Consider the following 57,671-nt stretch of genomic DNA (forward strand, 5'->3'; position numbering starts at 1 on the left):
GAACCACCGAGAGGACATGCTTCGATGAAGCGCATGACCAAGTTCGCGGCGCTGACCGCCGCGGCGATCCTTCCGCTCTTCGCTCTGACCGCCTGCTCGGGCGGCGGTGACGACGGCGATGCCGGTTCGGGCGACGACAACACGCTGACCGTCTGGGCGTGGGACCCGTCGTTCAACATCTATGCGATGCAGGAGGCCGAGAAGGTCTACCAGAAGGACCACCCCGACTTCACTCTGAAGATCGTCGAGACGCCGTGGGAGGACCTGCAGGCCAAGCTGACCACCATCGCCCAGTCGCAGCAGACCGGTGAGCTGCCCGACATCTTCCTGATGCAGAACAACGCATTCCAGAAGAACGCCATCAACTACCCCGATCTGTTCAGCGACTTCGCCGACTCGGACATCGACTTCTCACAGTTCCCGAAGGGCGTCACCGCGTACTCCGAGATCGACGGCGTGAACTACGGTGTGCCCTTCGACTCCGGCACTGCGGTCACGGCGCTGCGCACCGACGTGCTCGAGGAGGCCGGCTACACGATCGATGACTTCACCGGCATCACCTGGGATGAGTACCTCACCAAGGGCAAGGACGTGCTGGCCAAGACGGGCAAGCCCTTGCTGTCGGGTCAGGCCGGCTCCGCCGACATCCCGATGATGATGCTGCAGTCGGCCGGCGCGAGCCTGTTCGACAGCGACGGAAAGCCCACCATCGCCGGCAACGACGTGCTCGTCGACGCGATCGAGGTGTACGCCGAACTGGTCAAGTCGGGTGTGCTCGTCGAGGTCAACTCCTGGGATGAGTACATCGGCACCTTCGTGAACGGCTCAGTTGGCGGCACGATCAACGGCATCTGGATCGTCGGCTCGATCCAGACCGCGACCGATCAGGCCGGCAACTGGGGCATCACCGATCTCCCCAAGCTCGACGGCATCGCCGGCGCGACCAACTACTCCGCCAACGGCGGATCCTCGTGGGCGATCAGCTCGACCGGCAACACCGAGCTGGCATCCGACTTCCTGAGTGCCACCTTCGCCGGCTCGACCGACCTGTACGACACGATCCTGCCGAAGTCCGGTGCGGTCGCCAACTGGATCCCGGCCGGCGACAGTGACGTCTACGCGCAGCCGAGCGAGTTCTTCGGCGACCAGCCGATCTTCCAGCAGGTCGTCGAGTACGGCGCGAAGGTGCCGAGCAACAACACCGGCGTCTACTACTACGAGGGTCGGGATGCCGTCAGCGCGGCGATGACGAAGATCATCGGCGGCGCGGACATCAATAGTGCGCTCGATGAGGCGCAGAGCAACGTCGAATTCGCGATGGGCTAGACAGCGACCCGTCCTGCACGCCGGGTGGGCCCACGGGCCCGCCCGGCACCATCCCATCCTCCGACCTGTGAAAGCGAGCGCGCACCGTGGCGACTCAAGCGATCGTGACCTCCGGCGGCACCGGCCGCCGTCGGCGCAGCAGCCCTCCGCCGGACTTCTCCCCGCGCAGAGGCGCCTGGCTCGACACCGCGCGACGCCGGAACCTGACCGGCTGGGGATTCCTCATCCCCGCAGCGCTGCTGATCACGCTGCTGAGCTTCGTGCCGATGATCCAGGCATTCATCCTCTCGTTGCAGACCGGGCGCGGTTCGCGCCTGAACTGGGCCGATCCGCTCTGGATGAACTTCGAGCGCCTGCTGCACGACGAGATCTTCAAGCTCACCATGTTCAACACGGTCTTCTACCTGGTGATCCAGGTGCCGATCATGCTGATCCTGGCAATGGTGCTCGCCAACCTGCTGAATGACCCGAAGCTGAGGTACAAGGCCGTCTGGCGCACGATGATCTTCCTGCCGTGCGCGGTGTCGCTGGTGTCGTACTCGCTGGTGTTCCGCACCATGTTCGCCACCGACGGCCTGGTCAACGACGCTCTGATGGGCCTCGGGCTGATGCACGACCCGCTGAACTGGCTCGGCGAGCCGTGGACGGCCCGCTTCGTCATCGTGATCGGTCTGATCTGGAGGTGGACCGGCTACAACATGATCTTCTTCCTCGCCGCGCTCCAGAACGTCGACCACTCGACATTGGAGGCCGCGCGCATCGACGGCGCAGGATCCTTCAAGACGTTCTGGTACGTGACGGTTCCGCAGCTGCGGCCGATGATCGTGCTGACCGCGATCATGTCGATCAACGGCACCCTGCAGCTCTTCGACGAATCCTGGTCGCTGACCAAGGGCGGCCCCTCGTACAACTCGATGTCGATGTCGCACTACCTGTACGAGCTGGCTTTCCTGAAGAACCCGAACGTGGGCTACGGCTCGGCGATCTCGTACGTGATCCTGATCATGGTCGCCGTGCTCGCCCTCATCCAGCTGAAGGTGGGTGACAAGCGTGACTAAGTACGCCTGGCGACGGGTCCCCGGGTACGTGTTCCTGTCGGTGTTCGCTCTGTTCTCGATCTTCCCGCTCTACTTCATGCTCGTCTCCGCGACGAACTCGACGCAGGACGTCCTCGCATCCCGGCTCACCCCCGGGGGCCACCTGTTCGACAACATGACGGCGCTCATGAAGCAGCAGGACATCGGCGCGGCCATGACCAGCTCGGCCCTGATCGCGATCGGCACGACAGTGCTGGCGCTGATCGTCTGCGCCGTCGCCGGGTACGGGTTCGAGATCTATCACTCCCGCGGCAAGGACATCGTGATGGCGATCCTGATGCTCGCCATGATGATCCCGTTCGCAGCGATCATGATCCCGCTGTTCCGCATGTTCGCGCAGCTCGGCATGGTCAACTCGCTGTTCGCGGTGATCATCCCGGCGATCTCCACGCCGCTGCTGATCCTGCTGTTCCGCCAGGCCTCGCGCTCGTTCCCGTACGAGATCATCGAGGCGGCCCGCATCGACGGGCTCAAGGAGCTCTCCATCTTCGCCCGCATCTATGTGCCGACGATGAAGTCCACCTTCGCCGCCGCAGCGGTGATCACCTTCATGACCTCGTGGAACAACTTCCTCTGGCCGCGAGTGATCCTGCTCGACAACGCGGTGCAGACCATGCCCATGCTCATCGCCAACCTCACGGCCGGCTACGTCACCGACTACGGAGTGCTCATGCTCGCCGTGCTGCTGACCTCGCTGCCGACGATCCTCGTCTTCCTCATCCTGCAGCGGGCCTTCGCGCAGGGCATCACCGGAGCCATCAAGTGACACACACCCCTGCATTCGACCTCGACCGCATCGCCGACCCGTCCTTCGTCTCCGAGAACCGCCTTCCCGCGCACTCCGATCATCGGTGGTTCGCCGACGCCGACGAGGCGCGGTCGGGCGTCAGCTCCTTCGAGCAGTCGCTCAACGGGCTCTGGAAGTTCCACTGCGCGAAGAACCAGAGTCAGGTGATCGCCGGCTTCGAGCATCCGGATGTCGACGTATCCGGCTGGGACGACATCCCGGTCCCGTCGCACCTGCAACTGCAGGGCTACGACCGTCCGCAGTACGTCAACGTGGGCTACGCCTGGGACGGGCTGGAGGACATCGAGCCGGGGCAGGTGCCGACCCGCGACAATCCGATCGGATGCTATGTGCGCACGTTCGCGCTGCAGACCCCGCTCGCGCCGGGCGAGCGGCTGAGCGTGAGCTTCGACGGCGCGGAGAGCGCGATCGCGCTGTGGGTGAACGGCCGGTACATCGGCTACGGCACGGACAGCTTCACGCCGAACGAGTTCGATCTGACGGATGCGCTGGTCGAGGGCGAGAACAGGATCGCCGCGCAGGTGTTCACCTACAGCTCCGGCTCCTGGCTCGAGGACCAGGACTTCTTCCGGTTCTCGGGCATCTTCCGCGACGTGACCCTGTATCGCCGGGCGGCGGTGCACGCCGAGGACATCAGGGTGACGACGACCGTCGCCGACGACCTGGCATCCGCCGAGGTCGTGCTGTGCGTCGCGCTGGCCGGGGCGGAGGGCGACGTCACCGCGCGGCTGGAGGGCGTGGGGGATCTCGCCGCCCGCGGCGACGGGTCGTTCGCGCTGCAGGTCGAGAATGCGCGGCTGTGGAGTCCGGAGGATCCGCACCTCTACGACCTCGTGATCGAGGTGACGGATGCCGAGGAGCGCTGCTCGAGGTCATCCCGCAGCGTATCGGTATCCGTCGCTTCGGCATCGAGAACGGGGTGCTCTCGCTCAACGGCGCCCGCGTGGTGTTCAACGGCATCAACCGGCACGAGTTCGGACTGAATGGACGCGTCCCGTCCCGGGCGCTGACCGAATCCGACATCCGGATGCTGAAGGCGCACAACGTGAACGCCGTGCGCACGAGCCACTACCCGAACGACTCGGCGTTCTACGCGCTCGCCGACGAGTACGGTCTGCTGGTCATCGACGAGATGAACCTGGAGACGCACGCGCGCTGGACCAGGATCCTGCAGCAGGGCGCTCCACTGGACACCGCCCTCCCGGGCGACCACGCCGAATGGCTACCGGCGGTGCTCGACCGCGCCCGCAGCATGCTCGAGCGGGACAAGAACCACCCGAGTGTGGTCATCTGGTCGTGCGGCAACGAATCCTTCGGCGGCAGCGTGCTGCGCGACGTGGCCGACTGGTTCCGCTCCGTCGACGACCGGCCGGTGCACTACGAGGGTGTGCACTGGGACCCCCGCTTTCCCGAGACCACCGACATCGCCAGCCAGATGTACACCCCGGCCGCCGGCGTGGAGGCATACCTGCGCGAACACCGCGACAAGCCTTTCATCCTCTGCGAGTACGCGCACGCGATGGGAAACTCCTTCGGCGGTGTGGGGGAGTACGTCGATCTCGCCTACCGCGATGAACTGTTCCAGGGCGGTTTCATCTGGGACTTCGCCGATCAGGCGATCCGGATGACTGACCGCTACGGGCGGGAGTTCTTCGGCTACGGCGGCGACAACGGCGAGGCGCCGCACGATCACGACTTCAGTGGCAACGGCATCTTCTTCGCCGACCACTCGCCGACGCCGAAGGCGCAGGAGATGAAGCGGCTCTATCAGGGCTTCGTCGTGGATGTCTCGGCATCCGGTTTCACACTGACCAACCGGATGCTGTTCACCTCATCCGCCGCGTACGAGACGCGCGTCTCGATCGCCCGGGACGGGCGGCCGATCCGCAGCGACATCATCGACACCGATGTCGCCCCCGGCGAGACGGCCTCGTATCCGCTCCCTGCGCCGGTCCCGTCCGCATCCGGCGAGTACGCGATCGTCGTCTCGCTGCACCTGCGGGCGGCGACGGGCTGGGCGCCCGCCGGCCACGAGATCGCCTGGGGTGAGCACGTGCTCGTCGTCGGGGCCCCTCCCGCGCGCGTCTCGGCGCCGACGCCCACGGTCGTGGAGGGTGTACGGGGCATCGGCGTGCACGGCTCCGGCTTCCAGGTGCTCTTCTCGCGCATCTTCAACGGCCTGGGCTCCTACCGGTTCGGCGAGACGAGCACCGGCGGACGTGAGCTGCTCAAGGGCGTCGTCACCCCGAACTTCTGGCACGCGCCCACCGCGAACGAGCGCGGCTGGGGAGGTCCGTTCGACGAGGGGCAGTGGTTGCTCGCGAGCCGTTACGGCCGTGCAAGCCGGTTCCACGAACCGGCCGACATCTCCGTCGACGTCGAAGCCGGCGGCGTGCGCATCGGCTACCGGTACGAGTTGCCCACCACCCCCGTCACGCACTGCGATCTCAGCTACCTGATCGACGGCACCGGCCGGGTCGAGGTGACTCAGCGGATGCATGTGCCCGAGGGCATGGCCGAGATGCCGGAGTTCTCGACCATGATCGCGATGCCCGCCGAGTACGACCGGCTGCGCTGGTACGGCGAGGGACCGGAGGAATGCTACGTCGACCGGCGGGAAGGGGCGCGGCTGGGCATCTACGATCGACGGGTCGCCGACATGCTCACCCCCTACATCCGTCCGCAGGAGGCGGGGAACCGCACGGGGGTGCGCTGGGCGGAGGTGACGGATGCCGATGGCTTCGGCCTGCGCTTCGAGGGCGAGCCGACCATGGAGTTCTCGGCGTTGAGCTGGACGCCCGCCGAGATCGAGAGCGCACTGCATCCGAACGAGCTGCCGCCTATCCACCGCACGATCGTGCGGCCGGCGCTGATGCGCCGCGGCGTGGCCGGCGACGACTCCTGGGGTGCACGTCCGCTGGAGAAGCACCTGCTGCCCACCGGCGAGCTCGTCTTCCGGTTCGCGTTCTGCGGCATCCGGACTGCGGCTGACTGAAGCATCCGTCAGCGGGGAGGGCGGGCGCGGCGGCTGGGCGCGGCGCGCGGGCTCGCCGTCAACGGGGCGGCTGTGTGGCCGGAGGCGGGGCGGTGCTGGCGCGTGTGACGAGAGCAGTCCCCACGAGCCCGGGCGGCGTGCGGCGGCGGTGCTCGATCTGGTCGATGAGCATGCCGACGGCGGCCGTTCCGACGCGGTCGAAGAATTGGTGGACGGTGGTCAGCGGGGGCTGGAAGTCGGCCGCCATCCCCATGTTGTCGAAGCCGACCACGCTCACCGACTCGGGAACGCCCCGACCGGCTTCGCGCAGCGCGCGCATAGCGCCGAGAGCCATCTCGTCGTTCGCTGCGAACACGGCGGTGACGGTCGGATCGGCGGCCAGCTGCCGCCCCGCCGCATAGCCGGATGCCGTGCTCCAGTCGCCCGGGATGACGGGCGGGACCTCGCGGCCGTGCGCGCGCAGCGTGGCGGCCCATGACGCGGCACGATCGTCGGCGGAGTACGAGTCCTCAGGGCCTCTGATATGCCATACCGTGTCGTGGCCGAGCTCGAGGAGATGCTCGGTGGCAAGCCGTGCACCCTGCGTCTGATCGATGTCGATCGAGGGGTAGGGATGCGAGTCGCCCGCGGTCACGACGACGGTGGGCATGCCGGCGACGCGCTCAAGATCGGATTCATGCAGCTCGTGAGCCTCGAGCACCACGAGCACGCCGTCCACGGCCTGGTCGGCGAGCCGGGCGAATGCGCCGGAGAACCCGGCCTTCGCGATGGTCCACAGCGGAGTCAGAGTCAGTGAGTAGCCCTCTTTGGCCGCCTCGTTCGCGATGGCTTCGAGCGTGCGCATGTTGCCGTAGCTGGACAGCCCCGACATGATCACGCCCAGCGTGCGGAACCGGCCGGACTTCAGCGCGCGTGCTGCGGAGTTCGGGCGGTAGCCCAGCCGATCCATCGCGGCGAGGACCTTGTCCCTGGTGGTGGGCCGCACGATGTCCATGCCGTTCGCGACCCGGGACACGGTCTGCGCCGAGACACCGGCCTCACGCGCGACATCGATGATCGACGGTGCACGCCACACGCGCGGGTCGTCTGCTCGCTCTTCCACCGGTCTCCTTGCCGCCCCCACCACGATAACAATCGGGGAACCCGATGCTGTCAGGCCTCCTCCGCGGCGTGAGACTTCCTTTGGGGTGCGAGACTTCCTTCCCGTGGTTCGAGACTTCCTTTACGGCATGAGACTGCACGGCGTACGTGCCGTCTCGTGCGGGAAGGGAAGTCTCGTGCGGGAAGGGAAGTCTCGAGGGTGGGGAGGGATGCTGATCAGCGGGGACGCGTCGCGAGACGGTGGAAAGCATCCGCGACTGGAGTCCTTGTGCGGCGAAGAGTGCCATCCGATTCCTCCTCGAGCGCCCACAGGCCCATCGTCAGCAGGTAGTTCATCGGTGACTTGTCGCCGGTCCGGTACGACCACTCGATCATGTCCGTGATGCACCACCAGGTGTAGCCCACGACATCGATGCCCTCCGCTCGCAGTTCTTCCACGGCGGCGACCGATTCCTGCATCCATGTGATCCGCTCGGCGACCGTGCCGGTATAGCTGGTCTCAGTGAGGAAGACGGGCTTGCCGTAGCGTTCGGCGAAGGATGTCAGGACGTCCTTCATCCCCTCTGTGCCCGCGTTGAGACGCGGACGGAGGTCGCGAGGACCTCCGGTGCGCGTGACATCGCGCTCGAAGACCTCCGTCGAATGCTGCGGGTAGTAGTTGACCCCGACCACATCGGGCTGGGCGGTGTGCGTACGCGCCCAGTCGAGATCCGCATCCGTGAAACCCTGCGACTGGAGATGGGGCAACAGGGCGTGATCCTGATCGACGCGACCCATCACGAGGTCCTGAACGATGAACCTGCGATGGCGCAGGTGCTCGTGAGTCTTCTCGTGAGCGGCGACATCACCGGCGAATCGGAACGAGGCTTCGACGTGGACGAAGTCGGCATCCCTGTCGATGGTGGCGATCGCGTTCTGCGTCGTCACGATTCCCTGCGTGATGCCGCGAAGTACATCGACGAAACCACGATCGCCCGTGAGGTACGGGGGCCACTGCCCGAACTCGCCGCAGTACATGATGTTGAGCAGCGGCTCATTCAATGGCGTGTAATGGCGGATGCGGCCTCGGTAGCGGTCAGCCACCGCTGCGGCATAGTCGGCGACGCGTTTCGGATAGTCGGGGTTCACGAACTGGCCATCGAGCCAGAGCGGAGTGCCGTAGTGCATCAGATCCGTCACGAGATCGAGCCCCAGCTCTTCGAAGGCATCGACGACGCGATCCAGCCAGTCCCAGTCCCATGCGCCGGGCTGGGGTTCGATCCGGTACCAGGGGATGCCCCAACGAACCATCTCGCTTCCCGCTTGCGCGCAATACTCGAGATCCTGGCGCCAGAAGCGGTAGTGCTGCATGAGCTCGTACTCGTCCAATGCGCGCTCGCCAGCTCTCGTCTGGGGGATGAAGGTGTCTTCGACTCCTACGGCGAATCGGAGGCGTCCGTCTTCGAACCAGCGCATGTGTCGTCCTTTGGGTCGTGTCTCGGAAAGGGAGGTAGCACAGGGCCGGACCACACGCCGTATCGTACGGTGCGCAGGTCCGGCCCACGATGCTCGGGGGTCAGTCTGCGAGCGCGGACTCCATCTCCTTCTGAGCGGCGCCCAGCAGGGAGGCGATGTCTCCACCGGCCAGGGCCTTCTGCGTCGCTGTGTCCATGGCAGTGAGAACATCGGTTGAGGGGATCACGCCGGGCAGGAGCGCCACGCCGTTCGGCGCCTGCTCGGTCAGAGCTGAGACGACCTCGTTCTCGGCAACATCATCGGGCGTGACTTCGCTCGTCAGCGGAGGCCAACCGGATGCGAGCGACCACGTGATCATGTTCTTCTTCTGGTAGAACCACGTGAGGAAGGTCTGAACCGCCGCCTTCTCCTGTTCCGTGGCCTGCGATGTGATGCTCAGATCCACCGCGAGTGCGGAGGCCTTGACTCCAGCAGGACCCGCCGGCAGCGGAGCGATGCCGAAATCAATATTCGAGGACTCCGAGACGGTTGCCATCCACGGGCCTGCGAGAGTCATGGCGACCTTTCCGGCGCTGAACAGTCCATCGGCATCGGCGCCGGCGAGCCCCGTCGGAGAGAAGTTCCCCTCCGCCAGTGCATCTCGCCAGTAGCTCAGGGTGGCGATATTCTCCGGTGAGTCGATGACGACCTCACCGTCAGTCGTCACGACATCGCCGCCACCGCTCTTGAACAGAGACGGCCAGACGCCGTTGCCCACTGTTCCGTGATCTTGCAGGGCGAGGCCGTACTGCTCCGGTGTGCCATCGCCGTTCTCATCGATCGTCAATGCGTTGGCTGCGGCCACCCACTCGTCCCAGGTCGTCGGGACCTCGACGCCTGCCTCGGTGAACATTGCGGTGTTGTAGAACATCGTGAGCGGGGTGAAGCTGAGTGGTGCCGCGTAGTTCTTGCCGTCGACGATGCCGGTTGCGACAGCGCTCTCGTTCAGGACATCGGCGCCACTGTCGGCGGCGCCATACCAATCGTCCAGGTCGTGCAGGGCGCCCTTCGAGGCCCAAACCGGCACATTCTCAGCTGGCAATGCCACGAGTTGCGGGCCGGTCTTCGAGCTCAGCGCCGGCAACGCGGTATCGAGCAATGTCGCCCAGGGCTTGGTGGAGGTGGTGATCTCGACTTCGTCCTGCGACGCATTGAACTCGTCAACGAGGCTGTTGAGAACCTTGCCATCTGCTTCGGTGTAGCCGTGCCAGAAGTCGATCTTGATCGGTCCTTCCTGGACGGGTGTGCTGGCGGAGCAACCGGATGCTGCGAGCGCGACGACGCCCATGACGGCTGCTGCGGTGATTGCCTTCTTCATCGGTACTGGACCTCCATGAGTCGACTCCACTGTCGGGAACGGCGACACTCTCTCGCCTTCGGGTTTTACAACGTTGTAAGTGCGTTGTGATCACATAGTGCGGGATCGGTCACGACCTTGTCAAGTGCCAGCTTGAACGGGTGCGCATGCCGACTTGACGCCGAACGCGGTTCGGCTCTACTGTCATTTACAACGTTGGAGACGCGGTGGTCATCACCGCTTGTACGAGGAAGCGGCAATGACGCTCACCAGCAATCGACGGTTCCGTCCGCCGCCTCAGATCGGAGGTCGGGGCCCGTTGCGCGGACGCGTAAAACGGCGGGTCACGATCGTCGCCTTCCTGCTGCCCGCCATGACGATCCTCGTCGCTTTCGTGTTCTGGCCGATGTTTGCCGCGTTGCGGCTGTCGTTCACCGACGCCAGCGGTTTCGGGCAGGAAGAATGGGTCGGTTTCGAGAACTATCTCAAGGTGTTCACCGAGCCCAATATCGTCCGGGCGATGGGCAACACGGTCCTGTACACGATCCTGTTCACGCCGATCGTCGTCGTCCTGGCACTCATGCTGGCACTCGCGCTGAACAGCCCCAGGCTTCCGCTTCGCGGGGTGTTCCGTACCGGCCTCTTCCTGCCGTTCATCGTCTCGCTCGCTGTGGCCGCCTTCGCGTGGCAGTACCTTCTCGACCCACAGGTCGGACTCCTCAACTACTGGCTGCAATCCTTCGGGATCCGCATCGGCGACGTTCTGCAGGATCCGATTCTCGCGATGCCCACAGTCGTGCTGATCGCAGTCTGGAAGACTTTTCCGTTCTACATGATCGTGTTCCTTGCCGGCGTGCAGGAGATACCACAGGGTCTGTACGAAGCGGCCAAGATGGACGGCGCCGGCCCCATCACGCGGTTCATCAACATCACTGTGCCGTTACTGAGTAACACGACGGGTTTCGTGCTCGTGATCGCGACCATCGCCGCGCTGCAGGCATTCGACCAGATCTACATCCTGACCGGGGAGGCCCGTACCAGAGCACTCAGACAGTGGTGATGCAGATCTACAAGTCCGGCTTCAAGGACCTGGAACTCGGCTTCGCCTCGGCACTGTCGTACGTGCTGCTGATCGCCACGCTGCTGCTGAGCCTGGTGCAGTTCGCCATCACTGCTCGGGGTGAGAAGGACGCCAGCTGACCATGAACATGCTTACCCGCCGCCTGGCCGGTCATCTCACCCGCTGGCTGTTCTTCGCCGGCATGTTCGCAATCGCCGCGTTCATCCTGTTGCCGATCATCATCATCGCGCTCACGGCATTCAAGCCGGTTGCCGAGGTCAACGCGTTTCCACCCACACTCGCTCCGAACGCATGGACGCTCGACAACTTCGCCCGCATCTTCACCGATCTGCCCTTCGCGCGCCTCATCCTGAACAGCTTCGTGTTCGCGGGAGGGGTCACCGTTTTCGCCCTCGTGTTCGACTCGCTCGCGGCGTACGTGCTGGCGCGCCTCGACTTTCGGGGTAGCAGGCTGCTGCTCATCGCGATCGTCGCCAGCCTCATGGTGCCGTTTCAAGCGACCCTGATCCCGGTCTACCAGCTGGTTGCGGATCTCGGATGGATCAACTCGTACACGGGACTCATCGCCCCTCGTGCCGCGGACGCCTTCGGCATCTTCTTCCTGCGGCAGTTCTTCCTCTCCCTGCCGCGCGATCTCGACAATGCCGCTCGCATCGACGGAGCATCCGAATTGCGGATCTTCCGAAGCGTTGTGCTGCCGAATGCCGTGCCCGCGCTTGTCACACTCGGCATCTACACCTTCGTCAACAACTGGAACGACCTTCTGTGGCCTCTCGTGTTGACGACGGATCAGCAGATGGGCACGATCACGTCGGGACTGACCGTCCTGACGGGGCCTGACGGGATCATCCCCTACGGCGTCATGATGGCGGGATCGCTCATCGGGCTGGCACCACTCGCCATCCTGTTCCTTGTGCTCCAGAGGCGGTTCATCCAGAGCGTCGCCAGCACGGGGCTCAAGTGAGCAAGTCGTCGTCTGTGTGGCATGCCGCAGACTGCGTATCGAATGCAACGTTGTAGGCTTTCGAGGGTCAGGGAGGAGTCGTATGGCCGTGACGCTGCACGATGTCGCGAGGCTCTCAGGGGTCTCGATCAAGACCGTGTCGAACGTCATCAACGACTATCCGCATATCCGGCCAACCACTCGCGAGAAGGTCGAGCGCGCGATCGCCGAGCTCGGCTACACCCCGAACCTCACCGCAAGGAACCTGCGGTCGGGGCGTACGGGCGCGATCGCACTCGCCCTGCCGGACCTGGGCTTAGCCTACTTCGGTGAACTCGCGGCACAGGTGATCCGCGAGGCCGAGGCTGCCGGCGTCGTCGTGCTGGTCGAGCAGACCGGCGGTGATCGCGATCGGGAGCTCGAACTGCTGCGCAGCCCCCGGCTCAAGCTCACTGACGGTCTGATCTTCAGTCCGCTGGGGATGGGCCAGGAGGACGTCGCCGCGCTGAACGTCTCATATCCGATGGTGCTCCTTGGCGAGCGCATCTTCGACGGGCCCACGGATCATGTCACCATGCGCAATGTGGAGGCCGCACGCGCCGCGACGGAATACCTCATCTCGCTCGGTCGGCGTCGCATCGCCGTCATCGGCGCGCACGACGGCGAAGTGATCGGCTCGGCCGCCCTGCGACTGCAGGGTTACCGTGAGGCGCTGGACGCCGCCGGTATTGGCTATGACGACGATGTCGTCGGCTATGCAACGCTGTGGCACCGCGCCAACGGTGCGGATTCGATGCGCGAGATGCTCGCACGCGGCGCTGATTTCGATGCCGTGTTCGGGCTGAATGACACACTCGCACTCGGTGCGATGCGCGTGCTGCAGGAAGCCGGTCGCCGCGTGCCCGAAGACGTCGCCGTAGTCGGATTCGATGGGCTTGACGAAACCGCCTACTCCATCCCCTCGCTGACGACGGTCGATTCCGGGAGGGACTGGATCGCGGGAACCGCCGTCTCGACGCTGCTCGCACGCATAGCAGGAGAGACGGATGCCGCACCGCGTACCCTGCTGAGCGACTTCCGCATCCTCGAGCGGGAGTCCGCTCCGGCACGCTGACCACATCCGGAACCCGAGTGGAGTTCGCGGTTGACAGCCCGGCGGGGTTCGTTCACAATAATTCTACAACGTTGTAGAATGGGGCGAAGGCGCTCATGCAACGTGATGGAAATCCCTGAGCCCCCTCGCCGCGCTCGCCGAGCCGGCCCGTACCCAGAAAAGGAACACCGTGACCCAGGCACGCATCTCCATCGACCGCGAGGCGGTCGTCGCTCCGATCGATCGGCGCATCTTCGGCTCGTTCGTCGAGCATCTCGGTCGGTGCGTCTACGACGGCATCTACGAGCCCGGCCACCGCACCGCCAACGAGGACGGCTTCCGCATGGATGTCGTCGAGCTGGTGCGCGAGCTCGGAACGACCACGATCCGCTACCCCGGCGGCAACTTCGTCTCAGGGTTCCGCTGGGAGGACTCGGTGGGCCCGCGAGAGCAGCGTCCGGTGCGCCGCGATCTGGCGTGGCATTCGCTGGAGACCAATCAGGTGGGCGTCGACGAGTTCTCCCGCTGGCTCAAGCTCACGGGCTCCGAGCTGATGATGGCGGTGAACCTCGGCACCCGCGGGATCGAGGCCGCGCTCGACCTGCTGGAGTACTGCAACCACCCCTCGGGAACGGCGCTCAGCGATCAGCGCATCGCCAACGGCACCGTCGAGCCGCACGACATCCGCATGTGGTGCCTCGGCAATGAGATGGACGGGCCGTGGCAGACCGGCTACATGACCGCTGACGACTACGGCAAGCTCGCCGCCCGCACCGCACAGGCCATGAAGGCGGCGGACCGCACGCTCGAGCTGGTCGTGTGCGGCTCGTCGGGCTCGTCGATGCCGACGTTCGGCGACTGGGAGCGCACGGTGCTCGAGCACTCCTACGAGCACGTCGACTTCATCTCCTGCCACGCCTACTACCAGGAGCGCGACGGCGACCTCGCCTCGTATCTGGCCTCGTCGCTGGAGATGCAGTACTTCATCGAGACCGTGGTCTCCACCGCCGACCACGTCGGAAACAAGCTGCGCTCGAAGAAGAAGATCAAGCTCTCCTTCGATGAGTGGAACATCTGGTACCTCGACGAGCACAGGGAGTCCGATGAGGTCAACGATGAGTGGCGCTACGCCCCGCGGCAGCTCGAGGACGTCTACTCGGTGGCGGATGCCGTGGTGCTCGGCAACCTGCTGATCACCCTGCTGAAGAACCACGATCGGGTGGCGTCGGCATCGCTCGCGCAGCTGGTCAACGTGATCGCACCGATCATGACCGAGCCCGGCGGCGACGCGTGGCGGCAGACCACCTTCTTCCCGTTCTCGGTGACGTCGCGTCTGGCGAAGGGCGCGATCATCAAGCCGCGCATCGAGGTCGGCACGTACGAGACGAAGGTGCACGGCGATGCGCCGCTGGTCGACTCGGTGGTCGCGACGGATGCCGAGGGCTCGGCGGTGTTCTTGGTGAACCGCAGCCAGAGCGAGTCGATCTCCGTGACGATCGAGGTCGCCGAGCTCGGCGTCTCGTCGATCGACGAGGCCGTCACGCTGTGGGACGACGACGTGTACGCGAAGAACACTCTGGCTGACCAGAACCGGGTCGGGCTCAAGGCCCTCGAGGGAGCATCCCTCGCAGACGGCCTGCTGACGGTCACACTGCCTCCGGTCTCGTGGTCGGCGCTCGCCCTGTCGTGACGGCAGCCATGACGCGTCCTCTGCTGCGTCTCGCCGGCGCCGCCGTCGCGCTTTCCGTCGACTCCGCGCCCACGCGAGCGACGGAAAGTGCGACGGGAGTAGCCCAGGCACTCACGGCCCGGCGGGTCCGGGCGTTCGAGCGGCGGGGAGGTTTCCCGGTAACATAGCGCCACGCGCGACCGACGGAGGTGACATGGCGAACGTCGGCTCCGACAAACCCAACATCCGTCAGGTCGCGTCGATCGCGGGCGTCTCGCACATGACCGTGTCGCGGGTGCTCAACGACCATCCGAACATCAAGCCCGAGACCCGGCGGCGGGTGCTCGAGGCGATCGAGGAGCTCGACTACCGGCCCAACCTGGTCGCCAGGGCGCTCGCGACCCAGCGCACCCAGCGCATCGGCGTGATCGTCGAGAGCGCGGTCGCCTTCGGCCCGACCAGCATCCTGCGTGCCGTCGAGCTGGCGGCCCGCGCGACCGGCTACTCGGTGACGCCCATCGCTCTGCACGAGGGCGATCCGCTCACACCGCAGGACGCCGTCGACGGTCTGATCACGCAGGGCGTCGATGCCATCTGCATGGTCGCGCCGAGATCATCGTCGATCGCCGCGCTGCGCCGGGTCTCGATGAGCGTTCCCATGCTCGTCGTCAAGGCGGATGCCGATCCCACCTTTCTCACGGTGTCTCTGGACCAGCATCAGGGCACCACGCTCGTCGTCGACCATCTAGTCGCACTCGGGCACCGCGACATCCTGCACATCTCCGGCCCGTTGGACTGGCTCGATGCGCGGGCCCGCGAGCGCGCCTTCCACGCCAGGGCGAAATCCTGGGGCATCCGCGAGCGCCCGATCGTGGTCGGCGACTGGTCGGCCGACTTCGCCTACGACTTCGCGATGGGGCTGAAGCGGCTGCCCGACTACACGGCGATCTTCGCAGCCAACGACGACACGGCGATCGGTCTGATCCACGGCCTGCACGAGCGGGGCTTCGACGTGCCGGGCGAGATCAGTGTCGCGGGCTTCGACGACGTTCCCCTCGCCCGCCATTTCGTGCCGCCGCTGACCACGGTGCGCCAGGACTTCCACGCACTCGGCGGCGCGGTTGTGGAGATGCTGCGCGCGGCCATCGAGCAGCGCGAGATCCCGCAGTTCACTCGCATCCCCACCGAGATCGTCGTACGCGCATCGACCGCGGCGGCCCGGGAGGTGCGCTGATGCGCGTCATCGACCCGGTGGTGCAGCTCGACGGCATCGTCGTCGAGTACCCCGGGGTGCGTGCGCTCGACGGCGTCGACTTCCGGCTGTTCGCCGGAGAGGTTCACGCTCTGATGGGCGAGAACGGTGCCGGCAAGTCGACGCTGATCGGGGTGCTCACCGGCACCCGCCGCCCGTCTGCCGGCCGGGTGATCGTCGACGGCGAGGAACGGCGCTTCTCCGGCGTCGCCGAGAGTCGGGCAGCGGGCATCGCCACGGTGTTCCAGGAGGCTCAGCTGAGCCCCAATCTCAGCGTCGCCGAGAACGTCATGCTCGGTCGCGAGCGCCGAGGACGGTTCGGCATCGACTGGCGGCAGACCCGGGTGGATGCCGTGGAGGCGCTTGTCCGGCTCGGTCTGGACGATCTCGACCCGCGCAGCCCCGTGTCACGGCTCTCGTCCGCCCAGAAGCAGCTGGTCGCGCTGGCGCGCTCAGTGGTCGACGACCCCCGCGTCCTGGTGCTGGACGAGCCCACGTCCAGTCTCGACCAGGCCGAGGTCGCCACGCTGATGCGGGTGATCCGCGGGCTGCGCGACCAGGGCGTGGCGATCCTGTTCATCTCGCACTTCCTCGAGCAGGCCTTCACCATCAGCGATCGGATGACGGTACTGCGAGGCGGGCGCAAGATCGGCGAGCACGCCACTCGCGATCTGGAGCGCGCCGACCTGATCTCGCAGATGCTCGGCAAGGACATCAACAGCCTCCGCGCGCTCGGTTCGGAGCGCAAGGCGCATCACTACACGTCGGATGGCGAGCCGGTGCTCCGCGCCGAGGGTCTCGGCCGCCGCGGCGAGCTGATGCCGACTGACGTCGAGGTGCACCGCGGCGAGATCGTCGGCCTGGCAGGGTTGCGCGGCTCGGGGCGGACGGAGCTCGCCTCGCTTCTGGGCTCCGTCGTCCGTCCGGACGGCGGAGAGCTCTGGGTCGGCGGCGAACGCGTCTCGCTGCGCACGCCGTCGGCGGCGCTGCGCCGACGCATCGCCGTCACCACCGAGAGCCGCCGCATCGATGGGATCATTCCGCAGCTCACCGCCCGCGAGAACATCGTGCTTTCGCTGCAGGCGCTGCGCGGTTGGACGCGACCGGTCTCCCAGGCCGAGCAGTCCGCCCTCATCGATGCCTATGTCGACGCACTGCATCTGGATCCGGCGGATCTCGCCCGTCCGGTGGAGCAGCTCTCCGGCGGCACGCAGCAGAAGGTGCTGCTGGCACGTGCGCTCGCCGTGCGGCCGCACGTGCTGATCCTCGATGAGCCGACCAAGGGGATCGACATCGCCGCCAAGCTCGACATCCAGCGGCGGATCAGCCAGCTCGCCGGTGACGGCGTGGCGGTCGTCTTCATCTCCTCGGAGCTCGAGGAGGTCGTGCGGCTCAGCGACCGCATCGTCGTGCTGAAGGATCGCGAGAAGATCGGCGAACTCAGCAACGGCCCCGGTGTCACGGTCGACACCGTCGTGGAGATGATCGCCGCGGAGCTGGAGCCGGACGCCGGAGTCGATGTGCGCGGTAACAACGTTTAGGTAACGGAACAAGGTGACTTGTTCGAACCTCCTTGTGTTCCGAAAAATGTTCCCGGTAACATCCCTGACAGAACCCCATCCGAGGGTCCTCAGCACCAGGGCCGCATCAGGTCCACCCGGGCAGCGCCCCGGTCTCTCGAGGAGGAGAACAATGTCTGCAAAGAAGCACATCCGCGCGGTACTCGGCTTCGCAGCCGTCGGTGCGCTCGCGCTCGGCCTCACGGCGTGCGCAAGCGGAGACGGCGACGACGGCGCGAGCGGCGATTCCGGCGATTCCGGTGACCTGATCTCGGTCGGCTTCGTGGCGGTCGGCCCTGAGGGCGGCTGGCGACAGGCGAACGAGCAGAACATCAAGGACACGTTCACCGAGGAGGCGGGCTACAAGCTCAGCTACGCACCCGCGGCGAACCTCGATCAGAAGTCGCAGATCGACAGCTTCACCGCGTTCGTCGACCAGGAGGTCGATGTCATCCTGCTGTCGGCCACCGAGGCCACCGGCTGGGAGGACTCGCTCAAGCTCGCGCAGGAGGCCGAGATCCCGGTCGTCCTGCTCGACCGCGGCATCGAGCCCGACGACACCAGCCTGTACGTCACCCGCATCGCCCCCGACAACGTCGAGGTGGCGAAGGAGGTCGGCGAGTGGGCGGCAGCGACGTTCCCCGACGGCGGCAACTACGTCGTGCTCGAGGGTCCGGCCGGCGTGGGCGTCGTCAATGAGCGCAACAAGGGCTTCGAAGAAGGCCTGGGCGACTCTCCGCTGACGAAGGTCGACGCGCAGACCGCCAACTGGTCCACAGAAGAGGGCAAGAGCGTCCTCGAGACCATGCTCAAGGCCAACAACAACGACATCCAGTTCGTGTTCGCGCAGAACGACGAGATGGGCCTCGGCGCCGCACAGGCCGCTGAGGAGGCCGGGCTGACGGTCGGCACCGACATCAAGATCGCCACGATCGACGGCACCAAGAACGCCATCCAGGCGCTCGCCGACGGCAAGCTCAGCTACGTGCACGAGTACAACCCGCTGTTCGGCGAGACCGCGGTCGACGTCGTCAAGAAGGCGCTCGCCGGCGAGAAGGTCGACTCATACATCATCGTTCCGAGCCAGGCGTTCGACTCGGCCGACGCGGCCAAGGCCGTGCTCGCGGACCGCAAGTACTGATCGGATGCCGGGTGACGCGGCGCACGCGTCACCCGGCACCTGTCCACGAAGACGAGAGAGACGGCGATGACCGAAGAACCGCCCATCGTGCAGATGCAGGGGATCTCCATCGAGTTCCCCGGCGTGAAAGCCCTCGACGGCGTGGACTTCCGCCTCTTCCCGGGCGAGGTCCATGCGCTGATGGGTGAGAACGGCGCCGGCAAGTCCACGCTCATCAAGGCGCTCACCGGTGTCTACCGGATCGATTCCGGATCCATCGTGGTGGCGGGCCAGCAGCGCAGCTTCAGCGGCACCGGCGATGCCCAGGATGCCGGCATCTCGACCGTCTACCAGGAGGTCAACCTCGCGCCGAACCTGTCGATCGGCGAGAACGTGATGCTCGGCCACGAGATCCGCGGCCCCTTCGGCGTCAACTGGCGTGCCACTCACCGCGCCGCCACAGCTGCACTCGCCCGACTCGGGCTCGAGCACCTCGACACCCACAAGCCCCTCTCCACGCTCTCCATCGCCGTGCAGCAGCTCGTGGCCATCAGCCGCGCCATGGCGATCAAGGCGAAGGTGCTCATCCTCGATGAGCCGACCTCCAGCCTCGACGCCGCCGAGGTCGAGGGCCTGTTCGCCGTCATGCGCACCCTGCGAGATCAGGGCGTCGCCATCCTCTTCGTCTCGCACTTCCTTGATCAGATCTACGCGATCAGCGACCGGCTCACGGTGCTGCGCAACGGAAAATACGTGGGTGAGTACCTCACCCGCGAGCTCGACAGGCACGCCCTCATCTCGAAGATGATCGGCAAGGATCTCAACGCGCTGAAGTCGCTCGGCGGGAACCGCCGCACCGCGCCGCGGGCCGCCGACGAAGAGCCCCTGCTGTCGGCATCCGGCGTCGCCCGTCGCGGAGCCGTCGAGCCCACCGATCTCGACATCCGTCCCGGCGAAGTGGTCGGCTTCGCCGGTCTGCTCGGCGCTGGGCGCACCGAACTCGCCCGGCTGCTGTACGGCGCCGACCGCCCCGATGAGGGGACGATCACGCTGAAGGGGCGCCGCGTCGAGATGAGATCGCCCGCCGACGGGCTCGCCAAGCGCATCGCGTTCTCGACCGAGAATCGCCGGGACGAGGGCATCATCGGCGATCTGACGGTGCGTGAGAACATCATCCTCGCCGTGCAGGCCGAGCGCGGCTGGGCGCGGCCCATCCCGCGCAAGGAGCAGGATGCCATCGTCGAGAAGTACATCACCGAACTGAACGTTCGCCCCGCCGATCCCACCCGGATGATCAAGAACCTCTCCGGCGGCAACCAGCAGAAGGTGCTGCTCGGTCGCTGGCTGGCGACCGAACCCGAGCTGCTGATCCTCGACGAGCCCACGCGCGGCATCGACGTCGGCGCGAAGGCCGAGATCCAGGAAGCCGTGGCCGAACTCGCCGAGAACGGCGTCGCCGTCGTGTTCGTCTCCTCGGAGCTCGAGGAGGTGGTGCGCCTCTCGGAGCGGATCGTCGTGCTGAAGGACCACCGCAAGATCGGCGAGATCCAGAACGGGCCCGAGGTCACCGCGCAGGAGATCGTCGACGTCATCGCCGCGCACGGGTCCGAGGCGGCTGCCGAGAGCCTCGATGACGCGGAGGGCGCACTGCCCGATACCATCGCCGAGACGACAGACGAGCCCGACGCGATCGCCGAGGCCGACAAGACCGCAGAGCAGGAGGCGCGATGAACGCCGCGACCACCACATCCTTCTGGCGCGACCTGATCCGCAAGCCGTTCTTCTGGGGCATCGTCGCCATCATCGCGCTGCTCGCGCTGAACGTGCTGAAGGATCCGGGCTACCTCGCCATCACCATCAACCCCAACAACGGCAACCTCGTCGGCAACCTGATCGACATCATGCGGCAGGCGGCTCCGATCATGATGATCGCGATCGGGATGTCCCTGGTGATCGCCACGGCGGGCATCGACCTGTCGGTCGGCTCGCTGATGGCCGTCTCCGGCGCAGTGTCGATGGAGTTCCTGAACAGCGTCGGCGACTCGTCATCGCTCGGCGCCGCGCTCGCCGCGGTCGGACTGTCCCTGCTGATCACCGGCATCCTGGGTGCTGTCAACGGCGTGCTCATCGCGTACGTCGGGCTGCAGCCCTTCATCGCAACCCTCGTGCTCATGCTGGCTGGACGCGGTGTCGCCAAGGTCATCACCGGCGGGCAGAACACTGCCGCATCCAACGACCCGTATCGCTGGATCGCGAACGGCTATGTGATCGGCATCCCGGTCGTGTTCATCCTGGCACTGGGCGTGGTCATCGCGGTCGGCTGGGTGGTTCGCCGCAGCGCGCTGGGTCTGATGATCGAGGCGATCGGCATCAACCCCAGGGCCAGTCGCATGGCGGGCATCAAGCCCAAGGGTCTGCTGCTGACCGCCTACGTGCTCAGCGGCGTGCTCGCCGGTGTCGCCGGCATCATGTCGGTGGGCAGCGTGATGACCGTCGACATCTCCCGCACCGGCTATCAGCTCGAGCTCGATGCGATCCTCGCCGTCGTGATCGGTGGCGCCTCGCTGATGGGCGGCAAGTTCTCGCTCTCGGGGGCGTTCGTCGGCGCGCTGCTGATCGCCACGCTCGACAAGACCGTGCTGTTCCTCGGTGTCTCCTCGTCGGCCACCCCTGCGTTCAAGGCCATCGTGATCATCGTGATCTGCCTGCTGCAGTCCGAACGGGTGCGCGCCTGGTTCCAGCGGCGTAAGAGGGCGGTCGCCGCTCCGAGAGCCGAGGCACCGAAAGAGGAGGTGGCGGCATGAGCACCGCGACTGCGACACCCGCGCTCAGCGCGACCCAGGGGCTCCTCGCGCGCGCCCGCCGTTTGATCACCGCGAATCCGTCGGTGCTGCCGACCATCGCCTCGGTGGTCATCTTCGTCGGCATGATCGTCTACGGCGAGACGGCGTACGGCAAGATCGTGCAGGCCAGCACGCTGTCGAACCTGCTGATCAACAACGCGCACCTCATCGTGCTGGCCGTGGCGCTGACGTTCGTCATCATCACCGGCGGCATCGACCTGTCGGTCGGCTCGATCATCGCGTTCTCGTCGGTGGCCGGCGTCATGCTGGCCAACGCCGGCTGGCACCCGCTGATCGTGGTCGCGGCGATGATCGGCTTCGGTGCCCTGTTCGGACTCGTCTCAGGCATCCTGATCCGCTACTTCAACGTGCAGCCGTTCATCGCGACCCTCGCGATGATGTTCCTGGGCCGAGGCCTGGCATCGCTGCTGAGCACCAAGCCCGAGCGGCTGCCCGAAGAGTCGCCGATCCGCTGGATCAGCGACAAGATCAAGCTCATCGACGGCCCCAAGGTCAACGATCTGACCATCACCCCCGCGGTGATCATCGCGATCCTGGTCGTGCTGGCAGCCTTCTTCGTGCTGCATCGCACCCGCACCGGTCGCACCGTGTACGCGATCGGCGGGTCCGAGAGCTCGGCGCTGCTGATGGGCCTCCCCGTGCAGCGCACCAAAGTGCTCGTCTACGTGATCAGCGGCGCGCTGTCGGGCGTCGCGGCGGTGCTGTACACCTCGCGGCTCGGCACGGCTCAGAACATCACCGGCATCGGCTGGGAGCTCGACGCGATTGCCGCGGCCGTGATCGGCGGCACGGTGCTCACCGGCGCGTACGGCTACGTGCTCGGTTCGGTGATCGGTGCTCTGGTACTGGGCCTGATGAACGTGCTGATCACCCGCGACGGCGGCATCCCGCCTGAGATGACGACGATCATCACCGGCGGCATCCTGCTGATCTTCGTGCTGCTGCAGCGCGCGGTGACCCGTCGGAAGGAATAGTGCGGTCCGGGCAGATGCTGCGGGCGCGGGGGTGCCGTTGACGGCCGCTCGTGCTCGCAGAAGGCCCGGGCCGGGCCTAGACTCGTGCGCGTGACCGGTCTCAGGGCCCGCAGCGTGGGCGTGCGCGATGTCGCTGCGCGCGCTGGGGTGTCGCGGCAGACCGTCTCGCGTGTGCTGAACGAGCATCCCGACGTCGCGCCGGAGACGCGAGAGCGCGTGCTGACGGCCGTCAGCGAGCTCGGCTACCGGATGAACAACGTGGCACGCGCCCTCGGCACGCGCCGCTCACGCACGATCGGCGTGCTGGCTCAGGCCGCATTGCACTACGGGCCGTCGCGCAGCATCGAGGCCATCGAGTCCGCGGCGCGCTCCGCCGGCTACTGGGTCTCGGCCGTCTTCGCCGATTCCACGGGCGAAGACACGGTGCGTGAGGCCATCGAGCACCTGCTCGGTCAGGGAGTGGACGGGCTGGTCGTCGTCGCGCCGCACGCACGTACGCTGCAGACGCTGGATGCCATGGACATCGGCATACCGACCGTCACCCTGCACTCCGCCGGGCGCGACGGGCGCGGGCTGGCCGTCGATCAGGTCGCAGGGGCGCGGCTGGCCACCGGATGCCTCGCGGATGCTGGGCACCGCCGCATCGCGCACCTCGCGGGGCCGGCGGACTGGCTCGAGGCGGAGGCGCGGCAGGCCGGCTTCGCACAGGAGCTCGCCGCGCGCGGCCTGGCGCCGGGGCCCGTGGTGTCGGGGGACTGGACGGCGCGATCCGGTCACGACGCGTCCGCGATCATCGCGGAATCCGGGGCGACGGCGGTGTTCTCCGCGAACGATCAGATGGCGCTCGGGCTGCTGGGCGGGCTGCGCGAGCTCGGCATCCGCGTTCCCGAGGATGTCAGCGTGGTCGGCTTCGACGACGTTCCGGATGCCGCCTTCTACGCGCCGGCTCTGACCACCGTGCGGCAGGATTTCGCCGAGCTCGCCCGGCTCGCCGTCTCCCGGCTGGTCGATGCGGGAACGGATGCCGCCGAGCCGGTCGCCCCCGTGCTCGTGCACCGAGCATCGGTCGCACCGCCCCAGCGCTGACCGGCCCGCCCGCAGTCCGCCCGCCCGTCCAGGTCGCAATGGATGCCGCCCGCCAGCCCCTCAGGCGACATCCATTGCGACCTGAAGGCCGGGCGACTCGGGACGCGGGGCGGACGAGCACGGGGATTGACCTCGCCCCGGCGCGATGAGACAATGACTGTGACCGGTCACAGTCCGTCGATGGACGACCCGAGAGGATCCGATGATGACGTTCAGTCCTGAGATCGACGCGGCCATCGCCGCGGTTCGAGCCGATGTGGCTCGCCTGCACGGTGAGCTGGTGCGCTACGGCCTGGTCGTATGGACCGGCGGGAACGTGTCCGGCCGGGTTCGCATTGGAGAGGATCCGAGCGCCGACCTGTTCGTCATCAAGCCCTCCGGCGTGAGCTACGACGATCTGGCGCCCGAGAACATGATCCTCTGCGACCTGGACGGCAACGTCATCCCGGGCACTCCCGGCAGCGACCGCTCGCCGTCCAGCGACACCGCTGCGCACGCCTACGTGTACCGGCACATGCCCGAGGTCGGCGGCGTCGTGCACACTCACTCCACCTACGCGGTGGCATGGGCGGCACGCGGCGAGGAGATCCCCTGCGTCATCACCGCGATGGCCGACGAGTTCGGCGGGCCCATCCCGGTCGGCCCGTTCGCGATCATCGGCGACGACTCGATCGGCCGCGGCATCGTCGACACACTCAGCGGGCACCGCTCCCGCGCCGTGCTCATGCAGAACCACGGTCCGTTCACGATCGGGGCGGATGCCAAGGACGCCGTCAAGGCCGCAGTCATGGTCGAGGACGTCGCGCGCACCGTGCATCACGCCCGCGAGGCCGGGCCGCTGATCCCCATCCCGCAGCAGGCGATCGACAGCCTGTACGACCGCTACCAGAACGTCTACGGGCAGAACTCGGACACTCGGCGATGACCACTCGGCCGGGATCCGCGCGCGAGGACATCCTCGCCGGTCGCACGAGCCTGGGCATCGAACTCGGCTCCACTCGAATCAAGGCCTGTCTGATCGGCTCCGACCCGAGCGAGGTGCTCGCCACCGGATCGTTCTCGTGGGAGAACCGGCTCGAGGACGGCCTGTGGACGTACCGCCTGGACGAGGTGTGGGCGGGATTGCAGGCGGCCTTCGCCGACCTCGTCGCCGACGCGCATGACCGCTACGGCGTGCGTCCCGAGACCTTCGGCGCCATCGGCGTCTCGGCGATGATGCACGGCTACCTCGCGTTCGACGCGTCGGGAGACCTGCTCGTGCCGTTCCGCACCTGGCGCAACACGAACACCACCGTCGCGGCGGCGGAGCTCACCGAACTGCTGGGCGTGAACATCCCACTGCGCTGGTCGATCGCGCATCTGCATCAGGCCGTCGTCGATGCCGAGCCGCACGTGCCGCAGCTCGACTTCGTCACCACCCTGGCCGGGTACGTGCACTGGAGGCTGACCGGGCGGCGGGTGCTCGGCGTCGGCGACGCATCCGGCATGTTCCCGATCGACTCGACCGCCTGCGATTACGACGAGCGGATGCTGCAGGCCTGCGACACCCTCGTGGCGGGGCGGCTTCCGGCATCCGTGCGCGAGCTGCTGCCCGCCGTGCTCCCCGCGGGAGCGGATGCGGGCGCGCTCACGGCCGAGGGCGCGGCGCTGCTGGATCCGAGCGGCGTGCTGCAGCCCGGCATCCCGCTCTGTCCGCCCGAGGGCGATGCCGGCACCGGCATGGTCGCCACGAACTCCGTCGCCCCGCGCACCGGCAACGTGTCGGCGGGCACCAGCATCTTCGCGATGGTCGTGCTCGAGCGACCGCTGGCGAAGGTGCATCACGAACTCGATCTGGTCACCACCCCCGTCGGGGATGCAGTCGCCATGGTGCACTGCAACAACGGCGCCAGCGAACTGGCCGCCTGGGCCGGCATGTTCACGCGGTTCGCCGCAGCGGCCGGGCAGCCGGTGAGCGACGATTCCGCCTTCGAGGCGCTGTTCCGCGAGGCGCTGGCAGGAGAGCCGGATGCCGGTGGCCTGATCGCCTACAATCACCTGGCCGGAGAGCCGATCGCCGGTCTCTCCGAGGGGCGTCCGCTGTTCGTGCGCACGCCCGACAGCGCCCTGAACCTGGCGAACTTCATGCGTGCGCAGCTGTACGGCGTGTTCGGCACCCTCGCGCTGGGCATGCAGGTTCTCGCGGAGGAGGGCGTGGGGCTCGACCGCATGTTCGCCCACGGCGGCATGTTCCGCACCGCGGGCGTTGCCCAGCGCTTCCTGGCCGGCGCACTCGGTGCACCGGTCGCTGTCGGCGAGCTGGCATCCGAGGGCGGGGCCTGGGGCATCGCCGTGCTCGCCTCGTATCTGCAGCATGCGCCGCAGAAGAGCCTGGACGCCTACCTCGGCGAGGAGGTCTTCGCGACAGCATCCGTCTCCGTCGTCGACCCCGACCCGGGCGACGTCGCCGGCTTCACCACCTATCTCGACCGCTACCGGGCGGGCCTGGCCATCGAGGCCGCCGCCGTCGACTCCCTCTGACCTCGCCCCATCCCACCCTCCGTCCCGACCCCTCTCGGGAACGTGACACCGAAGGAATCCTCATGACCCGCACTCCGCTCACCACCTCCCTCGACGGCTACGAGGTCTGGTTCCTCACCGGCAGCCAGCACCTGTACGGCCCCGAGACCCTGGCGCAGGTCGCGGAGCAGTCCCGCGGCATCTCCGACGTGCTGGATGCGGCATCCGAGGTGCCGGTGCGCATCGTCTGGAAGCCGGTGCTGACCGACTCCGCCGCCATCAAGCGGATCATGCTCGAGGCCAACGCCGACGACCGCGTGATCGGCGTGGTCGCCTGGATGCACACCTTCAGCCCGGCGAAGATGTGGATCGCCGGCCTCGATGCGCTGCAGAAGCCGCTCGCACACCTGCACACCCAGGCCAACGTCGAGCTGCCCTGGGCCGACATCGACTTCGACTTCATGAACCTGAACCAAGCCGCGCACGGCGACCGCGAGTTCGGGTACATCCAGACCCGCCTGAACGTGCCGCGCAAGACCATCGTCGGTCATGCCAGCGATCCACGGGTGCGTCAGGAGCTGGGCATCTGGCAGCGCGCCGCGGCGGGCCTGGCGGCATCCCGTTCGCTCAAGCTCGCGCGCTTCGGCGACAACATGCGCTTCGTCGCCGTCACCGAGGGCGACAAGACCGAGGCGGAGCTGCGGCTGGGCGTGCAGGTGAACACCTGGGGCGTGAACGAGTTGGCGGATGCTGTGGCGCAGGCGTCTGATGCCGACATCGACGCGCTCGTCGCCGAATACGAGGAGCTCTACGAGGTCGCGCCTGAGCTGCGCCGCGGCGGCGATCGTCACCAGTCCCTGCGCGACGGCGCCGCGATCGAGCTCGGGCTGCGCTCATTCCTGGAGGAGGGCGGCTTCGGCGCCTTCACCACCTCGTTCGAAGACCTCGGCGAGCTGAAGCAGCTGCCCGGCCTGGCTGTGCAGCGGCTGATGGCCGAGGGCTACGGCTTCGGGGCGGAGGGCGACTGGAAGACCGCCGTGCTCGTGCGCATCGCGAACGTCATGGGCGCCGGCCTGCCGGGTGGGGCGAGCCTGATGGAGGATTACACCTACGACATGACCCCCGGCGACGAGCTGATCCTCGGCGCGCACATGCTCGAGGTGTCGCCTTCGCTCACTTCGGCCAAGCCCACCCTGGAGATCCACCCGCTCGGCATCGGCGGCAAGGACGATCCGGTGCGCCTGGTCTTCACCGCCGACCCCGGTCCTGCCGTGGTCGTGGCCCTCAGCGATATGCGCGACCGGTTCCGCCTGACCGCGAACGTGGTCGAGAACGTCGAGCCGCGCGCGGCGCTGCCCAAGCTGCCGGTGGGTCGTGCGGTCTGGAAGCCGGCCCCCGACTTCAACACCAGCGCCGCTGCCTGGCTCACCGCGGGTGCCGCGCATCACACCGTGATGTCGACCGCCGTGGGGATCGAGGCGTTCCGCGACTTCGCCGAGATGTCGGGGATCGAGCTGCTCGTCATCGACGAGGCGACGACACTGCCCGAGTTTCAGAAGCAGGTCCGCTGGAACCAGGCCTACTTCCGTCTCGCGCAGGGGCTCTGAGCGGGCGGGGGCTCTGAGCGGGCGGGAGACTTCCCTTCCAGCACGAGACTTCCCTTCCAGCACGAGACAGCACGTGTGCGCACGTGTCTCGTGCTGCGAAGGAAGTCTCGCGCCCAGAGGGAAGTCTCAGGCCCGGAGGGAAGTCTCGTGCCCGGAGGGAAGTCTCGTGCCCGGAGGGAAGTCTCCTCAGCGGGAGGTGAGGACGGATGCCGCCTGGCGGGCGGCTCCGAGGGCGACATACTCGGCCGGGGCGGGAACCTCGACGGGGATGCCGAGCACGGCCGGCGCGATCTCGCGCACCGCCTGGGACTGCGCACCGCCTCCGATCAGCAGGGCGCGTTCGAGTGGCACTTCTTGCTCGCGCAGTGCGTCCAGGCCCGCGCCGAGCCCCGACAGCATGCCCTCGATGGCTGCACGGGCGAGGTTCTCACGGGTCGTGGACGCCAGGGTCATGCCGCTGAGCGTGGCGGTGGCATCCGGCAGGTTGGGTGTGCGCTCGCCCTCGAAGTACGGCTGCAGCGTCAGGCCGTCGGCGCCCGATGAGGCGGTCAGTGCCAGGCGGGACAGCTCGTCGTGATCCACTCCGAGCAGGCGCGCGACGACGTCGAGCACCCGCGCGGCGTTGAGCGTCGCGACCAGCGGCAGGAACCGGCCGGCGGCATCCGCGAAGCCCGCGATCGTTCCCGTGCTGTCATGCACCGGCCGCTCACTGACTGCGAAGACCGTGCCGCTGGTGCCGATGGACACCACCACGTCTCCGAGGCCTGCTCCGACACCGAGCGCAGCCCCGGCGTTGTCCCCGGCTCCCGGGGCGACCCGCCGGTCTTCGGCATCCGTGACCGAATCCGACGGCCCGAGCACTCGCGGCGCCACCGCATCGTGCCCCAGCGCGGCGATCAGCAGCTCGCGATCGTACTCACCGGTCTCGGGGTTCCAGTAGCCGGTGCCGCTGGCATCCGACCGGTCGGTGACCAGTTCGTCGAGCCGGGGTTCTCCGGCCCGAAGCCGCGCAGTCGCCAGGTGAGCCAGTCATGGGGGAGCGCGACGGCGGCGACCCGCTCGGCATTGCCTGGCTCCGCGTCGCGCAGCCAGCGCAGCTTGGTGATCGTGAAGGAGGCCACCGGCACCAGGCCCGTGCGCCGGGCGAGCTCAGCGGCGCCGAATTCGGCGATGAGGTCGTCCGCGGCACCGGCCGAGCGGGTGTCGTTCCACAGCAGTGCGTCGCGGATGACGCGACCGGATGCATCCAGCGCGACCATGCCGTGCTGCTGCCCGCCGATGGACCAGGCCTCCACGTCTGCCAGCCCACCGGCATCCGTGATCGCCGACTGCAGAGCATCCCACCAGGCGTCGGGGTCGACGGAGGTGCCCTCCGGATGCGACGCACGCCCGGTGCGCACGACCTCACCCGTCGCGGTGTCCACGATCACGACCTTGCAGGACTGCGTCGACGAGTCGACGCCCATCACGAATGCCATGCCCGGCATCCTCTCATCTCATGTTCTTGACGCCGAGACCCCTCAGCACCGTCGAGACCCCTCAGCAGATGCGCTGCTGCGCGGGGGTTTCGACGACGAGGAGGGGTCTCGGCGAAGGGACCGGTTGGGTCAGCGGGCGCCCATCAGGTGCTCGGACGCCAGCTGCTGCAGCCGCACGAAACCGAAGCCCTTGCCGCCCAGGTAGGCGTCCGGCTGGAAGTCCTCGAAGGCGCTGCGGTCGGCCAGCAGATCGTCGTAGCTCTCGCCCTCGTTCAGCGTCGGCTGTGACAGCTCGGCGACCTTCGCCGCAGCGAGAGCCTCCTGCACCTCGGGGTCGGCGCGGAACGCCTCTGCCCGCTCCTTGAGCAGCAGGTACATCCGCATGTTCGCGGCGGCCGAGTCCCAGACGCCGTTCTCATCCTCGGTGCGGCTGGGCTTGTAGTCGAAGTGGCGCGGGCCGTCGTAGGTGGGCGTGTTGCCGGGGCCGCCGTTCTCGAGCAGGTCGACCAGCGCGAAGGCGTTGTGCAGGTCGCCGTGGCCGAAGACCAGATCCTGGTCGTACTTGATGCCGCGCTGGCCGTTCAGGTCGATGTGGAACAGCTTGCCGTGGTACAGCGCCTGCGCGATGCCGGCCGCGAAGTTCAGGCCCGCCATCTGCTCGTGGCCGACCTCGGGGTTCAGGCCCACCAGCTCCGGACGCTCCAGCGACTCGATGAACGCCAGCGCGTGACCGAGGGTCGGCAGCAGGATGTCGCCGCGGGGCTCGTTGGGCTTGGGCTCGATGGCGAACCGGATGTCGTAGCCCTTGTCGGTGACGTAGTCGCCGAGCAGGTTGACGGCCTCGCGGTAGCGCTCCAGCGCTGCGCGGACGTCCTTGGCGGAGTCGTACTCGGCGCCCTCGCGTCCGCCCCACATCACGAAGGTCTTCGCACCCAGCTCGGCGCCGAGGTCGAGCTGACGCAGCACCTTGCGCAGCGCGTAGCGGCGCACCTGCCGGTCGTTGGAGGTGAAGCCGCCGTCCTTGAAGACCGGTGCGCTGAACAGGTTGGTGGTGACCATCGGAACGATCAGGCCGGTGTCGGCCAGGGCGCCCTTGAGCCGATCGATCTGCTTCTGCCGCTCGGCATCGGTCGATCCGAACGCGAACAGGTCGTCGTCGTGGAAAGTCAGGCCGTACGCGCCGAGCTCAGCGAGCTTCTCCACGGCGTGCACGACGTCGAGTGCATTGCGGGTGGGTCCGCCGAACGGGTCGGTTCCGTTGTAGCCGACGGTCCAGAGGCCGAACGAGAACCGGTCCGCCTTGGTGGGAGTGAGTGACATGGTGATCCGCCTTCAGCGACATCGATGAATTGTTGTTAAGGAAAACATATCAAGAGCGAAGCACGGATGCAATGCCCGTTCCTGCGAAGAATCGGCGGAATCAGGCCCGCGGTGGGGCGGTGGACTCGCGCACGACCAGCTCAGCCGGCATCCGCACGTGCTCGTACTCTCCGCCGTCGAGCATCGTCAGCAGCACGCGCACGGCCGCCGCGCCCATCTCGGGCAGCGGCTGGCGCACAGTCGTGAGCTGCGGCGTGTGCGCCGCGGCGTTGGGGATGTCGTCGAAGCCGATCACCGAGAGATCGTCGGGTACCCGCAGTCCGTGTTCGGCGGCGACGCGGATCATCTCGATCGCCGAGAGGTCGTTGGCGGCGAACACCGCGGTGGGCGGCTCCGGCAGCTCCAGCAGGGCGTGCGCGCCGGCGGTGGAGTCGGCGGTGCGGTATCCGCCATCGGCCACCAGGGTGGGGTCGAAGCGGATGCCGGCATCCTCGAGCGCGCTGCGATATCCCTTCTCGCGCTGCTGGGCGGATTCCAGGTCGGTGCGTCCGCGCAGATGCGCGATGCGCCGGTGCCCCAGCGAGACCAGGTGCTCGGTGGCGGCTCGTGCCCCGTCCAGGTTGATCACGCTCACCGTGGCGGGCCCGTCAGGGCCGGCGTGCGGGTCGATCGCCACGATGGGCACCGACGTCTCGGGGGGCGTGGAGGTCGGGGTGACGATGATGGCCCCGTCGATCAGGGTGCCGCCCAGGCGCGAAAGCGACCGGCGCTCCCAGCCGCGGTGCTCACCGGCTGAGATGCTGCCGGCGTAGGCGAGCACGTCGTACCGGGTGCCCTGCAGCGCCGTCGAGACTCCGCTCAGCAGCTGCAGTGCGAAGGGCTCGAACTCCGCGACGAGCACGCCGATGACGTTGGTGCGGTGCCGGCGCATCGACGTGGCCACCAGTGAGCTCTCGTAGCCGAGTTCGTCCACCACGCTGAGCACATGCGCCAGCGTCGCGGCGGCCACGCCATCCCTGCCGTTGATGGCTTTGGAGACCGTCGCCACGGAGACGCCGGCGGCGCGAGCGACGTCGTGAATGGTGGTTCGGCGCATCATCTTCCAAGCATACTGAGCGATAACGGTTTCGAAAACGTTATCGACAACGATTGACACGATAGCCTCGAGATGTCAGAGTAGGGCCCGAAAGCACATTGGGTGCAGCCGGCAACAAATGGGGCCGTACGCGCTGAACCACTCGAAGAGGAGACACAGCATGAAGATCCGCAAGGCATGGGTCGCTGCGGCGGCGGCCGTCGCGACCGTCGGGATGCTGGGACTGACCGGCTGCTCAGGCGGCACGGACGGCCCGAGCGCCGATGGAAAGACCACGCTCACCATGTGGCACAACTCGACCACCGGTGACGGCAAGGCGTACTGGGACGACGCGGCCGCCGCGTTCTCCAAGGAGAACCCGGACGTGACCATCAAGATCACCTCGATCCAGAACGAGGACATGGACGGCAAGCTGCAGACCGCCGTCAACTCGGGTGACATGCCCGACATCTTCATGGCGCGCGGCGGCGGCAAGCTCGCCGACATCGTCGACGCCGGAAAGGTCAAGGACCTCACCGGTCTCATCGACGACGACGTCAAGACCGCGTTCGGCGATGCGCCGTTCAGCGCCTTCACCGTCGACGGCAAGATCTACGGAATGCCCAGCGCCGTGCTCCCCGGCGGCTTCTTCTACAGCAAGGACCTGTTCGAGCAGGCCGGCATCACCTCCGAGCCGACCTCGATGGACGAGCTCGAGGCCGCTGTCGGCAAGCTGAAGGACGCCGGCATCCAGCCGATCGCCCTCGGCGCGAAGGCCGCCTGGCCGGCCGCGCACTGGTACTACTTCTTCTCGCTGCGCGCGTGCGGGCAGGACCTGATCGAGAACCTGGCGACCAAGGCCGACTTCACCGACCCGTGCTGGCTGACCGCTGCACAGAACCTGCAGGACTTCGCCGGCATCGAGCCGTTCAACAAGGGCTTCCTGACCACCTCCCCGCAGGAGGGCGCGAACTCCTCGGCCGGTCTGCTGGCCAACCACAAGGCCGCCATGGAGCTCATGGGCGCCTGGGACGTGGGCGTGATCGCCAGCCTCACCCCCGACGAGAAGCCGCTGCCCGACCTGGGCTGGTTCCCCTTCCCCGAGGTCAACGGCGGCGACGGAGCACCCGGCGCGATGATGGGCGGCGTCGACGGCTACTCCTGCTCGGCGGACTCGCCGGCAGCCTGCGAGCAGTTCCTCAACTTCGTCTCGTCGAAGGAATGGCAGGAGAAGTACGCGGTCGCGTTCCAGACCATCCCCGCCAACCAGGACGCCACCGGCGCCGTCGAGGACCCCTCGCTGAAGCCGCTGATGGAGGCCTACCAGAAGGCTCCGTACGTGGCGCTGTGGCTGGACACCGCCCTCGGCCAGAACGTCGGGAACGCGCTGAACACCGGCGTTGTCGAGATGCTCGCCGGCCAGGGCAGCCCCGAGAAGCTCATCGACACGGTCGTCAAGGCCCAGGCGAGGGGCTGACCGGAGCATGCACGACACCCAGGCACCGCAGAGCATGACGGTGTCTGAGAGGAAGTCCTCTCCGGGGCGGGCTCCACGCCCGCCCCGGAGCGGCGCTCGCCGCGGGCCGACTGGCGCAAGCGCGGCGAGATCGCGCTCCTCTCAGGACCCGCACTGATCATGTTCGTCGGCTTCGTCATCCTCCCGGTGGCGATGGCCGCGTTCTACGGCTTCTTCAAGTGGAACGGCTTCGGCTGGCCCACCGAGTTCATCGGACTCGACAACTACAAGATGATGTGGGAGGACGAGACCTTCCGCGCTGCGGTGCTGCACAACGGCATCATCGTCGTGCTCTCGCTCCTGCTGCAGGGGCCGGTCGCGATCCTGTTTGCCCTGCTGCTGAATCAGAAGATCCGCGGGCGCTCCGTCATCCGCGTGCTGATCTTCGTGCCGTACGTCATCTCCGAGGTCATCGTCGGCATCGGCTGGAGCTTGATGCTGCAGGATGCCGGCGCGCTGAACTCCCTGCTCGAGAAGTGGGGTCTCGGCTTCTTGCAGCAGTCCTGGATCTCCGATCCCGCGATCGCGATGGGCTCGCTGATGATCATCATCACCTGGAAGTACCTCGGCTTCGCGGTGATCCTCATGCTCGCGGGCATGCAGTCCATCCCCGAGGAGCTGTACGAAGCTGCCGCCATCGACGGCGCGAGCTTCTGGAAGATCCAGTGGAGCATCACCGTGCCGCTGCTGGGTCCGACCATCCGCATCTGGGCGTTCCTGTCGATCATCGGCTCGCTGCAGCTGTTCGACCTGGTCAACATCATCTGGGGCCAGTACATCGCCGCCACGGCGGGCACCTCGACGATGGCGACCTACATGTACCAGAACGGCCACCTGGCCGGCAGCTACGGATACGGCAACGCCGTCGCCGTGATGCTGTTCATCATCACCCTCATCGTCGCCCTGATCTATCAGCGCTTCGTGCTGCGCCGCGACACCGACGGCGCGGTCACCGGGGACAGCGGAAGGAGGCGCCGATGAGCGCCGAGAGCCTGAACACGCGGGTCGCCGTCCGGGCGATCACGCCGAACCGCCGCCGTCGCACCAGCGACTCCGGCGTCAAATGGGGCAGCCCCGCGGTGTACCTGGTCGCGCTGGTGCTGATCACGATCTGCATCACCCCGGTGCTGTACGTCATCATCGGCGGCTTCCGCACCAACTCGCAGATCACCCTCGACCCCTCAGGCTTCCCCGCACCGTGGAAGCTCGGCAACTACGGCGACGTGCTGGCCAGCTCGGAGTTCTGGGTCGCGATGCTCAACTCCACCATCTCGGCGGTCGGCACCACCGCGGGTGCGGTCGTGCTCGGCGTGATGGCCAGCTACGTGATCGCGCGGTATGACTTCGGCGGGCGCGGCATCATGTACGCGGTGTTCGCGGCAGGGCTGATGTTCCCGGTGACGGTGGCGATCACCCCGCTGTACATCCTGATCCGCAACCTCGGGCTGGTGAACAGCCTGGCCGGCATCATCCTGCCGCAGATCGCCTTCGCACTGCCGACGACGATCATCATCCTGGTGCCGTTCCTGCGGGCGATCCCCAAGGAGCTCGAAGAGGCGGCATCGATCGACGGCGCCTCGCGGCTGGGCTTCTTCTGGCGCATGGTCGTTCCGCTCAGCCTGCCCGGTGTGATCACCGTCGGCATCCTGGCGTTCGTCGGGTCGTGGAACGGCTACATCCTGCCGCTGTTCATCCTCAGCGACCAGGCGCTGTTCACCCTGCCGCTGGGCGTGCAGAACTTCGCCTCGCAGTACTCGGTCGACACCGCCCGCGTGCTGGCGTACACCTCGCTGTCGATGCTGCCCGCGCTGGCCTTCTTCAGCCTGTTCGAGCGCCGCATCGTCGGCGGACTGACCGGTGCGGTGAAGGGCTGACGGATGCTGTACGACACGACCACGGAGAGATCTTCCATGACCTCGCAGATCCCGGCCTTCCCTGTTGCCTCCGAGCGCGTGCACGCGCTGCTGGCCGAGATGACGCTCGAGGAGAAGGCCGCGCAGCTGGTGGGCTACTGGCTCGACCAGGGCGGCGACGTGGTCGCGCCCATGCAGAACGAGATGTCGAAGTCGGCGGGCGCGCTCGCAGAGATCACCCGCGACGGCATCGGCCACTACACCCGCGTGTACGGCACCCGTCCGGTCGATCCCGCCGAGCGGGCGGCGTGGCTCTGGCAGGAGCAGCGGCGCCTGAAGAGCGAGACCAGGCTGGGCATCCCCGCGCTCGTGCACGAGGAGTGCCTGACCGGGCTGGCGGCGTGGAAGGCGGCGACCTTCCCCACTCCGCTGGCCTGGGGCGCAGCCTTCGACCCTGAGCTGGTGGCGGAGATGGGGGTGCTGATCGGCGAGTCCATGCGGGCGCTCGGCATCCATCAGGGGCTCGCGCCCGTGCTGGACGTGGTGCGCGACCCGCGCTGGGGCCGCGTGGACGAGTGCATCGGCGAGGACCCGTACCTGGTCGGCACCGTCGGCACGGCGTACGTCGAGGGGATGCAGTCCACCGGCGTGCACGCCACGCTGAAGCATTTCCTGGGCTATTCCGGCTCGAAGGCCGGCCGCAACCATGCGCCGGTCTCGGCGGGCCCGCGCGAGGTCGCCGACGTGTTCCTCCCGCCCTTCGAGATGGCGATCCGCGACGGCGGTGTGCACAGCGTGATGAACAGCTATGCCGAGATCGACGGGGTGCCGGTGGCATCCGATCCCGCCCTGCTCACCGGCCTGCTGCGCGACGGACTCGGGTTCGACGGCGTGGTCGTGGCCGACTACTTCGCGGTCGCGTTCCTGCAGGTGATGCACGCGGTGGCCGCCGATCGTGGCGAGGCCGCAGAGCTGGCACTCACCGCCGGCATCGATGTGGAGCTGCCCTCGGGCGACGCCTACCTCGCCCCGCTCGTCGAGCGGGTGCGTGCGGGGCTGTTCGACGAGGCCTACCTGGACCGTGCGGTCATCCGCGTTCTGCGGCAGAAGGAGCAGCTCGGTCTGCTCGACGACGACGCCTTCGCCGACGAGCCGCCCGCGCAGATCGACCTGGACACTCCACGGCACCGCGAGGTGGCGCGCCGGCTGGCGTCCGAATCGCTCGTGCTGCTGGCGAACGACGGCGCCCTGCCGCTGGCGGGCACCGCGCGCCGCATCGCGCTGGTCGGCCCGAACGCCGATCGCGCCGCCGCGCTGCAGGGATGCTATTCCTTCGCCAACCACGTGCTGGCGCACCACCCCGGGTACGTGCTGGGATTCGAGATCCCGACGGTTCGCGAGGCGCTGATCGCTGCGCTGCCGGACACCGAGATCGTGCACGTGGCCGGCTGCGAGGTCGAGGGCGATGACCGCTCGGGGTTCGAGGCCGCGGTCGGTGCGGCGACGGATGCCGATGTCGCCGTCGTCGTGGTCGGCGACCAGGCGGGGCTGTTCGGACGCGGCACGGTCGGCGAGGGGAACGACGTCGAGTCGCTCGACCTGCCCGGAGTGCAGCGCGAGCTGATCGAGGCGCTGGTCGCCACCGGCACGCCCGTGGTGATGGTGCTCGTCACCGGGCGCCCCTACGCCATCGACTGGGCGCTGGACGGCGACCAGCCGCGGCCCGCCGCGGTGCTGCAGGCGTTCTTCCCGGGCGAGGCCGGCGGCGAGGCCATCGCCGACGTGCTGACCGGCGCGGTCGCGCCGTCGGGTCGGATGCCGGTGAGCCTGCCGCGCTCATCCGGATCGCAGCCGTACAGCTACCTGCATCCGCCGCTGGGCGGCCCGTCCGAGGTGACCTCCACCGACCCGACTCCGCTGCGCCCGTTCGGGTTCGGGCTGTCGTACACGACCTTCGCGTACGACGACCTGCACGTGCAGGCCGAGGCGGCGACGGATGGCCGCTTCACGGCATCCGTGACGGTGCGCAACACCGGCGAGGTCGCCGCTGCCGAGATCGTGCAGCTCTACGGTCGCGACCTGGTCGCGAGCGTGACCCGTCCGGTCACGCAGCTGATCGGCTATGCCCGCGTGCAGCTGGCGCCGGGGGAGCAGCGCCGGGTGCACTTCGACGTGCCCGCCGCCCGCTTCGCGTTCAGCGACCGGCGCATGGTGCGCGTGGTCGAGCCGGGTGAGCTGCGGGTCTGGGCGGCGGCGCACGCCGAGGCGCAGGCCCCGGCATCCGGTGCGGCCGACGCCACCGGCGGGGCGATCTCGAACCAGCGGACACGAGAGCAGCGCACGCTTCCCGGCACCGCGACTGCACCCGCGACCGTGCGGCTGACCGGCGCGGTGCACGAGGTGACCGGTGACGACGCACGGCTGGTGACGGTGTCGTTCGAGTGAGCGATGTCGTTCGAGTGACGGTGTCGTTCGAGTGAGCGGGCGGGCCGAGGGGCTTGGCGGTGGCGTGCGCGTGACCCGCTTTTCATATGAACCGGCGACGCCCGCCGGAATGGATAGCCTGGGACGATGAACGATCGTGCGACGACCGTCGAGGGGGTGCGGCGCACCAATCTCGGCGAGGTGCTGCGTCTCGTGCATCATGGCGGGCCACGATCGCGTGCGGTCATCACCGCTGAGACGGGACTGAACCGATCGACCGTGTCGGATCTGGTGTCGCGTCTGGCCGAAGCGGGGCTGGTCCGCGAGCACGGCCCCGACCCGACCCGGCGGGTGGGGCGTCCTTCTCCCATCGTCGCGCCGAGTCCCGATGTGGTCGCACTCGGCGTGAACCCCGAGATCGATGCGGTCGAGATCGGGGCGGTCTCGCTGGGCGGCGCGATCCGCCTGCGCGAGCGCATCGCCGTGGACCGACCCGGGGTGGACGAGGTCGTCGAGCTCGTCGCACGCACGGTCGAGGTGTGGCGCACCGGTGACCTGCAGGGCTGCCGGATCGTCGGCGCAGGGGTCGCCGTGCCGGGTCTGGTGCGCACCGAGGACGGCGTGGTGCGTCTGGCACCGCACCTGCAGTGGCGGGATGTGGACATCGCCGGCCCGCTGGAGCGGTCCCTGGGGATGCCCGTGGTGGTCGGCAACGACGCCTCGTTCGGCGCACGGGCGGAGCGGCTGTTCGGCGCGGCCCGCGAGCACGGCGATGTGGTCTACCTCAACGGCGGCGCCAGCGGCATCGGCGGCGGGCTGATCCTGCACGGCCGGCTCATCGGCGGCGAGGGCGGCTACGCGGGGAGTGGGGCCAGACCACGGCGAGCCTTACCGACGCCTCGGATCGCCGTGTGGACGGCGGTGTGCTGGAGGACGAGGTGAACCGGGCGCGGCTCGTGCACGCCGCCGGTCTGGTCGCCCCCGACGATGCGCAGCTGGCCGGCGCTCTCTCGGCATCCGACGACGCGATCGCAGAAGCGGGCCGCCAACGCCGCATCCTCGCCGCCACTCTCGGCAATGCCGTCAATGTGCTGAACCCGTCGATGATCGTGCTGGGCGGATTCCTCGGAAGCCTGCGCGATGTCGATCGGGATGCCTTCGACGACGAGGTGCGCGCCAGGGCCCTCGCCGCGTCGGCGGAGAATCTCGAACTGGCATCCGCGGCGCTGGGCGCCGACCGCCTGCTGATCGGCGCGGCGGATGCGGCCATGCAGCGGCTGCTGGCCGACCCGCTGGGCTGATCCGGATCATGAGGAGGCGCCCGATGGGCGAAGAACGAAACTGGGCGGGCAACGTCCGCTACCGCGGTGCCGTCGCGCACCCGGCGACCCTCGACGAGGCACGTGCGCTGATCACGACCGGATCGCCGGTGCGGATGCTGGGCACCAGGCACTGCTTCAACGACATCGCCGACACCACCGGCACCCTGATCGCGCTCGACCAGCTGCCGAGCGTGTTCGAGGTCACGCCCGAGCGCGATGCGGTGCGGGTCTCGGGCGCGCTGCGCTACGGCGACATCGCGCCGCGGCTCGAGGCCGAGGGCCTGGCGCTGGCGAACCTCGCCTCACTGCCGCACATCTCCGTGGCGGGCGCCGTCTCCACCGGGACTCACGGTTCGGGCGATGCGATCGGATCGCTGGCCTCAGCGGTGCGCGAGCTGACACTGCTCACGGCATCCGGCGAGCTTCTGACCCTGCGCCGCGGCGAGCCGCGATTCGCTGGGGCCGTCGTGGGCCTCGGTGCACTCGGAGCCGTGCTGGAACTCGTGCTCGACGTCGAGCCGACGTATCAGGTCGCCCAGCGCGTGTTCGACCGCCCCCGCTGGGACGAGATCCTCGGGGATCTGGATGCGGTCACCTCGGCCGGCACGAGCGTCAGCATCTTCACCACCTGGCAGCGCACCGACTCGGCCGACCAGCTCTGGATCAAGCAGCGCGGCGCCGCGGATCTCGCCGGCGATCTTCCCGCGCGACTCGGGTCCGTCGCGGCGGATGCCAAGCGGCATCCGATCCTCGGCGTCGATGCGGTGGCCTGCACCGACCAGGGCGGCGTCCCGGGGTGTGGTATCAGCGGCTGCCGCACTTCCGGCTGGAGTTCACCCCGTCGGCCGGTGTCGAGCTGCAGAGCGAGTACCTCGTGCCGCGCAGCGACGCCGTGGCGGCACTGCAGGCGATCCGCGGGCTGGCCGACCGCATCGCACCGCTGCTGCTGGTGAACGAGATCCGCACGGTCGCCGCCGAAGATCTCTGGCTGAGCATGGCGTACCGGACGGATGCCGTCGGTCTGCACTTCACGTGGCGCCCCGACGAGCCGGCCGTGCGCGCGCTGCTGCCCGTGATCGAGGCGGCGCTGCCGGAGACGGCGCGGCCGCACTGGGGCAAGGTGTCCACCCTCGACGGCGCCCAAGTGCGCGCCCGATACCCCCGCTGGGACGACTTCGCGGCGCTGCGCGCCGAGCTCGATCCAGAACGCCGGTTCGTGAACCACTACCTGGAGAGGCTGGGACTGTGACCGATCCCCGATCCGGACGCCGGCTGCCCATCGCCGCCGGACGCTATCAGGCCGAGATCGCCAGCGTCGGGGCGACGCTGCGCGCCCTGACCTTCGACGGGCGCGACCTGATCGTGCCGTTCGAGGCCGATCAGGTGCGTCCCGCCTACCGCGGCGTCACCCTCGCCCCATGGCCGAACCGCATCGTCGACGGACGCTACGCCTTCGCGGACGCCGAGCACCAGCTTCCGCTCACCGAACCGGAGCGCGGGCAGGCGCTGCACGGGCTGGTCTGCTGGGCCGACTTCGCCACGCAGGAGGCGACGGAGGACCGGGTCGTGCTCACCACCGTGATCGCCCCGCAAGTGGGGTATCCGTTCCGCGTCGAGGTGCAGGTGGAGTACCGGGTCACGGATGCCGGGCTCACCCAGACCGTCACCGGACGCAACCTGGGAGCGGATGCCGCCCCCTGGGGCACCGGGCCGCATCCCTATCTGGTCGCCGGTGCCGGCGGCGTGGATGCGTGGACACTCATGCTCCCGGCATCCGAAGTGCTCACCGTCACTCCGGACCGGCTGAGCCCGGTCGCCGTGCATCCGGTCGTGCAGCACCCGGAGTGGGACTTCCGCAGCGCTCGCCGGATCGGCGACACCTTCATCGACCATGCCTTCACCGAGCTGACGCGCACAGACGGCATCGCCGAGGCCCGGCTCGTCACCGACTCCGGCGAGGGCGTCGCGATGACCTGGGACGAGCGCTGTCCGTGGGTGCAGGTGCACACGGCCGACACGCCCGATCCCGCCACGAGCCGCCGTGGTCTGGCGGTGGAACCGATGACCTGCCCGCCGGACGCCTTCAACTCCGGTGTCGACCTGGTCGTGCTGGAGCCCGGTGTCGCGCACTCCGCGAGCTGGAGCATCCGGGCGCTCTGACCTCGCCCCCGTCGCAGAAATCGTCGTCGCGTCACGGGGAAAGCGACAGAAAGTGCGACGGGAAGTGCTCTCGGAACCGCGACGCGAGCGGACGCGCGTGCCGGGGCGATGAGTCGTCATGCCTCTTGACAAGCAAATAAGGACATTCTATTGTCCTGACAAAGACGTTCGCAGTTCGAGGCACAAGGCCGTGCCTCGAAGCGGGCGCGCGAATCCGCCCCGGCGGGGAAGAGGAGTCTCATGTCCCATCGATCGCGCAGGCTTGGTCGATCAGCATCAGTGGCCGTCGTCGTGGCTGCCGTCGCTCTCGCAGGATGTTCCGCCCAACCCCAGGCGCCGAGTGCCGAACCCCCAGCCCGGCACCGGAACCCACCCTCCGCACCACAGGAAACCTCTACGGCACCAAGGCGGTGTACGAGCCGTTCCAGGACCCGTCGACCTACCAGCAGGCGCCCGAAGGCTACCAGCCCGTGCTCATCGAGCACGTCGGCAGACACGGCTCGCGGCTGCTGTCGAGCAAGAAGTACGACGACCTGCTCTGGCAGCTCTGGCAGATCGCGCACGAGGACGGCGGGCTCACCGAGCTGGGTGAGCAGTTCGGGCCCGATCTCCAGAAGACCATCGCGCTCCACGACGAGATCGGCTATGGCTCGCTGAGCGCGCGCGGAGCCGAGGAGCACCAGGGCATCGCCCGTCGCGCCGTCGAGCGGATGGGCCCGCTCTTCGACAAGGCCGTGGCCGACGGCACGCCCATCAGCATCGTCTCGTCGGGCGTGGACCGCGCCGTCGACAGCGCCGACAACTTCGTGATCGGCCTGGAGAAGGCCGATCCGGACCTCGCATCCGTCATCCAGCCCCAGGCGAACGACCGCGACCTTCTCTATTTCCACGACACCGATCCCGACTACCTCGCCTACGAGGACTCCGATCAGCTCGGCGATGCCGAGGACGCGCTCGAGGAGGTGCCCGAGATCGCGGCGGCCGCCCGCGACGTCGTGAGCAGGCTGTTCACCCCCGAGTTCGTCAAGCGCATCGACGACGGCGAGTTCGACCTGGTCGATCACGGCAAGGGCAAGAAGCACCTGGAGAGCGTGGTCGACGCCGGCTCGTACGTCTACGAGCTGTATGTCATCGCACCCGGCATGGAGCAGGATGCCGCCGTCGACATGACGCCCTACATGTCCGAGGAGGACGCGGCGACCTTCGCCCTGCTCTCGGACGGCGGCGACTTCTACAAGAAGGGCCCGGCGTTCGCGGGCTCGGACGTCACATATCGGATGGCGCACGTGCTGGTGGACGCGTTCCTCACCTCCGTCGAGGCGGTCGCGGCGGGCAAGGAAGCGCCGGCCGCCGAGTTCCGCTTCGCCCATGCCGAGGAGATCGTGCCGCTGGCCGCGCTGCTCGAGCTGCCAGGCAGCACGAAGCAGCAGCCGGAGGGGAGCTGTTCACCTACGAGAACAACCCGTGGCGCGGGGCGCAGGTGGCGCCGATGGCGGCGAATGTGCAGTGGGACGTCTTCAGCGGGCCGGATGGCGATGTGATCGTGCGGATGCTGTACAACGAGCAGGAGACCGCCTTCGGCGGGGAGTGCACGCCGATCAGCGACGGAAGCTTCTTCTACTCGGCGGAGGAGCTGTCCAGCTGCCTGGCCGATAAGCGGTAGCGGGCGGTCACAGCTGTGCGATGTGGCGGGGTGGATCTCCACCCCGCCACATCGCTGCGTACGCTACTTGGCCACGAGCGTCGTCTCGAAGCTGTACATGTCGGGGCGGTAGCAGTGCGTGCCGAACTCGACCGCACTCCCTGCCGCGTCGTACGCCGTCCGCTGCATGGTCAGCAGTGGGCTTCCACGGTCGACATCCAGCAGCTCCGCCTCGTCACCGTGCTCGCTGCGCGCCCCGATCCGCTGCTTGGCGACGCGGATGGTGACTCCGCGGCTGCGCAGGATCTGATAGAGGCCCTGCTCCTCCAGCTGCGCACGGGAGATGTCGGTGAGACCCTCGGGCAGATAGTTCTCCATCACTGCCACCGGGATGCCGTCGGTGCTCCGCAGGCGCCTCATGTAGAGCACGGGAGAGCCGACGGGAATGCCCAGATGCTCGGCGACGTCGTCGGTGGCGGGGCGCACATCGTGGGTCAGCACCTGCGTGGCAGGATCGTGCTGTGTGCTTCTGAGGTCTTCGTACAGGCTGGTGAGCTCCACCTGGCGGGTGACCTGTCCCTGCACGACCTGGGTTCCGATCCCGCGGCGGCGTACGAGCAGGCCCTTGTCGACGACCTCCTGGATGGCGCGGCGGATGGTCGGGCGCGACAGTCCGAGGCGCCGGCCGATCTCGATCTCGTTCTCGAGTCTGGCGCCCGAGGGGATCTGCCCGGATTGAATGGCCGCTTCGAGACGGCGGGACACCTGGAAGTACAGCGGCACGGGGCCGGCGCGATCCAGATCGTGGAACAGCTCGTCGGGCCAGACCGGCTCATCATTCGCCATGCGGCTTCCCTCCGTTGGCGGACGACTTCGCGATCCACCACATTGTCATGACAACGTTACTACCGTGACGACGAGAACCGGCCATCCGCTGACGAATTCCCCGATCGGCACTTGCCGAGGAGATGACCGTATGTGATATTGTTAGGACAAAGACAGGCAGAGCAACGGAGCGTGATGATGGGTGGCAGTCCTGAGGTCCTCGTGATGGGACGGCTCGGCGTGGATCTGTATCCGCTCCAGAGCGGTGTCGGCCTCGAGCAGGTGGACACCTTCGGCAAGTACCTCGGCGGAACTGCGGGCAACGTCGCCGTCGCGACCGCCCGCTATGGGCATGACGTCGAGCTCGTGTCGAGGGTCGGCGACGATCCCTTCGGCCGGTACCTGCGCGCCGAGCTGCGGCGCCTCGGGGTGGGCGATCGGCTGGTGGCGACCGATCCGCGACTGAAGACGCCGATCACCTTCTGCGAGATCTATCCGCCCGACGATTTCCCGCTGTACTTCTACCGCGAGCCGAAGGCGCCGGACATGAACGTCGACAGCGCGCAGATCGACCTCGCGGCCGTGCGCGACGCGCAGATCCTCTGGGTCACCACGACCGGCCTCAGCGAGGAGCCCAGCCGCTCGGCTCATCATCGAGCGATCGATGCCCGCGATCGCACCAGGCACACCATCCTCGACCTGGACTACCGGCCGATGTTCTGGGAGCGCCCCGCTGACGCCACCGCGCAGATCGACCGCGTGCTGGGGCAGGTCACCGTCGCGGTGGGCAACCAGGAGGAATGTCGTGTCGCGGTCGGCGAACACGAACCGGTGCGTGCCGCCGACGCTCTGCTGGAGCGCGGCGTCGAACTGGCGATCGTCAAGCAGGGTCCGAAGGGCGTGCTCGCCAGGACGCGGGAGGAGACCGTGGAAGTGCCGGTCTGCCGTGTCGACGTCGTCAACGGGCTCGGCGCCGGTGACGCCTTCGGAGGAGCCCTCTGCCACGGTCTCCTCGAGGGCTGGAGCCTGGAGCGCACGGTGGCCTTCGCCAACGCCGCTGGAGCGCTCGTCGCCTCGCGTCGAGAGTGCTCGACGGCGATGCCCGACGCCGTGGAAGTCAACGCATTGCTGCAGGGAGTATGAGATGTCAGTGATCGCCCCCGGGAATTCGCACGGCTGCGCGAGGTCAGAGCCGCGCAGCCGGAGCTCGTCTCCGCTGCGCTGGAGTCGCGCCGGCGCCGGCCGGTGCTGCGCGGCGACCGGCGGCTGTTCTTCGTCGCGGCCGACCACCCCGCCCGCGGATCGCTGTCTGTGGGGCAGGACAAGACCGCGATGGCCGACCGCTACGGGCTGCTGGAGCGACTGGCCGTGGCGCTGAGCCACCCCGGCGTCGACGGCGTGCTCGGCACACCGGACATCATCGACGACCTCGCGGTGCTCGGCCTGCTGAACGACAAGATCGTCGTCGGCTCGATGAACAGGGGCGGGCTGCAGGGCTCCTGTTTCGAGATGGACGATCGCGGAACTGCCTACGAGGTTCCGACGATGGTCGAACGCGGCATCGACTTCGCCAAGGCGCTGGTGCGCATCGATCTCGACGACCCGGCCACCGTCCGCACCCTGGCCGCGATCGCAGGCGCCGTCACCGCCGCAGCCGCCGCCCGGATGCCGATCATGCTCGAGCCGTTCATCAGTCGGCGGCAGCGGGGACGCGTCGTCAACGACCTGACCCCGGATGCGGTGATCCGCTCCATCTCGATCGCCTCGGCGCTGGGATCCGACAGCGCCTTCACCTGGCTGAAGATCCCCGTCGTCAAGGAGATGGACCGGGTGATGGCCTCGACCACTCTTCCCGCGCTCCTTCTGGGCGGCGACTCCGATGGCGACCCCGACGAGCGGTTCGCCGCATGGGAGGCCGCTCTCGCCCTGCCCGGCGTCCGCGGACTCACCGTGGGCCGGACCCTGCTGTTCCCACCGGACGGCGATGTCTGGGGAGCCGTCGACGTGGCGGCGCGCATGGTCCATCCGGCATCCGCTGCCGGATCCGGCGCCGCATCCGCAGCTGACTCACCCGCCGCCGACACCCCCGCCGAGCACGTCGGCGAGCACACACTGAAGGAGAGAGCATGACGATCACAGACACCGCGATCCGCACGACCGGACACTGGATCGAGGGGGCGGAGCAGGTGCCGGAGGGCGCCAGGACGGCCCCCGTCTTCAACCCGGCGACCGGCGAGGTCACCAGCCACCTCGCGCTCGCCGACGAGTCGGTCATCGACCTGGCCATCCGCACCGCGCAGCGCGGATTCGAGGAGTGGTCGGGCTATTCGATCGCGAAGCGGCAGACCGTGCTGTTCGCCTTCCGCGAGCTGCTGAACGCACGCCGCGACGAACTCGCCGCCATCATCACCGCCGAGCACGGCAAGGTGCTCTCCGATGCGATGGGTGAGATCCTGCGCGGCCAGGAGGTCGTCGAACTCGCCTGCGGATTCCCTCATCTGACGAAGGGGAGTTCAGCGAGAACGCCTCGACGGGTATCGATGTGTACTCGATCAAGCAGGCGCTGGGTGTGGTGGGCATCATCAGCCCGTTCAACTTCCCGGCGATGGTGCCGATGTGGTTCTTCCCCGTGGCGATCGCCGCCGGCAACGCGGTGATCCTCAAGCCGAGCGAGAAGGACCCTTCCGCAGCGCTGTGGATGGCGCGGCTGTGGGCCGAGGCCGGACTCCCGGCCGGTGTGTTCACCGTGCTGCAGGGCGACAAGCTCGCCGTCGACGGGCTGCTGACCGACCCGCGGGTGCAGGCGATCTCGTTCGTCGGATCCACGCCGATCGCCCAATACATCTACGAGGAGGCCTCGCGCAACGGCAAGCGGGTTCAGGCGCTCGGCGGCGCGAAGAACCACATGCTCGTGCTCCCGGATGCCGATCTCGACCTCGTCGCGGATCAGGCCGTCAATGCCGGATACGGCGCGGCCGGTGAGCGCTGCATGGCGATCTCCGTGGTGCTGGCCGTGGAACCGGTGGCCGACGAGCTGATCGAGAAGATCTCCGAGCGGATCGGACGGCTGAAGGTCGGCGCCGGTGCGGGGGCCGATGGTGTCGAACCCGACATGGGCCCGCTGATCACCCGGGAGCACCGTGACAAGGTCGCCTCGTACATCGACGTCGCGGAGGCCGATGGCGCGCGCATCGTGGTCGACGGCCGCGGATACCAGGTCGAGGGCTGCGAGAGCGGCTTCTTCTTCGGCCCCACGCTGATCGACGAGCTGCCGCTGCATTCGCAGGCGTACACCGAGGAGATCTTCGGGCCGGTGCTGCAGGTGATCCGCATCGGCAGCTTCCAGGAGGGCGTCGAGCTGATCAACTCGGGCCGGTTCGGCAACGGCACCTCGATCTTCACGAACGACGGCGGTGCGGCGCGCCGCTTCCAGCACGAGGTTCAGGTCGGCATGATCGGCATCAATGTGCCGATCCCCGTTCCCGTCGCCTACCACTCCTTCGGAGGGTGGAAGCAGTCGCTGTTCGGCGATGCGAAGGCCTACGGCCCGCACGGCTTCGAGTTCTTCACCCGGGAGAAGGCGGTGACCTCGCGCTGGACCGATCCGGCGCGTCGCGGCGGCGCCGAGCACGGTGGCCTCGACCTCGGATTCCCGCAGAACCAGTGAACGCACGAGCATGAGTGACCAGCGCTGGTTCCACCGCAGAGGCGACCTCTCCCGCGACGGCTGGGAGAGCGTCGTCGACGGCGCGCAGCCCGGGTGGCGGCACACCGGCATCCGCATCGCCGAGATCGGCGACCACGACGTGCTCGAGCTCAGCGAGCCCGGCGTGGAGCGGATCGTGGTGCCGCTGAGCGGGTCGTTCACCGTCGCGCACCGCAACCATCCAGGTGCGGGCACCACGACGCTGCGCGGTCGCCGCTCGGTGTTCCACGGCCCGACCGATGTGCTGTATCTGCCCAGCGGAGCGGCGGCGCAGCTGAGCGGAGCCGGACGCGTCGCGGTGGCGGAGGCGCCCACAGAGCAGGTGCGCCCGTGGCGGCACGTGCAGCCGACCGAGACCCCGGTCGAGCTGCGCGGAGCCGGCACCTCCAGTCGCCAGGTGCACAACTTCGGCACGCCCGAGGCGCTGGACGCCGCCGAGCTCATCGTCTGCGAGGTCATCACCCCGGCGGGGAACTGGTCCTCCTACCCGCCGCACAAGCATGACCAGAGCGTTCCGGGGCACGAGTCGCGGCTCGAGGAGATCTACTACTTCGAGGCCGCGCGCACCCGCGGAGCAGATGCTGCCGGATCCGGCGGGACGGATGCCGCGGATGCCGCGTTCGGCATGTTCTCGACGTACTCGTCGCCGGCGGGCGAGATCGATATCAATGCGATGGTGCGCACCGGCGACATCGCGCTCGTGCCGTTCGGCTATCACGGCCCTGCCGTCGCCGCCCCTGGATACGACCTCTACTACCTCAACGTGATGGCCGGCCCCGATCCGGAGCGCCTCTGGCGCATCAGCGATGATCCCGCGCACGCGTGGGTGCGCGAGGCCTGGAAGGATCAGGATGTGGACCGCAGGCTCCCCTACGAGGACGAAGGAGAACGACAGCGATGACCGCGACGAGACGGATGACGGTGGGGCAGGCCCTCATCGAGTTCCTGGCGCATCAGTGGACCGTCGACGGGGAGCATCGCGAGCGCACGATCGCCGGCGCCCTCGGCATCTTCGGTCACGGCAACGTGGCCGGGGTGGGGCAGGCGCTGGCACAGCTGCACGCTGAAGATCCCGTGCTGATGCCGTACCGTCAGGCGCGCAACGAGCAGGCCATGGTGCACCAGGCGGTGGGCTACTCGCGCATGCACCGCCGCCGCGGCACGTTCGCCTGCGTCGCCTCGGTCGGCCCCGGCGCCGCCAACATGATCACCGGTGCCGCGCTCGCCACCTCCAACCGGCTTCCCGCACTGCTGCTGCCCAGCGACACCTTTGCGACGCGGACCTCCGATCCTGTGCTGCAGCAGCTGGAGCACCCGCACGATCCGGGTCTGCAGGTCACCGATGCCTTCCGGCCGGTGTCGCGGTTCTTCGACCGCGTGCAGCGCCCTGAGCAGCTGTACTCCATCGCGCTGGGCGCGATGCGCGTGCTGACCGACCCCGCCGAGACGGGCGCGGTCACGATCGCGCTGCCCGAGGACGTGCAGGCCGAGGCGCTGGACGTCCCCCTCGAGTTCCTGCAGGACCGCGAGTGGCATCTGCGCCGTCCGCAGCCCGAGTCCGGCCCGCTGTCGCGCGCCGTCGAGGCCGTCCGAGCCGCCCGACGCCCGCTCATCGTGGCCGGCGGCGGCGTGCTGTACTCCGGCGCTGAAGACAGGCTGCGCGAGCTCGCCGAGGCCACCGGCATCCCCGTCGCCACCTCCCAGGCCGGCGGAGGCGCCCTGAACTGGGATCACCCGCAGTACGTGGGCGGCATCGGCGCCACCGGAAGCACGGCGGCGAACCGGCTGGCGGCGGAGGCCGACGTGATCATCGGCGTGGGAACCAGGTACAGCGATTTCACGACCGGATCACGCACCGCTTTCCAGCATCCGGATGCCGTGTTCGTCAACGTCAACATCGCCTCGTTCGACGCGTACAAGCACGGCACGCAGCTGCCGGTGATCGCCGATGCCCGCGAGACCCTCATCGCGCTGCGCGCGGCGCTCGCCGACTGGCAGGTGGATGCCGAGCACTCCCAGGCGATCGCCCGGGAGAAGGCTGGCTGGGATGCCGTCGTCGACGAGGCGTTCGCGCCCTCCGGGCTCGCCCTGCCCGGGCAGGCCGAGATCATCGGCGCCGTGCAGGCAGCCTCTGCACCCGAGGACGTCATCGTGCAGGCGGCGGGATCCCTGCCGGGCGATCTGCACAAGCTCTGGCGGGTGCGCGATCCGCTCGGCTACCACGTCGAGTACGCGTTCTCGTGCATGGGGTACGAGATCGCGGGCGGGCTCGGTGCCAAGCGCGGCCTGCTGGCCGACGGCGACGACCGCGACGTGATCGTGATGGTCGGCGACGGGTCGTACCTCATGCTCAGCACCGAGCTGGTCACCGCCGTCGCCGAGGGGATCAAGATCATCGTCATCCTCGTGCAGAACCACGGCTTCGCCTCGATCGGGCATCTCTCCGAGACGGTCGGATCCGGTCGCTTCGGAACGAAGTACCGCATGTACGACGACCGGACCGCCGACTTCCAGGGCGACCAGGTGCTCCCCGTCGACCTCGCGATGAACGCCCGCAGCTACGGTCTCGACGTCATCGAGATCGCACCGACCCCGAGTGCCATCGCCGACCTGGGCGAGGCGATCGCACGGGCCAAGGCCTCGGAGCGGTCGACCTTCATCCACATCAACAGCGATCCGCTGCGCTACGCCCCCGATGGCGAGGGATGGTGGGACGTCCCTGTGGCAGAGGTCTCGCAGCTGGAGTCGACGCAGCAGTCGCGAGCCGAGTACGAGAACCAGGTCGCCGCCCAGCGACCGCTGCTCGGAACGACCGGCGCCACGACGTCGGGCACGAGCGAAGGCGCCCGTCCGTGAACGGCACGGTCGCCGGTGCGCCGGTGAGCTTCGGTGTCTTCGAACTGACGCCCGAGGGCGCCGAGACGGTGTCGCCGGACGCCATGTGCGAAGCGCTCCAGACGACGGGCTACCGGGGCATCGACCTCGGTCCGATCGGATTCCTGGGACGGGGGCCCGAGCTGCGGGCGCGGCTGGCGCGGTTCGAGCTCGAGCTCGCCGGCGGCTGGGTGCAGCTGCCGTTCAGCGACGACGACGCCTTCACGGCATCCCTCCCCGAACTGCACGACGCCCTGCGGGTCTTCGCCGATGCCGCCGAGGCGGGTCCTGCGAGACTGCCGCTGCCCACGCTGGCCGACAGCGGCTCCGCGGCACGCGCGGCGGCACCGGGCCGCGGCGCAGCCGCCGATCCACTCACCGGAGCTGTAGCGGATCGCCTGCACCGCAACGTCGAGCGCGCTGCCGCCATCGTGCGCGCTGCCGGATTCGAGCCCACCTTCCACCATCACGCCGGAACGTTCGTGGAGTCCCCCGACGAGATCGACGCCTTCCTGGCCCACAGCGATGTCGGGCTGACCTTCGATGTCGGCCATCTGGTGCTCGCCGATGGCGACCCCGTCGAGGCGGTCCGCCGCTGGGGCACGCGCATCAATCATCTGCATCTGAAGGACGTCGACCGTACTCGCGTCACCGAGATCCTCGCCGCCGGCGGCGGCATGGCCGAGGTGTGGTCGGGCGGCGCGTTCGTGGCCTTCGGCCGTGGGGACGTCGACATCGACGCTGTCATGGCGCCGTTCGCAGCCGCCGGCTTCGAGGGCTGGGTGGTCGTGGAGCAGGATGTGCTCAACGGTCCGGATGTGGCGATCGATGCCTTCCTGCGCGAGCGCACTGCCGATCAGCGCGTCAATCGCGATGCGCTGCGGCGCTGGCTATGAGAATCTGACGAGAAAGCTGGAACCCGCATGACCCTTCGCTTCGGACTCATCGGAACGGGACGCATCGGCCAGGTGCACGCCGCAAATATCGCGCGCAGCGACGAGGCGACCCTGGCGTGGGTCGCCGACCCCTTCGTCGACGGTGCCAGGCAGGTCGCCGACCGATTCGGAGGCACCGTCACGGCCGATCCGGAAGAGCTGCTCGGCTCGGGCGGGATCGACGCCGTACTGGTGGCCTCCCCCACCCCGACGCACGTGGATCTGATCTCCCGGTCGATCGAGCTCGGGCTCCCCGTGCTCTGCGAGAAGCCGATCGACCTCGACATTGCACGAGTGGATGCCCTGCGCGACGCCGTCCGCTCCTCGGGTGTGCCGGTGGCGCTCGGGTTCAATCGCCGGTTCGACCCCGGGTTCGCCGGCGTGCGCGCGCGGGTGGCTGCCGGACAGATCGGCCCTCTGGAGCAGCTGACGATCATCAGCCGCGACCCGGCCGCACCGCCGGCGGCGTACATCGCCGTCTCGGGCGGGATCTTCCGCGATATGACCATCCATGATTTCGACATGGCGCGCTTCTTTCTGCCCGACATCGTCGAGGTGTCGGCCACCGGCACCGCGGTGTTCGACGACGGAGCTCGTGAGCACGGAGATTTCGACTCTGCGGTGGTCACGCTGCGTGCGGAGTCCGGGGCGATCGCGACGATCATCAACTCCCGGCACAGTGCCGTCGGTTACGATCAGCGTCTCGAGGCGTTCGGTTCGGCCGGGATGCTGTCGGTGGCGAACGCGCCCACGAGCCTGGTCAGCCTCTCGACCGCCGAGGCCGTCGAGGCGAAGCCGCCATATCAGGACTTCTTCCTGGAGCGCTACGCCCAGGCGTACGTCGATGAGCTGCACGAGTTCGTCAAGCTCGTGCGGGGCGAGCCGTCCCGCTCGCCCAGCTTCGAGGACGGCCGGGCGGCGCTGGTGCTCGCCGATGCCGCGCAGCGCTCGGCGAGTGAGCGTCGCACCGTGCGCGTCAGCCCCGCCGACTGAGGCGTTGATCCGTCGGCGACGTATGGAGCCGGACGGATGCGAAGAGCGGCGGCGTCCATCTCGGATGCCGCCGCTCTCGTCTGCGGCTTGTCGTTTCTCAGTGGCTGCCGAGCGTCCACAGATCCTGCCACTCGGCGAGCTGGGGGCGATGCCCTCTTCGGTCAGAACTCGTCTTCGTCGTCCTGCTCATCGCTGTCGTCGGGCCACCAGCGTGCCGAGGTCACCTTCGGATCGAGCGTGAGCCTGCTGACGGCCCGTTCCAGCGGCTCGGGATCCAGCTTGGTCGACTTCAGCTCCGCGAGCAGGGCGACATGGCCCTGCTTGGTGTGCGAGGTGGTCACGGACGTGAGGTGGTACTCGGGGCGGCTCAGCGTCTGCAGCAGCAGCGCACGCACGCGCGGCTCGGCCTTGTCGTTGGTCATCACCTCGAACGCGAACTTCGACGGATCGAGCTCCGGCTTCGTCGCCGAGGGGATCGATCGTCCGCTGCGGCGGTTCACCACCCGTCCGAGCGGCCGGAGGAAGATGTTGGCGACCACGATCAGAGCCGTGCCGAGGGTCGCGATGAGGTACATGCCGTTGCCTGCCAGGCATCCGATCGCTGCGGAGCACCACAGCGTCGCCGCGGTGTTGAGGCCGCGGATGTTCAGTCCTTCGCGGATCATCACGCCCGCACCGAGAAAGCCGATGCCGGAGACGACCTGTGCGGCCACGCGGGTGGGGTCGGCGCTGCCGTCGGGGGTGAAGCCGTAAGCGCCCATCACGACGAACAGTGCGGCGCCGATGGAGACCAGGGCATTGGTGCGCAGACCCGCGAGGCCGGCCCTCCACTGACGTTCCAGGCCGACGCAGGCTCCCAGCACCAGGCTGAACAGGACGCGGAAGGCGACCTCGAGCTCACCCGGAGCACTCAGGGGCAGGATCTCACCCAAGATCGAATGTAAAGACATTTACACATACTATCTCGATCTCCCCGGAAAACTCAAGGGAGAGCGGGTCTGCGGCAGTGGTTCGGAGGGGCGAATTCCGATCTTGCTGGACACATCCGGCGATGGTTGTGTTATTGTCAGGACATAACGGAGAACCGGTCAGGAATACGTCGGCGGGATACCCCGCTTCCCGAGCATAAGGATGTGCGATGGAACCCACTCACACGCGAAGGCGAGTCGTGAAGCGATGAGCAAGACACTTCTCGATGCGCCGCGTACGGGGGCGAGTCCCGGGCTCACCACGCCCGAGCTCCAGCCCTCGCCCTCGAAGACCAGGTTGCGCGGAGGAGCGATGTACCGCCTGAAGGTCGCACTGCGCGAGCCCACCACGATCGTCGGCATCCTCGCGCTCGCGCTGTTCGCCTACCTCATCCTCGTTCCGATCGTCAGCATGCTCGGCGATGCGGTGATGGTGCAGTACGGCGACGAAGCACGAGCCGGACAGAACTTCGGCGAACTCACCTCCTACTACTTCCAGCGCGTCTTCGCCTCGCCGCTGTCGGCCACCATCTTCTGGCGCCCGCTGGCGAACACGCTGACCATCGCGCTGGGGGCCATCGTGGTCGCCGTGCTCGTCGGCGGCTCGATGGCCTGGCTGCTCAGCCGCACGAACATGTGGGGTCGCAAGTGGTTCGCCACCGCGCTGATCGTCCCCTACATGCTCCCCGCCTGGACCTTCGCCCTGGCCTGGACGAGCCTGTTCAAGAACCGCAAGATCGGTGGACAGGCGGGATGGCTGGAGACGATCGGGTTCGAGCCCCCGACTGGCTGTCGTACGGCCGGATGCCGATCATGATCGTGCTGGCGCTGCACTACACGCCGTTCGTCATCCTGCTGTTCGGCAACGCGCTGCGTCGCTTCGACTCGCAGCTCGAGGACTCCGCGCGCATTCTCGGCGCCAGGCGCTTCACGGTCACCATGCGCGTGATCCTGCCGCTGATGCGCCCCTCGCTGGTCTCGGCCATCATCCTGATCTTCGCCAAGTGCCTCGGCGAGTTCGGTGTCCCCTACGTGCTGGGCATGCCGGTGCAGTTCGAGCTGCTCTCCACCTCGCTGTACCGCAACATCTCGTCGCGGCAGACGGGAGTCGCAGCCGTGCTCGCCGGCGCCATCATCCTCATCGGCGTCATCTCGCTGCTCGTCGACGCGCGATTGGTGAAGGAGGGCAAGCGGTTCGTCACCGTCGGATCGAAGGGATCGATGAACCGGCTCTCGGATCTGGGCCGCTGGCGCGGCCTGGCGACCTCGGCCGCCGGCGTGGTCTTCCTCATCAGCGTGGCCGTTCCGCTGCTGACGCTGTTCCTGTCGACAATCATGCGCCTGCCCGGTGTCTTCTCGGCCGACAACTTCACGCTGGACTTCTGGATCGGGCACGATCTGAAGACCGTCGCGCTGCCACAGGGCATCCTGCTCACCCCGGAGTTCTGGGCCGCCGCCTGGAACACGCTGTGGATCGTCGGCCTGGCCGCCACCACCTCGGGCGTGCTGGGGCTGCTCGTGGGCTACATCGTGGTGCGAACGCCGGTCAAGTTCGTCGGCGGTGCACTGCGGCAGATCACCTTCTTCCCCTACCTGGTCCCCGGCATCGCGTTCGCGGTCTCCTACCTGTCGCTGTTCGCCGTGGCACGAGGACCGATCCCGGCGCTGTACGGAACCGCGGCCATCCTGGTGCTCGCGTTCATCGCAGAGCAGATGCCGTACGCATCCCGAGCCGGTATCTCGGCGATGATGCAGCTGGGCAAGGAGCCGGAGGAGGCCGCACAGGTCTCCGGCGCCGGCTGGTGGAAGCGGATGATCCGCATCGTCATCCCGATCCAGAAGGGGTCGCTCGCCACCGGCGTGCTGCTCCCGTTCATCTCGGGGGTGAAGGGGCTGAGCCTGGTGGTCATCCTCGCCGTCCCCGGCACCAACGTCCTGACGACATACTCGCTGCAGCTCGTCGACTACGGATATCAGCAGGCGGCGAACGCGGTGGTTCTGATGGTGGCGGCGATCGCCTTCTTCGGAACCCTCCTCGGACAGAAACTCACGAAGAGCAACTTGGCAGAAGGGCTGGGTGGCTGAAATGCCGAACATCACTCTTGAAGGCGTGCAGAAGAACTACGGCGGAGGAGCTGCCAACGCGGTCGCGAGCCTCGACCTGGAGATCAGAGACGGCGAGTTCATGTGCCTGCTCGGACCTTCGGGCTGCGGGAAGACCACGACGCTGCGCATGATCAGCGGTCTGGAGCATCCCACCGGCGGCAGCATCCGCATCGGCGACCGCGTCGTCGACTCGGTGCCCGACAGCATCTACGTGCCGCCGGAGAAGCGCGAGCTGGGGCTGGTGTTCCAGAGCTACGCGCTGTGGCCGCACCTGTCCATCGAGAACAACGTCGACTTCGGCCTGCGACTGCGCAAGGTGCCGCGCGCCGAGCGCGAGAAGCGCACCGCCGACGTGATGGACAAGCTCGGCATCTCGAAGTACCGCAAGCGCTACCCGTCGGAGCTTTCCGGCGGGCAGCAGCAGCGCGTCGCGCTGGCACGGATGCTGGCGGTCAACCCTGACGTGCTTCTGCTGGACGAGCCGTTGTCCAACCTCGACGCGCGGCTGCGGCTGGAGATGCGCGCGGAGCTCAAGCGCATCCACAAGGAGTTCAACACCACGATCGTCTTCGTCACCCATGACCAGTGGGAGGCGATGACGCTGGCGACGCAGATCGCGGTGATGAGCGAGGGGAGCTGCAGCAGCTGGGCACTCCCGATGAGATCTACGAGACGCCGGCCAACCGGTTCGTCGCCGAGTTCGTCGGCAACCCGCCGATCAACATCATCGAACTGGCCCGTGAGGACGGTGGCGGCCTGGCGCTGTGGGCCATGCAGCACATCAGCGAGCGGTTCGGCGAACTGCACGGCCTCGGATCGGTCGGCATCCGTCCGGAAGCCGTCCAGATCGCGAGTTCCGCCGACGGTGTGCCCGACGGCGAGTTCAAGGCGCGCGCACAGGTGAGCGGCATCCTGCCGACCGGAGGCAGCTGGATCGTCGAGCTGGACGTCGCCGGCGGCAAGATGTTCTCGGTCACCAGCCTGTCGCCGACTCTCTCGGTCGGTGACGAGTGCCACCTCTGGGTCGCGTCCGAGAACCTGAACCTGTTCGACCAGGACGGAGCGCGGCTGGACCCCGAGCGCCGGCTGGTCGCGGCGTAGGGCACCGAGCGGCCGGCGGTGCCGCCTGCACGACGAACAACCGCTGCGAGATGAACACGAGCGCCGGGACCCGCCCGGCTCGAGACGAAGGAAAGAGAACGATGAAGTTCATTCAGAAACCCTCCGCGCGTGCTGCGGCAGCGCTGACGACCATGACGGTGCTGTCCTTCGGACTGATGGCCTGCACGCCCTCTTCAGGTGGCCCTGCCAACAAGCCGGACGGGCAGGCGGAGCTCGAACTGGGCATCAGCGACGATGGCTACACGCTCGACAAGCTGATCGCCGCGGCGAAGGAGGAAGGGCCGCTGGTCGTCTCCGACAGCACCGGCAAGATCACCGACATGGCCGACGCGTTCACGGCCAAGTACGGGATCAAGACCACCGGTGTGAAGCAGAAGGCCGGTGAAGCCACTGAGATCGCCATCCGCGAGGCGTCGGCGAGCAATATCCAGACCGACGTCTTCATCCTCTCCGACGCGCCGGGAGCGCAGCACGAGCTCATCGAGCGCGGTATCGCCTCCTCCTGGACGCCGCCCGATCTGGCCGGCTCGATCGACCCGGAGTTCCAGGATCCGCTGGTCATCTCCACCGACGTGCTCGTCTGGGGCTACAACACCGAGCTCTACCCGAACGGGTGCCCGGTCGACAACCTCTGGGCGCTGACGGATGACGACTGGACCGCGCATGTGGTCATGGAGGACCCAACGCTGAAGTCCGCGATCCTGTACTGGGTCAACGAGATGTCGGTCAACCACGACGACAAGATGAAGCAGGCTTACGAGGACTACTTCGGCGAGAGCTTCGCCAGCGACGAGAAGACTGCGTCGGCCGAATGGCTCAAGCGCCTCGCAAAGAACAAGCCGCTGCTGGTGAAGAGCGGAAGCGACTCGGCGGAGTCCGCCGGCGCACCGGGGCAGACTGAGGGGTTCATGGGACTGCTCAGCACCGCGAAGTTCCGTGAGAACGAGGACAGCGGCTACAAGCTGGGCCTGTGCACGGGCATCGCCCCGTACTCCGGCATCGGCTACACGAAGCTCGGTCTGATCGCCAACGGCACCAAGAGCCCGAACGCGGCGAAGCTGTTCCTGCACTACGCGATGACCGCCGAGGGAATCGCGCCGCAGGTCGAGGACGGCAAGTTCTCGGGCAACAGCGACGTGCCGCCGGCTGCGGACGAGCCCTCCGGCATCCTGGACGTCTGGGATGAGGTCTACATCGCCGAGCGCGGCATGCTCGACAGCGACTTCGATTCGCTGCCCGAGTGGAGCGACTTCTGGATCACGGCGAACCACTCCTGACACCGGTGCCGGTGTGCGGATGGAGAGCATCCTCCGCGCGCCGGCGCCCGAATCCAAGAACGGATAAGCGATGACCGATGCGGCTCTCGAATCCCGGGCTCTGAGGCGGACTGCCGTCCGCGCCGCGCTCAGCGTGGCGGACCAGCTGCGCGAGGCGTTCCGTGCCCCCATGCAGCACGACTTCAAGCGGGACGCGCACGACATCGTCAC

Annotated in this window: 47 protein-coding genes and 4 pseudogenes (1 of these 51 cut by a window edge); 43 read left to right on the forward strand and 8 right to left on the reverse strand. The window is 67.9% G+C overall.

Annotated elements, in window-relative coordinates:
• The first annotated feature begins 33 nt into the window (after positions 1-33).
• The 5 genes from QUE33_RS14115 (at position 34) to QUE33_RS14135 (ending at position 6,226) form a co-directional block, all read left to right on the forward strand.
• On the forward strand, positions 34-1,326 hold the full coding sequence (locus tag QUE33_RS14115; RefSeq protein ID WP_286300855.1) for an ABC transporter substrate-binding protein: 1,293 nt from the start codon (positions 34-36) through the stop codon (positions 1,324-1,326).
• An 86-nt stretch (positions 1,327-1,412) separates the two neighbouring features.
• Positions 1,413-2,384 (forward strand): carbohydrate ABC transporter permease, encoded by a 972-nt coding sequence (locus QUE33_RS14120; RefSeq protein WP_286300856.1) that lies wholly within the window; start codon positions 1,413-1,415, stop codon positions 2,382-2,384.
• On the forward strand, positions 2,377-3,189 hold the full coding sequence (locus tag QUE33_RS14125; RefSeq protein WP_286300857.1) for a carbohydrate ABC transporter permease: 813 nt from the start codon (positions 2,377-2,379) through the stop codon (positions 3,187-3,189). Before QUE33_RS14120 ends, QUE33_RS14125 begins: the two co-directional genes overlap by 8 nt.
• A complete protein-coding gene (locus tag QUE33_RS14130) occupies positions 3,186-4,214 on the forward strand; it encodes a sugar-binding domain-containing protein (protein ID WP_286300858.1) in 1,029 nt (342 codons plus the stop codon). Before QUE33_RS14125 ends, QUE33_RS14130 begins: the two co-directional genes overlap by 4 nt.
• A complete protein-coding gene (locus QUE33_RS14135) occupies positions 4,151-6,226 on the forward strand; it encodes a glycoside hydrolase family 2 TIM barrel-domain containing protein (RefSeq protein WP_286300859.1) in 2,076 nt (691 codons plus the stop codon). Before QUE33_RS14130 ends, QUE33_RS14135 begins: the two co-directional genes overlap by 64 nt.
• 58 nt (positions 6,227-6,284) lie before the next feature.
• On the opposite strand, the gene QUE33_RS14140 is transcribed toward QUE33_RS14135, so the two are convergent.
• The 3 genes from QUE33_RS14140 to QUE33_RS14150 form a co-directional block, all read right to left on the reverse strand.
• Entirely contained in the window at positions 6,285-7,328 is a 1,044-nt protein-coding gene (locus tag QUE33_RS14140; protein ID WP_286300861.1) for a LacI family DNA-binding transcriptional regulator, read from the reverse strand.
• A gap of 215 nt (positions 7,329-7,543) precedes the next feature.
• On the reverse strand, positions 7,544-8,782 hold the full coding sequence (locus QUE33_RS14145; protein ID WP_286300863.1) for a family 1 glycosylhydrolase: 1,239 nt from the start codon (positions 8,780-8,782) through the stop codon (positions 7,544-7,546).
• A 100-nt stretch (positions 8,783-8,882) separates the two neighbouring features.
• Positions 8,883-10,139, reverse strand: coding sequence for an ABC transporter substrate-binding protein (locus QUE33_RS14150; RefSeq protein ID WP_286300864.1), 1,257 nt, complete (start codon positions 10,137-10,139; stop codon positions 8,883-8,885).
• 238 nt (positions 10,140-10,377) lie between these two features.
• Here QUE33_RS14150 and QUE33_RS14155 point away from each other — a divergent pair, with 238 nt between their 5' ends.
• The 15 genes from QUE33_RS14155 to araA all read left to right on the forward strand — a co-directional run bounded on the left by QUE33_RS14155 (position 10,378) and on the right by araA (position 27,865).
• Positions 10,378-11,178 carry a carbohydrate ABC transporter permease gene (locus QUE33_RS14155; RefSeq protein WP_286300865.1) on the forward strand — a complete coding sequence of 267 codons (801 nt, stop codon included), beginning with the start codon at positions 10,378-10,380 and terminating at the stop codon, positions 11,176-11,178.
• The gene (locus tag QUE33_RS14160; RefSeq protein ID WP_286300866.1) at positions 11,178-11,318 is read left to right on the forward strand and encodes a hypothetical protein; all 141 of its coding nucleotides are present in this window, start codon (positions 11,178-11,180) and stop codon (positions 11,316-11,318) included. The genes QUE33_RS14155 and QUE33_RS14160 overlap by 1 nt, the downstream gene beginning before the upstream one ends.
• Positions 11,319-11,320: 2 nt before the next feature.
• Complete coding sequence (locus QUE33_RS14165; RefSeq protein WP_286300867.1) at positions 11,321-12,163, forward strand: carbohydrate ABC transporter permease; 843 nt, start codon at positions 11,321-11,323, stop codon at positions 12,161-12,163.
• Positions 12,164-12,245: 82 nt separating this feature from the next.
• Positions 12,246-13,256, forward strand: coding sequence for a LacI family DNA-binding transcriptional regulator (locus QUE33_RS14170; protein ID WP_286300868.1), 1,011 nt, complete (start codon positions 12,246-12,248; stop codon positions 13,254-13,256).
• A 169-nt stretch (positions 13,257-13,425) separates the two neighbouring features.
• Complete coding sequence (gene arfA / locus QUE33_RS14175) at positions 13,426-14,925, forward strand: arabinosylfuranosidase ArfA (RefSeq protein WP_286300869.1); 1,500 nt, start codon at positions 13,426-13,428, stop codon at positions 14,923-14,925.
• 193 nt (positions 14,926-15,118) lie between these two features.
• Positions 15,119-16,138, forward strand: coding sequence for a LacI family DNA-binding transcriptional regulator (locus QUE33_RS14180; protein ID WP_286300870.1), 1,020 nt, complete (start codon positions 15,119-15,121; stop codon positions 16,136-16,138).
• Positions 16,138-17,697 (forward strand): sugar ABC transporter ATP-binding protein, encoded by a 1,560-nt coding sequence (locus tag QUE33_RS14185; protein WP_286300871.1) that lies wholly within the window; start codon positions 16,138-16,140, stop codon positions 17,695-17,697. The genes QUE33_RS14180 and QUE33_RS14185 overlap by 1 nt, the downstream gene beginning before the upstream one ends.
• A 151-nt stretch (positions 17,698-17,848) precedes the next feature.
• Positions 17,849-18,856: a substrate-binding domain-containing protein gene (locus QUE33_RS14190; RefSeq protein ID WP_286300872.1), complete on the forward strand. Its 1,008-nt coding sequence runs from the start codon at positions 17,849-17,851 to the stop codon at positions 18,854-18,856.
• 66 nt (positions 18,857-18,922) lie between these two features.
• Complete coding sequence (locus tag QUE33_RS14195; RefSeq protein WP_286300873.1) at positions 18,923-20,566, forward strand: sugar ABC transporter ATP-binding protein; 1,644 nt, start codon at positions 18,923-18,925, stop codon at positions 20,564-20,566.
• The gene (locus QUE33_RS14200; protein ID WP_286300874.1) at positions 20,563-21,639 is read left to right on the forward strand and encodes an ABC transporter permease; all 1,077 of its coding nucleotides are present in this window, start codon (positions 20,563-20,565) and stop codon (positions 21,637-21,639) included. The genes QUE33_RS14195 and QUE33_RS14200 overlap by 4 nt, the downstream gene beginning before the upstream one ends.
• The gene (locus QUE33_RS14205; RefSeq protein WP_286300875.1) at positions 21,636-22,673 is read left to right on the forward strand and encodes an ABC transporter permease; all 1,038 of its coding nucleotides are present in this window, start codon (positions 21,636-21,638) and stop codon (positions 22,671-22,673) included. Before QUE33_RS14200 ends, QUE33_RS14205 begins: the two co-directional genes overlap by 4 nt.
• A gap of 90 nt (positions 22,674-22,763) precedes the next feature.
• On the forward strand, positions 22,764-23,759 hold the full coding sequence (locus QUE33_RS14210; protein ID WP_286300876.1) for a LacI family DNA-binding transcriptional regulator: 996 nt from the start codon (positions 22,764-22,766) through the stop codon (positions 23,757-23,759).
• 202 nt (positions 23,760-23,961) lie between these two features.
• Positions 23,962-24,684, forward strand: a complete 723-nt coding sequence (locus tag QUE33_RS14215; RefSeq protein ID WP_286300877.1) for an L-ribulose-5-phosphate 4-epimerase — start codon at positions 23,962-23,964, stop codon at positions 24,682-24,684.
• On the forward strand, positions 24,681-26,279 hold the full coding sequence (locus QUE33_RS14220; protein WP_286300878.1) for a xylulokinase: 1,599 nt from the start codon (positions 24,681-24,683) through the stop codon (positions 26,277-26,279). The genes QUE33_RS14215 and QUE33_RS14220 overlap by 4 nt, the downstream gene beginning before the upstream one ends.
• A gap of 62 nt (positions 26,280-26,341) precedes the next feature.
• On the forward strand, positions 26,342-27,865 hold the full coding sequence (gene araA / locus QUE33_RS14225) for an L-arabinose isomerase (protein ID WP_286300879.1): 1,524 nt from the start codon (positions 26,342-26,344) through the stop codon (positions 27,863-27,865).
• Between the two features lie 186 nt (positions 27,866-28,051).
• On the opposite strand, the pseudogene xylB reads toward araA, so the two are convergent.
• The 3 genes and pseudogenes from xylB to QUE33_RS14240 all read right to left on the reverse strand — a co-directional run bounded on the left by xylB (position 28,052) and on the right by QUE33_RS14240 (position 31,762).
• Positions 28,052-29,343: pseudogene (xylB, locus tag QUE33_RS14230) on the reverse strand (xylulokinase).
• 129 nt (positions 29,344-29,472) lie between these two features.
• On the reverse strand, positions 29,473-30,663 hold the full coding sequence (gene xylA / locus QUE33_RS14235; protein WP_286300881.1) for a xylose isomerase: 1,191 nt from the start codon (positions 30,661-30,663) through the stop codon (positions 29,473-29,475).
• 100 nt (positions 30,664-30,763) lie between these two features.
• On the reverse strand, positions 30,764-31,762 hold the full coding sequence (locus QUE33_RS14240; RefSeq protein ID WP_286300882.1) for a LacI family DNA-binding transcriptional regulator: 999 nt from the start codon (positions 31,760-31,762) through the stop codon (positions 30,764-30,766).
• Between the two features lie 157 nt (positions 31,763-31,919).
• Between QUE33_RS14240 and QUE33_RS14245 the strand changes: the two genes are divergently transcribed.
• The 10 genes and pseudogenes from QUE33_RS14245 (at position 31,920) to QUE33_RS14285 (ending at position 42,676) form a co-directional block, all read left to right on the forward strand.
• The gene (locus QUE33_RS14245) at positions 31,920-33,215 is read left to right on the forward strand and encodes an ABC transporter substrate-binding protein (RefSeq protein WP_286300883.1); all 1,296 of its coding nucleotides are present in this window, start codon (positions 31,920-31,922) and stop codon (positions 33,213-33,215) included.
• Positions 33,216-33,278: 63 nt separating this feature from the next.
• Positions 33,279-34,235, forward strand: a pseudogene (locus tag QUE33_RS14250) (carbohydrate ABC transporter permease); the annotation flags it as partial.
• The gene (locus tag QUE33_RS14255; protein WP_286300884.1) at positions 34,232-35,128 is read left to right on the forward strand and encodes a carbohydrate ABC transporter permease; all 897 of its coding nucleotides are present in this window, start codon (positions 34,232-34,234) and stop codon (positions 35,126-35,128) included. The pseudogene QUE33_RS14250 and the gene QUE33_RS14255, both read left to right, overlap by 4 nt.
• A gap of 36 nt (positions 35,129-35,164) precedes the next feature.
• Positions 35,165-37,552: a beta-xylosidase/alpha-l-arabinosidase gene (locus QUE33_RS14260; RefSeq protein WP_286300885.1), complete on the forward strand. Its 2,388-nt coding sequence runs from the start codon at positions 35,165-35,167 to the stop codon at positions 37,550-37,552.
• 126 nt (positions 37,553-37,678) lie between these two features.
• Complete coding sequence (locus tag QUE33_RS14265) at positions 37,679-38,473, forward strand: ROK family transcriptional regulator (RefSeq protein ID WP_350226470.1); 795 nt, start codon at positions 37,679-37,681, stop codon at positions 38,471-38,473.
• Entirely contained in the window at positions 38,443-38,832 is a 390-nt protein-coding gene (locus QUE33_RS16285) for an ROK family protein (protein WP_350226471.1), read from the forward strand. Before QUE33_RS14265 ends, QUE33_RS16285 begins: the two co-directional genes overlap by 31 nt.
• A gap of 23 nt (positions 38,833-38,855) precedes the next feature.
• Positions 38,856-40,102, forward strand: a pseudogene (locus tag QUE33_RS14270) (D-arabinono-1,4-lactone oxidase).
• Positions 40,099-41,013, forward strand: a complete 915-nt coding sequence (locus QUE33_RS14275; RefSeq protein WP_286300886.1) for an aldose 1-epimerase family protein — start codon at positions 40,099-40,101, stop codon at positions 41,011-41,013. Before QUE33_RS14270 ends, QUE33_RS14275 begins: the two are co-directional and overlap by 4 nt.
• Before the next feature lie 314 nt (positions 41,014-41,327).
• On the forward strand, positions 41,328-42,554 hold the full coding sequence (locus QUE33_RS14280) for a histidine-type phosphatase (RefSeq protein WP_286300887.1): 1,227 nt from the start codon (positions 41,328-41,330) through the stop codon (positions 42,552-42,554).
• The gene (locus QUE33_RS14285; protein ID WP_286300888.1) at positions 42,503-42,676 is read left to right on the forward strand and encodes a hypothetical protein; all 174 of its coding nucleotides are present in this window, start codon (positions 42,503-42,505) and stop codon (positions 42,674-42,676) included. The genes QUE33_RS14280 and QUE33_RS14285 overlap by 52 nt, the downstream gene beginning before the upstream one ends.
• Before the next feature lie 63 nt (positions 42,677-42,739).
• Here QUE33_RS14285 and QUE33_RS14290 read toward each other — a convergent pair whose 3' ends face one another.
• Positions 42,740-43,501, reverse strand: a complete 762-nt coding sequence (locus QUE33_RS14290; protein WP_286300889.1) for a GntR family transcriptional regulator — start codon at positions 43,499-43,501, stop codon at positions 42,740-42,742.
• 174 nt (positions 43,502-43,675) lie between these two features.
• Between QUE33_RS14290 and iolC the strand changes: the two genes are divergently transcribed.
• The 7 genes and pseudogenes from iolC to iolG all read left to right on the forward strand — a co-directional run bounded on the left by iolC (position 43,676) and on the right by iolG (position 51,988).
• Complete coding sequence (gene iolC, locus QUE33_RS14295; RefSeq protein ID WP_434019631.1) at positions 43,676-44,623, forward strand: 5-dehydro-2-deoxygluconokinase; 948 nt, start codon at positions 43,676-43,678, stop codon at positions 44,621-44,623.
• Between the two features lie 33 nt (positions 44,624-44,656).
• On the forward strand, positions 44,657-45,610 hold the full coding sequence (locus QUE33_RS14300) for a Cgl0159 family (beta/alpha)8-fold protein (protein ID WP_434019632.1): 954 nt from the start codon (positions 44,657-44,659) through the stop codon (positions 45,608-45,610).
• Positions 45,607-47,147: pseudogene (locus QUE33_RS14305) on the forward strand (CoA-acylating methylmalonate-semialdehyde dehydrogenase). The gene QUE33_RS14300 and the pseudogene QUE33_RS14305 overlap by 4 nt, the downstream one beginning before the upstream one ends.
• Positions 47,148-47,157: 10 nt before the next feature.
• Positions 47,158-48,087, forward strand: a complete 930-nt coding sequence (gene iolB, locus QUE33_RS14310; RefSeq protein ID WP_286300891.1) for a 5-deoxy-glucuronate isomerase — start codon at positions 47,158-47,160, stop codon at positions 48,085-48,087.
• The gene (gene iolD, locus QUE33_RS14315) at positions 48,084-50,042 is read left to right on the forward strand and encodes a 3D-(3,5/4)-trihydroxycyclohexane-1,2-dione acylhydrolase (decyclizing) (RefSeq protein WP_286300892.1); all 1,959 of its coding nucleotides are present in this window, start codon (positions 48,084-48,086) and stop codon (positions 50,040-50,042) included. Before iolB ends, iolD begins: the two co-directional genes overlap by 4 nt.
• The gene (locus QUE33_RS14320) at positions 50,039-50,956 is read left to right on the forward strand and encodes a sugar phosphate isomerase/epimerase family protein (RefSeq protein WP_286300894.1); all 918 of its coding nucleotides are present in this window, start codon (positions 50,039-50,041) and stop codon (positions 50,954-50,956) included. The genes iolD and QUE33_RS14320 overlap by 4 nt, the downstream gene beginning before the upstream one ends.
• 27 nt (positions 50,957-50,983) lie before the next feature.
• Complete coding sequence (iolG, locus tag QUE33_RS14325; protein ID WP_286300896.1) at positions 50,984-51,988, forward strand: inositol 2-dehydrogenase; 1,005 nt, start codon at positions 50,984-50,986, stop codon at positions 51,986-51,988.
• Between the two features lie 161 nt (positions 51,989-52,149).
• Here iolG and QUE33_RS14330 read toward each other — a convergent pair whose 3' ends face one another.
• Positions 52,150-52,938, reverse strand: coding sequence for an MgtC/SapB family protein (locus QUE33_RS14330; RefSeq protein WP_286300898.1), 789 nt, complete (start codon positions 52,936-52,938; stop codon positions 52,150-52,152).
• Between the two features lie 226 nt (positions 52,939-53,164).
• Here QUE33_RS14330 and QUE33_RS14335 point away from each other — a divergent pair, with 226 nt between their 5' ends.
• The 6 genes from QUE33_RS14335 to QUE33_RS14360 all read left to right on the forward strand — a co-directional run.
• Positions 53,165-53,773 carry an ABC transporter permease family protein gene (locus tag QUE33_RS14335; protein WP_286300900.1) on the forward strand — a complete coding sequence of 203 codons (609 nt, stop codon included), beginning with the start codon at positions 53,165-53,167 and terminating at the stop codon, positions 53,771-53,773.
• The gene (locus tag QUE33_RS14340; protein WP_286300901.1) at positions 53,710-55,041 is read left to right on the forward strand and encodes an ABC transporter permease; all 1,332 of its coding nucleotides are present in this window, start codon (positions 53,710-53,712) and stop codon (positions 55,039-55,041) included. The genes QUE33_RS14335 and QUE33_RS14340 overlap by 64 nt, the downstream gene beginning before the upstream one ends.
• Position 55,042: 1 nt before the next feature.
• Positions 55,043-55,966, forward strand: a complete 924-nt coding sequence (locus tag QUE33_RS14345) for an ABC transporter ATP-binding protein (protein WP_286303174.1) — start codon at positions 55,043-55,045, stop codon at positions 55,964-55,966.
• Positions 55,930-56,163 (forward strand): TOBE domain-containing protein, encoded by a 234-nt coding sequence (locus QUE33_RS14350; protein ID WP_286300902.1) that lies wholly within the window; start codon positions 55,930-55,932, stop codon positions 56,161-56,163. Before QUE33_RS14345 ends, QUE33_RS14350 begins: the two co-directional genes overlap by 37 nt.
• A 101-nt stretch (positions 56,164-56,264) precedes the next feature.
• Positions 56,265-57,461, forward strand: coding sequence for an ABC transporter substrate-binding protein (locus QUE33_RS14355; RefSeq protein ID WP_286300903.1), 1,197 nt, complete (start codon positions 56,265-56,267; stop codon positions 57,459-57,461).
• A gap of 70 nt (positions 57,462-57,531) precedes the next feature.
• Positions 57,532-57,671, forward strand: the 5' portion of a protein-coding gene (locus QUE33_RS14360; protein WP_286300904.1) for an inositol monophosphatase family protein. 709 nt of this gene lie beyond the right edge of the window; 140 of the gene's 849 nt are visible here — the first part of the coding sequence; the start codon lies at positions 57,532-57,534; the stop codon falls past the right edge of the window.

This window comes from Microbacterium suwonense (assembly GCF_030296555.1).
Classification (GTDB): Bacteria; Actinomycetota; Actinomycetes; order Actinomycetales; family Microbacteriaceae; genus Microbacterium; species Microbacterium suwonense.

What these genes read in the sequence shown, in the direction of transcription:
- QUE33_RS14115 (WP_286300855.1), top strand. Translation starts at nt 34, where the DNA reads ATGACCAAGTTCGCGGCGCTGACCGCCGCGGCGATCCTTCCGCTCTTC.
- QUE33_RS14145 (WP_286300863.1), bottom strand. Translation starts at nt 8,782, where the DNA reads ATGCGCTGGTTCGAAGACGGACGCCTCCGATTCGCCGTAGGAGTCGAA.
- QUE33_RS14150 (WP_286300864.1), bottom strand. Translation starts at nt 10,139, where the DNA reads ATGAAGAAGGCAATCACCGCAGCAGCCGTCATGGGCGTCGTCGCGCTC.
- QUE33_RS14155 (WP_286300865.1), top strand. Translation starts at nt 10,378, where the DNA reads ATGACGCTCACCAGCAATCGACGGTTCCGTCCGCCGCCTCAGATCGGA.
- QUE33_RS14160 (WP_286300866.1), top strand. Translation starts at nt 11,178, where the DNA reads ATGCAGATCTACAAGTCCGGCTTCAAGGACCTGGAACTCGGCTTCGCC.
- QUE33_RS14165 (WP_286300867.1), top strand. Translation starts at nt 11,321, where the DNA reads ATGAACATGCTTACCCGCCGCCTGGCCGGTCATCTCACCCGCTGGCTG.
- QUE33_RS14170 (WP_286300868.1), top strand. Translation starts at nt 12,246, where the DNA reads ATGGCCGTGACGCTGCACGATGTCGCGAGGCTCTCAGGGGTCTCGATC.
- QUE33_RS14180 (WP_286300870.1), top strand. Translation starts at nt 15,119, where the DNA reads ATGGCGAACGTCGGCTCCGACAAACCCAACATCCGTCAGGTCGCGTCG.
- QUE33_RS14185 (WP_286300871.1), top strand. Translation starts at nt 16,138, where the DNA reads ATGCGCGTCATCGACCCGGTGGTGCAGCTCGACGGCATCGTCGTCGAG.
- QUE33_RS14190 (WP_286300872.1), top strand. Translation starts at nt 17,849, where the DNA reads ATGTCTGCAAAGAAGCACATCCGCGCGGTACTCGGCTTCGCAGCCGTC.
- QUE33_RS14195 (WP_286300873.1), top strand. Translation starts at nt 18,923, where the DNA reads ATGACCGAAGAACCGCCCATCGTGCAGATGCAGGGGATCTCCATCGAG.
- QUE33_RS14200 (WP_286300874.1), top strand. Translation starts at nt 20,563, where the DNA reads ATGAACGCCGCGACCACCACATCCTTCTGGCGCGACCTGATCCGCAAG.
- QUE33_RS14205 (WP_286300875.1), top strand. Translation starts at nt 21,636, where the DNA reads ATGAGCACCGCGACTGCGACACCCGCGCTCAGCGCGACCCAGGGGCTC.
- QUE33_RS14215 (WP_286300877.1), top strand. Translation starts at nt 23,962, where the DNA reads ATGATGACGTTCAGTCCTGAGATCGACGCGGCCATCGCCGCGGTTCGA.
- QUE33_RS14220 (WP_286300878.1), top strand. Translation starts at nt 24,681, where the DNA reads ATGACCACTCGGCCGGGATCCGCGCGCGAGGACATCCTCGCCGGTCGC.
- araA (WP_286300879.1), top strand. Translation starts at nt 26,342, where the DNA reads ATGACCCGCACTCCGCTCACCACCTCCCTCGACGGCTACGAGGTCTGG.
- xylA (WP_286300881.1), bottom strand. Translation starts at nt 30,663, where the DNA reads ATGTCACTCACTCCCACCAAGGCGGACCGGTTCTCGTTCGGCCTCTGG.
- QUE33_RS14240 (WP_286300882.1), bottom strand. Translation starts at nt 31,762, where the DNA reads ATGATGCGCCGAACCACCATTCACGACGTCGCTCGCGCCGCCGGCGTC.
- QUE33_RS14245 (WP_286300883.1), top strand. Translation starts at nt 31,920, where the DNA reads ATGAAGATCCGCAAGGCATGGGTCGCTGCGGCGGCGGCCGTCGCGACC.
- QUE33_RS14255 (WP_286300884.1), top strand. Translation starts at nt 34,232, where the DNA reads ATGAGCGCCGAGAGCCTGAACACGCGGGTCGCCGTCCGGGCGATCACG.
- QUE33_RS14260 (WP_286300885.1), top strand. Translation starts at nt 35,165, where the DNA reads ATGACCTCGCAGATCCCGGCCTTCCCTGTTGCCTCCGAGCGCGTGCAC.
- QUE33_RS14265 (WP_350226470.1), top strand. Translation starts at nt 37,679, where the DNA reads ATGAACGATCGTGCGACGACCGTCGAGGGGGTGCGGCGCACCAATCTC.
- QUE33_RS14280 (WP_286300887.1), top strand. Translation starts at nt 41,328, where the DNA reads ATGTTCCGCCCAACCCCAGGCGCCGAGTGCCGAACCCCCAGCCCGGCA.
- QUE33_RS14285 (WP_286300888.1), top strand. Translation starts at nt 42,503, where the DNA reads ATGGCGGCGAATGTGCAGTGGGACGTCTTCAGCGGGCCGGATGGCGAT.
- QUE33_RS14290 (WP_286300889.1), bottom strand. Translation starts at nt 43,501, where the DNA reads ATGGCGAATGATGAGCCGGTCTGGCCCGACGAGCTGTTCCACGATCTG.
- iolC (WP_434019631.1), top strand. Translation starts at nt 43,676, where the DNA reads ATGATGGGTGGCAGTCCTGAGGTCCTCGTGATGGGACGGCTCGGCGTG.
- iolB (WP_286300891.1), top strand. Translation starts at nt 47,158, where the DNA reads ATGAGTGACCAGCGCTGGTTCCACCGCAGAGGCGACCTCTCCCGCGAC.
- iolD (WP_286300892.1), top strand. Translation starts at nt 48,084, where the DNA reads ATGACCGCGACGAGACGGATGACGGTGGGGCAGGCCCTCATCGAGTTC.
- iolG (WP_286300896.1), top strand. Translation starts at nt 50,984, where the DNA reads ATGACCCTTCGCTTCGGACTCATCGGAACGGGACGCATCGGCCAGGTG.
- QUE33_RS14330 (WP_286300898.1), bottom strand. Translation starts at nt 52,938, where the DNA reads ATGTCTTTACATTCGATCTTGGGTGAGATCCTGCCCCTGAGTGCTCCG.
- QUE33_RS14335 (WP_286300900.1), top strand. Translation starts at nt 53,165, where the DNA reads ATGAGCAAGACACTTCTCGATGCGCCGCGTACGGGGGCGAGTCCCGGG.
- QUE33_RS14340 (WP_286300901.1), top strand. Translation starts at nt 53,710, where the DNA reads ATGGCTGGAGACGATCGGGTTCGAGCCCCCGACTGGCTGTCGTACGGC.
- QUE33_RS14345 (WP_286303174.1), top strand. Translation starts at nt 55,043, where the DNA reads ATGCCGAACATCACTCTTGAAGGCGTGCAGAAGAACTACGGCGGAGGA.
- QUE33_RS14355 (WP_286300903.1), top strand. Translation starts at nt 56,265, where the DNA reads ATGAAGTTCATTCAGAAACCCTCCGCGCGTGCTGCGGCAGCGCTGACG.